Here is a 57,671-nt window from a genome sequence, read left to right on the forward strand (position 1 = left end):
CGAAACAGTCCATCGAGGACTTTCTGCAACGCCAACCGGCGCTCCTGCACCAGATCCAGGCCCAGGCCAAAGCACCGCTCCAGGACGCCACCGCCGTCAATGCCACGCGCTGGGCGCTGTTTAATGCGCTCAAAGCTACGGGCCTGCCGGTCGAGACCGCCTCGGGCGGACGCACCAAGTTCAATCGCACGCGCCTGGACATCCCCAAAACCCATGCCCTCGATGCCGCCTGTGTCGGCGCCGTCGATCAGGTGCGCGACTGGAACCGCCCGGTCCTGAGCATCCGCGCCACCGGACGCGGCGCTTATAGCCGCACGCGCACGTTCAACAACGGCTTCCCGCGCGGCTATTTGATGCGCGAAAAGCGCGTCCAGGGCTTCCAGACCGGCGATTGGGTGCGCGCCGAGGTGCCCACGGGCCAGAAGGCCGGCGTGCATGTCGGACGCGTGGCCATCCGGCGCACGGGGTCGTTCAACGTCCAGACGCCCGGCGGTACGGTCGCAGGCATTTCACATCGCTATTGCCGTCTGCTGCAACGCGCCGACGGCTATGGCTACACCATTCAAACCAAACCTGTAACGGAGGACGCGAGGCGGGCGGCCTAACCGCGCTGCGCGCGGTGCGCTATCCCTCCCCGCCAGTCAAGGACGGGGTTTCTCGCGCAAGACTGATGAAGAGCACCGAAACGATGCTGCCGGACGACGAAATCGAAGTGCGCTACGTGAATGGTGTCCGGGAGGTTCGCACCTTCCGTCCGTTCGAGCCGAAGGCGGCCGGGGACATCCCGATCCGGGACAACGGCGTCTACCTGATCACCGGCGGACTCGGTGGACTGGGTCTGATCTTCGCCCGTTATCTGGTGCATGAACGCGGGGCCCGGGTGGTCTTGATGGGACGATCGCCGCTGGACGCCGCTGTCGCGGAACGGCTCGGTGAATTCGGGAACAAGGCGCTCTATGTGCCGGGCGATGTCTGCGACGAGGCCGATGTGCGGCGCTGCATCGAAACGGCCCGCGCGACCTTCGGCCCGATCGCGGGCGTCATTCATGCCGCCGGTCTCAATCGCGACGCCTTCATCCGCCACAAGCAGGCCGAGGAAGCGGCCCTGGTGCTGCGCCCCAAGACGGTCGGCATCGCGGTCCTCGACAAGGCGACGGCGAACGAGCCGCTCGAGTTCTTCGTCGCCTTTTCCTCGATCGCCGGCGTCACCGGCAATGTCGGGCAGTGCGATTACGCCTTCGCCAATGCCTATCTCGACGCCTTCATCGCGGCGCGCGCCGAACTTCAGGCGCGCGGAGAGCGACCCGGCCGGAGTCTGTCCATCAACTGGCCGCTGTGGAAGGACGGCGGGATGCAGCTCGATCCGGAGCTGGCGGCGCTCAAGACGGGCGGGCTGCCGCCGCTGGAGACGGCGGAGGGCCTCCGGATCTTCGAGGCGGCGCTCGCCAGCGGGGAATACCAGGTGACGGCGGTCGTCACGAACCCGGCGCCGACGGCGGATTCACCACCTGGGATGAAGAACCTGTCGCCCACCGAGACCGCCGGCCCGCCGCCCGCTGAACTCGGCGCCCTTGCCTTGCTGATCGAACGCTTCTCCGGGCTCACCAAGATCCCGCACGATCGGATCCGTCCTAAAGAACCCCTGGAGCACTATGGGATCGACTCGATCCTGGTGATGAGCTTCACCAAACTCCTGGAGCAGGATTTCGGTCCGCTGTCGAAGACGCTGCTGTTCGAGTATCAGACGCTCCAGGATCTGGCGACCTATTTCGAGGCGCATCACGCCGAGACGCTCCAGCGACTCCGGGGCACGGCAACCTCGGAGCCGTCGGCCCGGAGCGAACCCGTCGTGCAAGCGGTCGAGTCCCCTCCCCGTCCCGTTCCGTCGCGCGAGAACGATCAGGACATCGCCATCATCGGTCTGTACGGACGCTTCCCGAAGGCGGAGAGTCCGGACGAGTTCTGGCGCAATCTCGCCGCCGGTCGCGACTGTATCCAGGAAGTGCCCCCGGAACGCTGGGACGTCCGCGACTACTTCGACCCCAAGCCCTCCGCCGCCGGGAAGACCTACAACCGCTGGGGCGGATTCCTCACCGACATCGACAGGTTCGATTCGCTGTTCTTCCGTATCCTGCCGCGCGAGGCCGAAGGCATGGATCCGCAGGAGCGTCTCTTTCTGGAGACGGTCTGGAACACGCTCGAGGACGCCGGCTACCGGAAGTCGGCCTTGCGACAGCGTCCGGTGGGCGTCTTCGTCGGGGTCATGTATGGGCATTACCAGCTCCTCGGACTCGAGCAGTCGCGCCCGGGGCAGTTGCTTGCGCTCAATGCGTCCTATGCCTCCATCGCCAACCGCGTCTCCTACTTCTTCGACTGGAGCGGGCCAAGTCTGGCGGTGGATACCATGTGCTCCTCGTCGCTGACCGCGATTCACCTGGCCTGCGAAAGCCTGCGCCGCGGTGAGAGCGAGCTGGCGATCGCCGGCGGCGTGAATCTGGCGCTACACCCGCTCAAGGACGTGGGGCTGGCCCAGGGCGGCTATGCTGCGGAAGACGGACGCTGCAAGAGCTTCGCCGCGGCGGGTGACGGCTATGTGCCGGGCGAGGGCGTGGGCGCCGTGCTGCTCAAGCCCAGGTCGAGGGCCGTCGCCGACGGCGATCACATTTATGCGGTGATCAGGGCCAGTTGCATCAACCACGGCGGCAAGACCAACGGCTATAGCGTTCCCAACCCCAATGCCCAGGCCGACCTCATCGCTGCGGCCTTGAAACAGGCCCGGATCGATCCGCGCACCCTCAGCTATGTGGAAGCGCACGGCACGGGGACGGCGCTCGGCGATCCGATCGAGATCACCGGGCTGAGCAAGGCCTTCCAGCGCGCGGCGGACGGCGAGCTGCCCCGGCAGTACTGCGCGATCGGGTCGGTCAAGTCGAACATCGGGCATCTGGAGGCCGCCGCCGGGGTGGCTGGTCTGACCAAGGTGCTGTTGCAGATGCGACACCGCGAACTGGCGCCGAGCCTGCATGCGCGCGACCTCAATCCGCACATCCCGTTCGAGGACACGCCCTTCGTCCTCCAGCGCGAAGCCGGCCCCTGGACGCCGCCGGCGGGAGCACCACGCCGGGCGGGCATCAGTTCCTTCGGGGCGGGAGGCGCAAACGCTCACCTGATCGTCGAAGAGTTCGTCGCGGACTTGACGACGGCGGCCGAGGCCATTCCAGGTCCGTACCTGATGCTGTTCTCCGCCGCCAACGACGACCGGCTGACGGCCCTCGTCCGGCGTTTTCATGAATGGGTGACGCACCTGCCGGAAGCCGACCGCCCGAACCTCGCCGACCTGACCTTCACGCTCCAGGTCGGTCGCGAGGCGCTCGACGAACGTCTGGCCTTCCTGGTCTCGGACTGGGACGAGTTCGCGGAATGCCTGAGTCGCGCCCTCGACCCGGAACCGTCCACCGCCCTGAGGCGTGGGAACGCGCGGCGGGAGGCCGGACGGTCCGACGCCCTGCTGTCGGGCGAGGAAGGCCGGCAGTTCCTGGAGGCGCTGATCCGGGGCCGGAATCTCGAAAAGCTGGCCGGTCTCTGGGTCACGGGCGTCGAGATCGACTGGGAGGCTTTGTGGCGTGACCGCCCCGGACACCGGGTCAGTCTGCCGGTCTATCCCTTCGCCAGGGTGCGACACTGGCCGGCGCCGCCCTGGGAGCCGGCGGCGCCGGTCGAGACCCGGACGCCGAGGCTGAGCGCGCTCGTGCACTGGAACGAATCGACCCTGACGGAGCCGCGTTTCGGCAGCCGCTTCGACGTCGCCGAGACGGTGATCCGGGATCATCGGGTCGAGGGCCGGCCCATGCTGCCGGGAGCCGCGATCATCGAGATGGTCTGGCAGGCCGTTCGGCTCGCGGCCGAGACCGACGCGATACAGCTCCAGGATCTCGTCTGGCTACAATCCTGCGTGGCGGATGACCAGGGTCTCGAGGTCCGGGTCGCGCTCCATGCCAAGGGGCCGGACACACTGGCGTTTCAGCTCCGCGCCGCCGACGGCACGGTCAAGGCCGAGGGCAAGGCGACCCTGACCGCGACGGGCGAGAGCGCCGGTCCGGCCTTCGAGTCGGTCCGGGCGCGCTGTCCGCGACGGATCGAACCGGCGGAGTTCTACTCCGGATTCGCCGCTCTTGGCCTGGACTATGGTCCGGGATTTCGCGCCGTGCGCGAGATCGGCGCGGGCGAGGACGAGGTCTGGAGCCGGCTGGAACGTCCGACCGACTGGGGCGCGGAGACCTACCGTCTGCATCCGGCACTGCTCGATGGTGCCTTCCAAAGCCTGGCGCTGCTGTCGGCCGACGGCGGCTTGGAGCTTCCCTTCTCGGTCGAGCGGATCATCAGCCTCGCGCCGCTGCCCGAGCGTTGTCTCGCCATCGGCAGGCGATCCGGAGCCGCAAGCGCCGGAGTGCGCCGTTACGACATCGAGATCCTCGACCTGGAAGGCAAGACACTGGCGCGGATCCAGGGGTTCATGACCCGACACCCTGGAGCGGTTCCAGCTCGCGGCGAACGTCTGCTGTTCCGGCCCAGGTGGACGCCGACCCCGATCCTGACCTCTGCCGAGCCGGCGGGCGGTCCGGTACTGCTGTTCGATGACCGCGTGGAACTGGCCGAGGCGTTGCAAGGAATAGGTGTGAACCTGATCAGGGTCAGTACCGGGGCCGATTACCGGCTGAACCGCCCGCTGGCCACTATCCGTCCAGATCGGTCCGAAGACTACGAACGACTCCTGAGTGAAGTCGAGGCGGGCGCCATCCTCCATGTTCAGGGCCAGGACGCCAGCGCCGAGAGCATCCGGCGCCTGCATCGTCTGACCCAGGCGGCCGTGCGGCGCGCGCGGCCAGTGCGTCTGTTGCATCTGTACGAATCCGGCGATCCGGCCGGCGAGGCCGTCGGGGCCTATGCCGGCAGTCTGCGTCTCGAACAGCCGCGCTTGCATCTCAAAGCACTGGGCGTCGAACGCACGAGCCCGGCGGCGACTCTGGCGGCGACCCTGCTCGCCGAGCTACGCGACGAATCACTCGACGTCCGCTACGCGCGTGGCGAACGACTCCTGAGATCGCTGGAAGAAATCCCGTCCGGGGCGATCGGGACCGAGACCGCGATCCCAAGGGGCGGTGTGTTCCTGGTGACGGGCGGTCTGGGCGGATTGGCGCTGATCTTCGCCGCCTGTCTGGTCGAGGAGTTCGACGCGCGCGTGGTGCTGGTCGGACGCTCGGCGCTGGATGAGACCAGGGCGCAACGCCTGAAACCACTCGCGGACCGAGCCGGCTATCTGCAGGCTGACATCAGCCGACTCGACGAGGCCGCCCGCGTGGTCGCCGAGACCAAGCGACGTCATGGTCGACTGGACGGCGTGTTCCACGCCGCCGGCGTGCTCAGGGACGGCCTGATCTGGAACAAGACGGTCGAGGACTTCGACGCGGTGCTGAAGCCGAAGATGGCCGGGGTCGAGGCGCTGGACGAGGCGACCAAGGACGAGCCTCTGTCGCTCTTCGTCGTCTTCTCATCGACGGCCGGTCTGTTCGGCAATGCCGGGCAGGCGGACTATGCCTACGCCAACGCCTATCTGGACGCCTTCGCCCACCGGCGCGAACGCCGGCGACTCGCGGGCGCGCGCCAGGGACGCACCCTGTCGATCGACTGGCCGCTGTGGAGCGAGGGCGGCATGCGCGCCGACGCCGATCGCCTGAGCGCCATCGGCCTCGAACCACTGGACCGCGCGTCCGGCTGGGCGCTGTTCAAGCAGGCGCTCGCGAGCGGGGAGGCGCAGGTCTTGGCCTGCCGCGGCGATCGGGCGGCGATTCGCGGGTGGCTTTCAGCGGCCGGCCTCCAGCCGCCAGCCTCCAGCGGCCAGCCGCCAGCCGCCGGCTCTCTGGCTGAAAGCCGGAAGCCGGAAGCCGGAAGCTGGAAACCGACACGCGAACAAGTGATCGACTACCTGATTCAGCGGTTCGCCGAGCTGACCAAGCTCCAGGTCGCCGACGTGCTGCCCGATGAGCCGATCGAGAACTATGGTCTCGACTCGATCATGGTCTCGACCTTCTCGCAGATGTTGGAGCATGACCTCGGCGATCTCTCCAGAACGATCCTGTTCGAATACCCGACCCTGGAGGCGCTCGGCGCCTATCTGCTCGACCAGCATGCCGACGGACTCGCCAGGGCGCTCGGTCGGTCGGACGCGGGGGACGCTGAGATCCCGGCCGCCCCGGAGCCGGTCGATGCCGCGTGCGCGATCGAGCCGTCCGTGCCGGTCGACGCGCCCGATGTCGCGCCGGTTCCAAAGGCCACGCCGACGACCATCGCCGACGACCCGATCGCGATCATCGGGGTGGCCGGTCGCTACCCGATGGCCGCCGATCTGGATGAATTCTGGGCCAACCTCGCGGCCGGGCGGGACTGTATCGAGGAAGTGCCCGGCGAACGCTGGACCATTGAGGACTACTATGATCCGCGACGGATGACGCCAGGCAAGACGAACAACAAATGGGGCGGCTTCATCCGGGACATGGATCGGTTCGACCCGGTGTTCTTCAACATCTCCCCGCTCGAGGCCGGCTACATGGACCCCCAGGAGCGCCTGTTCCTGGAGACCGTCTGGCATACCCTGGAGGATGCCGGCTGCACCAAGACGAGCCTCGACGATCGTAAGGTCGGTGTCTTCGTCGGCGCCATGTACGGCCACTATCAGCTCTACGGTGTCGAGGAGCGTCTCAAGGGCAACCCGGTTTCGCTCAGTTCCAACTTCTCGACCATCGCCAATCGGGTGTCTTACTTCTTCAACTGGCATGGTCCAAGCCTGGCGCTGGACAGCATGTGCTCGTCGTCCCTGACGACCATTCATCTGGCCTGCGAGAGCCTGAGACGGTGTGAATGCGAACTGGCCGTGGCGGGCGGGGTGAACGCCACGGTTCATCCGGAGAAGGATCTGATCCTGAGCCAGAGCGGATTCAGCGCGAGCGACGGGCGTTGCCGGGCCTTCGGCGAGGGCGGCGACGGTTATGTGCCCGCCGAGGGCGTGGGCGCCGTGCTGCTGATGCCCCTGTCGCGCGCGCGGGCGGAAGGCCGTCGCGTCCAGGCCGTCATCCGGGCCAGCGCGCTGAACCATGGCGGCAAGACCAATGGCTATACGGTGCCCAACTCGCGCTCGCAGGCGGACGTCATCCTGAGTGCCCTGCGGCAGTCCGGTCTGGATCCGGCGACCATCACCTATATCGAGGCCCACGGCACCGGAACCGTGCTCGGCGACCCGATCGAGATCGAGGGGCTGCAACAGGCCTTCACCACGGCCCTCGACCGCCGACCACAGGGGCCTGACGACAGGTTCTGCGCGATCGGCTCGGTCAAGTCGAACATCGGGCACTGCGAGTCCGCCGCCGGCATCGCGGCCGTCACCAAGGTGCTGCTCCAGATGCGCCATGGCCGGCTCGTGCCCTCGATCCATACCGACGTGTCCAACCCCCGGATCCGGTTCGACCAGACCTTTTTCCGTGTGCAGCGGGTTCTGGAACCCTGGACGACTCCGGTCGTCGAAGGCCGGCGCCTACCCAGACGCGCGGGAGTCAGTTCGTTCGGGGCCGGCGGCGCGAACGCGCATCTGATCCTGGAAGAGTCTCTCGACGCGCTCGACGACATGGGTGGCGGGTCCGAGACCGCCGCCGGGCCGGAGATCCTAGTGCTCTCGGCCAGAACCCCGGAGCAACTCAAAGAGATGGCCGCGAACCTGGGCCGTTTCCTGTCCGCCGACCGGATGCCGGATGACGCCGATCACCGTGCAGGTTCAGGCCGACGCCCGTCGCTGCGCGATGTCGCCTTCACCCTGCAAAGCGGTCGCGAGGCGCTTCCGCAACGACTGGCGATGGTCGTGGACGATCTCGACGAAGGCGCGCGTCGACTCCTCGCCTGGTCCGCGTCCGACGCGCCGATCCCGGGCCTGCATCTGGGTTGCGCCGGGCGCGCGTCGGCGGACCGGGACGCGCCGACGCCGCCGACAGCCGGGGATCTCGACGGCTGGGCGGCCTGGTGGGTGGCCGGCGGCGCCGTCGACTGGGTCGGGTTGCGCGGCGGGGCGCTTGCCCGCTTTGTCTCACTGCCCGGCTATCCCTTCCTGCGGCAGCGCTTCTGGGTGCCGAACCGAACGCCGCCGCGCGATCTCGATCGGGCCGAGGCCGAGACCCGGCCATCGGATCGGGCGTTGTCGCCGCCCCGGAGCGATGCGTTGGCGCCCGATGGCCGGTTCTTCGTGCCCGTCTGGGAGCAGAGCCGGAGCGAGAAGACCGGGATCGGCTCCTGGGAGCGGGTGCTGCTGATCCATTCCTCGGACCATCCGTTGAACGACGTCCTGATCGAGGCCAGTCGCGCCCCGCTCGTGCAACGGATGCGACTGGGCCGAGCGTCCCGCCCCCTCGACGAGGGGTGCTGGGAAGCCGACCTCGACGACCCGCAGGGGATCGCCTGGTGCTTGAAGCAGATGGCACGGCCCGACCTGATCCTGTTCACCGGATCGATCGGACCGCGCGCCTCGGGGGACGCGGTCGCCCAGGCCGAGCAGTCACAGCAGACGGGCGTGATCGCCTTCTTCAGGACCATCGAGGCCGCGCACGCCCTGGGCTGGTTCGAGTCGCCGCCGGCGATCCGCCTGGTGACCGCCGGCGCCCTCGAGGTCGAACCCAGCGAGTCCGTCCGTCCCGAGGGGGCCGGACTCGTCGGGGCGGCGGGCTCGCTCGCTCGCGAACTGCGGCAGTTAGATATCGCCTGCCTGGACCTCGATCCGCTGGATCTCGATGACCCCGCGCGGCTGGCCGGGAACGCGGCGGCGGTCCTGACCGAACCGCCGCAGCGGGCCGGTGAGATCGCGGCCTGGCGCGCCGGCGAGCGCCGGCAGCAGCGGCTGCGTCTGGTGGAACTGCCTGAATCCGACGCGAGCGCCTTTCGTCGGCATGGCGTCTATCTGATCATCGGTGGAACCGGCAACATCGGTCGCATCCTCTGTTCCGGACTGGCGCGCCACCATGGCGCCCGACTGGTGTTGACGGGCCGGCGCCCGCCCGACGGCGAGATCGAGCGGCAGCTCGCGCATATCCGGCAGGACGGCGGCGAGGCCCTGTACGTGCAGGCACGGGTGGACGACCCGGCCGAGATGCAAGGCGCCCTGGATCTCGCCCGCCGTGAGTTCGGACGGATCGACGGCGTCATTCATTCGGCGATGGTCATGCAGCATGCACTGGCGCGGGACATGGATGAACACCAGATCCGTCAGGTTCTCGATCCCAAGACCAGGGGCAGCGCGGTCCTGCTGGAACTGACCCGGGATCTGCCGCTCGATTTCCTGCTGTTCATGGGCTCGGCGCAGAGCTTCCTCCATGAGGCGAGACGTGCAGTCTATGCCGCCGCCTGCTGTACGTCCGATGCCTATGCCCAGATCGCTCGCCGGCAGGCGTCCTTCCCGGTGCGGGTGATTCACTGGGGATTCTGGGCGCACAGTCTCGACGCGGCCATGGGCCGGAACTTCGCCGCCGCCGGTCTGGGCGGCATTCGACCCGAGGATGGATTCGCGGCCGTGGAGCGGATCCTCGCCGGCGGCCTGGACGCGGTGGGCTATCTTCGGGCGAACGACGAGGCGCTGTCGCGCCTGGGCCTGCATCCCGAACCCAAGGCGCTTCACTCCGGCGTCGACTGCGCGCGGATCCGCCGTGACCTCGCCGCCTTGATCGAGGGCGTTCTGCAACTGTCGTCCGGGGATCTCGACACCCGCGCGCCCTTCACCGAGGTCGGCGTCGACTCCATCGTCAGCGTCTCCCTGATCGAGCGGATCAATGAGACGTTCGGCACCCGCTTCCAGCCGACGGTGCTGTTCGACTACTCGACCGTCGAGCGGCTAGCGGACCATCTCGCCGCCGTCATTCCGGGCACGCCCGATCCGAACTCGGTCGCCGGCGAAACGCCCCTGGAGGAACCCGAGGCGGAGCCGGTCGCACCGCCGTCCGGCCAGGGTGACATCGCCATCATCGGCTATTCCGGGCGCTTTCCGGGCGCGGCGGATGTCGAGCAGTTCTGGGAGAATCTCGCCGCCGGACGGTCTTCGATCGTCGAGGTTCCGGCGGATCGCTGGGACAGCGCGACCTTCTACGATCCGAACTCCAAGCGGCCCGACCGCACCAATTCCAAGTGGGGCGGCTTTCTCGACCGCGTCGACGCCTTCGATCCGCTCTTCTTCAACATCTCCGGGCGCGAGGCGGAAGTGACCGACCCCCAGCACCGGGTGTTTCTGGAGGAGGCGTATCACGCGCTCGAGCACGCGGGCTATGCTGGGCCGGCGGCCCGGATACCGGACAAGTGCGGACTGTTCGTCGGCGTGGAGCCGGGCGATTACATCCATCGGGTGACGGCAAGCGCGGCAGCACAAGAGCATGCACCCATCTTCCAGGGCAACGCCGAGTCGATCCTGGCCGCGCGGCTCTGTTATCACCTCGATCTCAAGGGGCCGGCGATCGCCGTCAACACTGCCTGCTCGTCGTCGCTGGTGGCGATCCATCTGGCCTGCCGGACGCTCCTGAGCGGCGAGTGCGACCTGGCCCTGGCCGGCGGGGTGAGGATCCTGGCCACCGAGAAGGCCTATCTGGCACTCGGCAACCTGGGCATGCTGTCTCCGGACGGTCAGTGCAAGACCTTCGACGAGGCGGCTAACGGGTTCGTCCCCGGCGAGGGCGTCGGGGTGCTGGTACTCAAGCCTCTGGCCGCGGCCCGACGCGACGGGGACAGCATTCACGCCGTCATTCGCGGCTCGGCGATCAACCAGGATGGCCGGACCAACGGCATCACGGCGCCGAGCAGTCTGTCCCAGACGGCGGTCGAACTCGAGGCCTATGCGCGTGCCGGCATCAGCCCGGAGAGTCTCCAGTATGTCGAGGCCCACGGCACGGGCACCCGGCTCGGCGACCCTATCGAAGTCCAGGCGCTGACGGAGGCGTTCCGGAAACAGACGTCCCGGAACGGATTCTGCGCGCTCGGCTCGGTCAAGACCAACATCGGGCACGGCATGGCGGCGGCGGGTGTCTCGGCGGTGATCAAGGTGCTGCTGTCGCTGCGACACGGGCAGATCCCGCCATCGCTCAACTTCCGGCAGGCCAATGCCCATATCGATTTCGCGCACAGTCCCTTCTTCGTCAATACCGAATTGCGCGAATGGCCCCAGCCGCCCGGTCAACCCAGACGCGCGGCCGTCAGCTCCTTCGGATTCAGCGGGACCAATGCTCACCTGGTGCTGGAAGAGGCGCCGGCCCGTCCGCGACCGGGCCGCCCCTCCAAGCCCGCCTATCTGTTCACCCTGTCGGCCAAGACCCGCGAGGCGCTCGGGCAGTTGCTGGAGCGCTTCAGCACGATCGAGTCGGGCGAGACGGCCGAGGATGTCAGCTTCACGCTGAACCTGGGCCGGGAGCACTTTCACGATCGCTGCGCCGTGGTGGCGGACTCGCTCCAGGAGTTTCGCGCGACCCTGACCACCCTGGTCCGGGACGGCACGACGGCCAATGGCTGGCTGTCCGCCGGCGTTGACGTCGATGACCCCGACGAGGCCGTGCATCGGGAACTGATCGCGATGATCCTGAAGGATCTGCCCGAACTCCAGCACAGCGATCCCGAGCGCTACCGCCACAAGCTCGCCGCGCTGGCGGCCCTGTACGTCAAGGGGTTCGACCTGGACTGGTCGCAGCTGCATCAGGGTGAATCCCGACGGCGCGTGCCCCTGCCCGGCTATCCGTTCGCGCGCGAGTCCTACTGGGTGTCGGCGACGCCGATACAGGCCGCACCGCCGTCCGGGGTGTTGCATCCGCTCGTCCAGCGGCGTCTGACGGACTCGCCCACTGGCGTCGAGTTCGCCGCCGGCTTCCAGGGCTCGGAGTTCTTCCTGGCCGGTCATCGTGTTTCGGGTCGCCGGACCCTACCGGGCGTGGCCTATCTCGAAATGGCGCTCGCCGCCAACCGGCTGGCTGGTCGGGAACCGAATGTCTTGCTCTCCCGCGTGACCTGGCTGCGTCCCTTGGTCGTGGAGGGCGAGACCTCGGTGCGGGTGCGTCTGACCGATCTGGAACCTGGGTGGCGGTTCGAGGTGCGATCCGGGGACGACCGGACCCTGTACGCCGAGGGCTCCATCCGTCCGGCGGACGCGGGCGCTGAGCGCCGGGCGGACCTGGCGGCCATCCGCGCGCGCTGTCGGCGGCACGAATCCGGTGAGGCGATCGCGGCGCGTTGCGCCGGGGCCGGACTCGAACTCGGCGCCGGGTTCCGGGGTCTGCGTGATCTCTGGTTCTCCGACGACGAGGCCCTGTCGCTGATCGAATTGCCCGAGTCTGCGCTTGCACGGGCGGGCGACTTCCTGGCCCATCCGATCCTGCTCGATGGGGCCTTGCAGACCACGGCGGCACTCGGCGATGGTCGCGGTTCGGGCATCCCGGTGCCCTTCGCGATCGAGGAGGCCGTGCTCGGTCCCCTTCCTTCGCGCTGCCACGCCCATGTCCGGCGTGACGGCGGCGGTCCGGGTCTGCTCAGGTTACGGATCGACCTGCTCGACGACTCGGGTCTGGTGATCGGCGAGCTCAAGGGTGTCGTCATGCGGGCGCTGTCCCCGATCTCCGGCGCCAGGATCGAACCGCTGTACGCACGACCCCAGTGGGTCGAGGCACCGATCGTCGGCGACGCTCGATCCGCCGGCGTCGGGCCGTGGCTGTTGTTCGACGAAGGCGAGGCACTGGGTCGGGCGTTGCAGGGCGCGTTTCCGGACACCCGGATCATCCGGGTCAGGCCGGGGAACGCTTATCATGACGACGCGGGCGTCGTTGCGCTCGATCCCGCCTGTGCCGGGGACTTCGAGCGTCTGATCCGGGACTATCCGCCCGAGGCGGTGATCCACCACTGGAGCCGGGGTGACTGGGATCTCGACGCGGCCGTCGAGCGGGGTCCGGTCGCGCTCTTCCATCTGACGCAGGCCCTGATCCGCGCCGGATTCGCGGCGCGGCTGCCCCTGCTGGTGCTGCATGCGCCCGAGGCGCATCCGGTCTTTCCGGCGCTCGCCGGCTATGCCGCGACCCTGAGACAGGAACGCCCGAACCTGATCCTGAAGACGATCGAGTCCGAGGCGTTCGGTGGCGATGCACCGGATATCGAGCCCCTGGTCAGCGAATTACGGGACAGTGCGCGCGATCATCGGATCCGCCGACGTGACGGACGACGCGAGGTCCGGCGCTTCGAGGTCTTCGCGCCCGAACCCGTCACCCCGCTGCCGCTGCGTGAACAGGGGGTCTATCTGATCGTGGGCGGACTAGGCGGTCTCGGCCTGCTCTTCGCGCGCTATCTCGCCCGGAACCTCCGGGTCAGGCTGGCCCTGATGGGACGTTCGGCACTGACGCCCGACGGGCGGGCTGTGATCGCCGAACTGGAAGCCCAGGGCGCCGAGGTCGTCCATCTGAGTGCCGACGTCACGGATCGCGCCCAGGTCGTCGCGGCGGTCGAGTCGGTCAAACGCCGTTTCGGTGCCTTGCACGGCGTCATTCAGGCGGCTGGGATCCTGCGTGACGGTCTGCTGCTCAAGAAGACCAGCGAGGATTTCAGGGCGGTGCTCGCGGCCAAGGTTCGGGGCAGTCACCTCCTCGACGAGGCGACGCGGGATGATGCGCTCGATGTCTTCGTCCTCTTCTCGTCGATCACCGGCGTCTTCGGCAACCTCGGACAGGCCGACTACGCCTATGCGAACGCCTTTCTCGACGAATTCGCCCAGTGGCGCAAGCTTCAGCGACGGCGTGGTCAGAGGTCCGGGACGACGCTGGCGATCGACTGGCCCGCCTGGGTGGCAGGCGGCATGAAGACGTCCGCCTCGGTCGAGGAAACCCTGGCCCGCGCGGGATTGGCCCCGGTCGACGCCGAGAGCGGATTCCGGATGTTCGAGACCGCCCTGAGGTCCGGTGAGCACCAGGTGCTCGCCCTGCTCGGCGATCCCGACCGCATCCGACTCGATCCCGTGGACGATCCGGCGCCTGCGGTCCGCTCCGAATCCGTCCGGACGGGCAGTGCGCCCTTCGCTGATCGCGACCGGCTGCTGGCGTATCTGAAACAGCAGTTTTCGGCGCAGGTCCGCCTCCCGGAGTCGCGCATCCAGGTCTCGGTGCCGCTGGAGAAGTACGGCATCGACTCGATCATGGTGGTCGAGTTCACCCAGCGTCTCGAACAGGACTTCGGTGAGCTGTCGCGGACGCTGCTGTTCGAATACCGGACCCTCGCTGAATTGGGCGACTACTTCCTGGCCAATCACGCGCCGCGATTGGCGGAGCTGTTCGCGCCGCCGGCGTCCGAGACCCTCCGCAAGGCCGATGCGCCGACGTCACCGGGCGGACGGCCTCAAGACCTCCAGGTCGATTCCAGTCCCCAGGGTTCCGCACCGGCATCGACGAAGCGTTTGGACGATGCCGGAGACATCGCCATCATCGGGGTCTTCGGCCGCTACCCCAAGGCCGATGATCTGGAGCAGTTCTGGGAGGTGCTGAGCCAGGGCCGGGATTGTATCGAGGAGATTCCAGGCGAGCGTTGGGACTATCGGCTCTTCTTCGATCCCGAACCAGGTCGCGCGGGCAAGACGGTCAACAAATGGGGCGGTTTTCTCGACGGAGTCGAGCGGTTCGACCCGCGTTTCTTCAACATTCTGCCGCGCGAGGCCTACGCGCTCGATCCCCAGGAACGGCTGTTCCTGGAGACCGTCTGGAGAACGGTGGAAGAGGCCGGTTATCGCCGTGGCGCGCTGGCCGGTCGGAAGATCGGCGTCTTCGTCGGCGTCATGTACGGTCAGTATCAGCTCTATGGCGCCGGTGATCCCGAACAGGGGCGGGTGTATCCACTGAGTTCCTCCTATGCCTCGATCGCCAATCGCGTGTCCTATGTCTTCGATTGGAACGGGCCGAGCATCGCACTCGATACCATGTGCTCGTCGTCGCTGTCGGCCATCCATCTCGCCTGCATGAGCCTGAGGACTGGAGAATCCGAACTCGCGATCGCGGGCGGCGTGAACACGACCCTGCATCCGCACAAAGACATGCTCCTGAGCCCCGGCGGCTTTGCCGCGAGCGACGGGCGCTGCCGCAGTTTCGGCGAGGGCGGCGATGGGTATGTGCCGGGCGAGGGTGTCGGCGCGGTCCTGCTGAAACCCCTCGACCGGGCCATCGCGGACGGCGACCACATTCATGCCGTCATCAAGTCGACGGCGCTGAACCACGGCGGCAAGACCAATGGTTACACCGTCCCGAATCCGAGCGCGCAGGCGGACCTGATCCAGGAGGCGCTGTCGCGCTCGGGCCTGGATCCGAGCACCATCAACTATATCGAGGCGCACGGCACCGGGACCGCGCTGGGAGACCCGATCGAGATCGCGGGACTGACTAGGGCGTTCCGTCGCGCCGCCGGCGGTCGGGAGCTTCCCCGGCAGACCTGTGCGCTGGGCTCGGTGAAATCCAACATCGGTCATCTCGAATCGGCCGCCGGCATCGCGGGCGTCACCAAGGTCTTGCTGCAGATGCGCCACCGGCGGATCGCGCCCTCGCTGCATTCGGCCCGGCTCAATCCGAGCATCAAGTTCGAGGATTCACCCTTTTTCGTGCCCCAGAGCCTGATGGAGTGGCGCCCGCCCGCCCTGACCGCCGCCGAAGCAGAGGGCGGACGGACCCGGCCGCCGCTGCGTGCCGGCGTGAGCGCCTTCGGCGCCGGTGGCGCCAATGCACACGTTATCCTCGAAGAGTTCATCCCGGCTGAGCGGACGGTCACGGCGAACGGCGCATCAGGCGCGCCCTGGCTATTCGTGCTCTCGGCCCGGAGCGAGGATCGTCTGCGCGCCCGGGCGCAGCAACTGCTGGCCTACATCGAGCGACTGGCCGATCATCCGGACCCGTCGCGCCGGCTGGCCGATGTCGCCTATACCCTCCAGGTGGGACGGGAGGCGTTCGAGGAGCGTCTGGCCTTTACGGCGCGCGATCCGGGCGGGGTCGTGCGGGCACTGCGCGGATTCCTCGACGGCGTTCCCCAGGGGAAGACCTATCGCGGAAGCCTTGGATCGGCAGAGGCCAATGGGACGCTCCTGCCGGAGGGCGACGAGGAGCACGCCGTCCTCGTGGCCCTGGCGCGGCAGGGAGATTGGGCCGGACTCGCCCAGCTCTGGACCAAGGGCGCCCTGATCGACTGGGAGGCGCTCTATCAGGGCGTCAATGTACGGCGTGTGCCGCTACCGTCCTATCCGTTCGCCGGGCAGCGCTACTGGGCGCCGGACCGGTTGCGTCAGACCGAGGTCGCGCCGAGGGTCACGGCGGAAGCCACGGAGTCCGAACCCGACGCGGCACAGACACTGTTTCTGCGTCCATGCTGGATTCCGAGCCCATCCAAGGCCGCCGCCGATGTCAGGCTCGCGGGCGACCTGCTGCTGTTCTCGTCCGACGCGGCGCTGAAGCGGAGGATCGAGACGGCCTATCCGGGGCTGGCGATCACGCAGGTCGTGCCGGGTCGGTCATTCGAGCAGGCGCCGGGCCGGATTCGTCTCGACCCGGCGCGCGAGGCGGACTACGAGCGACTCGTCGAGGCGGTCGATCCGAGGTTCGTATTCCATGCCTGGGCGTTCGAGACCGACGCCGTCGGATCGCCGCTGGACGCCGGGATCCATTCGCTGTTCCATCTCTCACGCGCGCTGATCCGCCGGGGCGTCGGGTCGAGGATCCGTCTGCTGTTCTGTCATCCGCCCGGTGAGATTCCGGAGTTCGGCGGCGTGGCGGCGTTCGCCAAGTCGCTCGTCCAGGAACAGCCCTTGCTGGACATGCAGACCCTCCAGGCGGAGCGGCCCGAGGTCGAGCTACTGTCGGAGTGGCACGGGCCGGCCGAGCACCTGGAGATCCGCCGGCTGGACGGGCAGCGCGAGGTGCGGATCTTCGAGCCCCTGGAGATCGAGGAGACACCGGCAACGCCGTTCAGACAGCGGGGCGTCTATGTGATCGCGGGCGGTCTCGGTGGACTCGGACGCCTCCTGGCCCGACATCTGGCCGGACGCTTCGTGGCGCGTCTGGTGCTACTGGGCCGCTCGGTCCAGGGTCAGGACATCGAAACCGCGCTCGAGTCGTTTGAGGAACTCGGCGGCGAGGCGCTGTACCTCCAGTGCGATGTCGGCAAACCCGAGGACGTCCTGAAGGCCGTCGAGCAGGCGCGGGCGCGATTCGGTGCGATCCACGGCGTCATTCACGCGGCCGGCGTGATCCGGGACGCCTACATCCTGCGCAAGGAGCCTGAGCAGTTCGCGGAGGTGGTGTCGCCCAAGGCGCGCGGCGCCGAGAACCTGGATCTGGCGACCGCCCAGGATGACCTCGACTTCTTCGCGCTTTTCGCCTCGACCGCCGGCGTCTTCGGCAACGCCGGTCAGTCCGACTATGCCTTCGCGAACGGCTATCTCGATACCTTCGCGGCGCGGCGCGAACGACAGCGTCTGGCCGGTCTGCGCCGGGGCCAAACCCTCTCCATCGACTGGCCCCTGTGGCAGGACGGTGGTATGCGCCTCGATGGTGAAGCGATGCGGGCACGGCTACGGGCGACGGGTCTGAGTCCGCTGCCGAGCGAGCTTGGGATTGCGCTGTTCGAGCGCGCGCTGCGATCCGGGGAGCCTCAGGTCGTTCCACTCTGGGGCGATCGCGACAGGCTGCCGGCCCTCTTCGGCGCTCACCGGCTGGAGACGCCCGCGCCGACCGCGACCGTTGCGCCGGATACGGATACGGCCCCGGATCTTTCCGGGCGCGTCGAACGCTATCTGACCGAGATCCTGTCCGCCGTCACCGGGCTACCGCTGGACGAGATCGATCCCGAGGAGCGCTTCGATGCCCTCGGCGTGGATTCGATCGTGGTCAACGATTTCAATCTGCGGCTGGAACAGGATCTCGGCGCCGTCTCCAAGACCCTGCTCTATGAGCAACCCAACATCCTGAAGCTGGCCGAGCATTTGCGGACGTCTTACCCAAGCTCGATCGAGGCGTTGTTCAGGGCGTCCACCGTCCCCGAGGAAACGGCGGTCCGGGATCCAGTCCCTGAGCCAGCGGCCGGCCCCCAGCTTTCAGCCGGAGAACAGGCGGCCGGCGGCTCGCCGCCGGAAGCTGGAAGCCGGCCGCTGGAAGCCGACTCAAGGGACATCGCCATCATCGGACTCGCCGGACGCTATCCGGGTGCACAAAGCCTGGACGACTTCTGGGAAGCACTGGCGTCCGGGGTCGATGGCGTCACCGAGATCCCGCGCGAACGCTGGGATATCGATGCCTTCTATGATCCGGATCCGGAGAAGGCGGCCGAGGGCCGGATGTACTGCCGCTGGGGCGCCTTCCTGAGCGACGTGGACCGCTTCGATCCGCTGTTCTTCAACATCGCGCCACTGGAGGCCGAGCTGATGGACCCCCAGGAACGGCTGTTCCTGGAGGTCGTCTGGCACACGCTCGAGGACGCCGGCTACAGTCGCCAGGAGCTGGGCCGCTCGATCGGCAAGGACTATGCCGCGAACGTCGGGGTCTTCGTCGGGGTCACGAGCAACAGCTACGCCAGCCTGGGCCATGACGTCGGCGGACGCGCTCTGCCGACCACGCTGCCCTGGTCACTGGCGAACCGGGTGTCCTATCTCTTCAACTTCAACGGTCCTAGTCTCCCGGTCGATACCGCTTGTTCGGCCTCGTCGACCGCCATCCATCTCGCCTGTGAAGCCATTCGTCGCGGGGAATGCCGACAGGCGATCGCGGGCGGGGTGAATCTCTATCTGCATCCGTCGAAATACTCGCATCTCTGCATGATGAAAATGCTCTCGTCCGAGGGCAAATGCCGCGCCTTCGGCGAGGGCGGCGACGGATTCGTGCCCGGCGAGGGCGTGGGGGCGGTCCTGCTCAAGCCCCTGGCGCAGGCACTCGCGGACGGTGATCGGATCCATGGAGTGATCAAGGGCTCGGCCATCAATCACGGCGGTCGCACCAATGGCTACACCGTGCCCAACCCGGAGTCGCAGGCGGAGGTGATCGCCCAGGCGCTCAGGTCGGCCGATATCGACCCGCGCACCCTGGGTTACATCGAGGCGCACGGCACCGGGACCGCCCTTGGGGATCCGATCGAGGTCGCCGGCCTGACCAAAGCCTTCGCTGCACTCGCCGGTGACGCCGTGCCCGTGCAGTCCTGTGCCCTGGGATCGGTGAAAACCAACATCGGGCATCTCGAATCGGCCGCCGGTATCGCCGGACTGACCAAAGTCCTGTTGCAGATGCGCCATCGGACCCTGGCGCCGTCCCTGCACGCGGAGACACCCAACGCCAGGATCCGCTTCGACGAGACGCCGTTTCGACTCCAGACCAGGCGTGAGCCCTGGGAGAGGAAGCGGATCGGCGACCAGATCGTCCCACGGCGCGCGGGCCTCAGTTCCTTCGGCGCGGGCGGGGCGAACGCCCATATCGTCGTGGAGGAATTCGTCGCGCCGATTTCAGCTTCCAGCTTCCAGCCTTCAGCCGGAGAGCAGTTGGCTGGCTGCCGGCCGCTGGAAGCTGACCGCGAATCCCTGATCCTGCTGTCGGCGAAGGACGGGAAGCGTTTGCGGGAGGTGGCGCGCGCGCTGGCCGATGTTCTGGCCAAGGCAGCGCCTGAAGACTATCCGCTGCGTTCGGTCGCCTTCACGCTACAGGTCGGGCGTGAGGCGCTGGAGGAGCGGGCGGCCTTCATCGTCGCCGATCGTGCCGAACTCCTCTCCAGGCTCGATTCCATCGCGACCGAAGGACAGACCGCCGCCGGGGTCTGGTTCGGACGGGTCAAGAAGGCCCGCGTCGAAAGTGGCGCCGACGCCGGTGGTGCGCCGATCCCGGACGCGCCGCCCGCAGACCTGCGCAAGGCGGCTGAACGCTGGGTCGCCGGTGATCGCTTCGAGTGGCGAACCCTGTACCGCGACGAGCCGGTTCGCCGGCTGGGACTGCCGGGATATCCGTTCGCGCGCGAGCGCTATTGGATCCAGCCGCTCGCGCCCTCGGGCGGACCGGCGGAACCGGCGCCGACCCGGGTGCATCCGCTGCTGCACCACCAGCGCCGCCAGGGGGCCGAGCTGGTGTTCGAATCCAGGTTCACCGGCTCGGAGCCGGTCGTGCGGGATCATCGGATCGCGGGCCGACGCCTGATGCCGGCGGCGGCGATCCTGGACATGGCCCGGGCCGGATGTTCGGTGTTCGCCGGGCGGGAAGACATCCGGCTGACCCAGGTCGTCTGGTCACGGCCGGTGGTTGCCGAGTCGGGTGTCGTGCTGCGTCTGTCCGTTCGCGCGGACGGCGATGAGTCGGCGCGCCTGACGTTGACGGACGACCAGGGCCAGCCCCTGGCCCAGGGCAAGGCCGACTGGAGCGCGTTGGCCGAGCCGCCCGCCCCCATCGACTGGCCCGCGATCCAGACGCGCTGCCGGCAGACGGTCGATCCGGCGACCCTCTATGCTGGATTCCGGTCGCGCGGACTCGAGTATGGTCCGGGGTTCCAGGTCATCCGGACCCTGGCGCACGGCGAGACCGAATGCTGGGCCGAACTGGCCACACCCCCGGTCTGGGAGGGCGGCTATCGGCTGCATCCGGCACTGCTCGATGGAGCCTTGCAGAGCCTGGCGGTCATCGGCGCCGGCAACGGCGTCATGGAGGTTCCGTTCGAGCTCCGTGAGCTGGTCTGTCGGCGCGCCCTGCCGACAACCTGCCTGGCCCATGGTCGAGTCGAGACGGATTCCGGCGCCGTCAGACGCTATGAGATCACCCTGGCCACGCCGGACGGTGAAATCCTGGCGCGGTTGCAGGGGCTCGCCATGCGGCGTTTCGGCGCGGACGAGCGACGGCTGTTCCTCGCCCGCCCGGTGTGGCGACCGTCCCCGTCGGCCATTCCAGAAGCGCGTTTCGCGGGAACCCTGTTGCTGATGGACGCGGACACGCGCTTACAGCGCGAATTCGACCGGGCCGGCCTCAGGGTGCGACGTGCGATCGCCGGGGACGACTACTCGGTCACGGACGATCCGATCCGCTTGCGCCCGGATCGACCGGACGATTACGAACGGCTCGTGAACGATCTGAGTTTCGACGCGGTCGTCCATCACTGGTCGCGCGTCGAGGCCGATCCGGATGGGGCGCTGGAGTCCGGAATCCTCAGTCTTCACCGTCTGGTCCGGGCACTCGCGAACCGGCACGGCACGGCTCCCGTGCCCCTTCTCTATCTGCATCCACCCGGAGATCCGGCGTTCGACGCCGTCGCCGCCTATGCCCGGAGCCTGCGTCAGGAAGACTCACGGATACTGTTGAAGACCCTCGCCATCGAGGGTCCGATCGCGGTCGATCGGCTGCTCGACGAACTCGCGGACGAGGCGGTGCAGGTACGCTATCGGGACGGCGTCCGCGAGGAGTCCCGGCTCGAACCCCTGACCGTCGGAATCGATGATGGACCCTCCTTCAAACCGGGTGGCGTATACCTGATCAGCGGCGGCGCCGGTGGGCTGGGATCGATCTTAGCCGCCTTCCTCGTCGACACCTTCGACGCCCGGGTGCTCTTGGTCGGACGGTCGGAACCGGGCGAGCGGACGGCGGCGAGCTTGCAGGCCCTGGGAGAGCGGGCCGCCTATTTCCAGGCCGATGTCGCACGCCTGGACGACGCGAACAAGGCCGTGCAACGCGCGAAAGATCTCTTCGGCCGCCTGGACGGCGTCATCCACGCGGCCGGCGTCCTGCGGGACGGCTGGATTCGCAACACCAGCGACCAGGACTTCATGTCCGTGCTGGCACCCAAGATCCGGGGAGCGAACGCCCTGGATGCCGCGACCCGCTCGGAACCGCTCGACCTGTTCGTGCTCTTCTCCTCGACCGCCGCCCTCCTGGGCAACGCCGGGCAGGGGGGCTATGCCTATGCCAATGCCTGGCTCGACGCCTTTGCGTGCGTGCGCAACGAACGTGTGCGGGCCGGAGAGCGTCGCGGGCGGACGCTGTCGATCGATTGGCCCCTGTGGGCCGAGGGCGGTATGCCGGTCCATCCCCAGTCACTGGAGTTTCAGTCGTCGGTACTGGGATTACAGCCACTGGCCCGAGCCGACGGGATCCAGGCCCTGCTCGACGCGCTCAGATCCGGGGAGGACCAGTGCGCGGTCTTCCACGGCGACCCGAACCGGTTCTTCTCGCGCCTCGAACGCCCGCGTCCGGCTCCGGCCACCGGCGTTCAGGCGTCCGTCCAGGCTGAGCCGGGGCCGGCGATGCCCCAGGCCGGCTCTGCGGCGGAGGCGCTGATGGAGACCCTGAAGCAGGTCGTCGGCAAGGTTCTGAGGCTGGATCCGGAGGTGCTGGACGCCGAGGCCGAGCTGGCCGAGTACGGTTTCGACTCCATCACCCTGACGGCCCTGTCGAACGAGGTCAACCGCACCCTGGGTCTGGAGACCACACCGGCGATCCTGTTCGAGTACCAGACCCTGCAGGCGTTCGCCGATCATCTGCTCGGCGCCTATCCCGAACAGTTCAGCGCCGGCACCACTGCCCCCCCGGACCAACCGCGTGACGAGGTCGTCGCCGACGCCGGACCGCCGCGCGCCGAGGTCCGGGTTGCGCCGGTCCCACCCGTCGACCGCGCCACCGCAAGCCGGGAGCCGATCGCGGTGGTGGGCCTGGCCGGCATCTTTCCGGGGTCGCCGGACCTGGAGACCTTCTGGAGCCATCTGGAGGCCGGACGGGATCTCATCACCCGCGCCCCGGCGGACCGCTGGGATTTCGGTCCGGCCTCCGAGGCGCCCTGGGGCGGCTGGATCGCGGACGCCGACAAGTTCGATTCGCTGTTCTTCGACATCTCGCCGCGCGAAGCCGAGTTGATGGACCCGCAACAGCGGCTGTTTCTCGAAACCGTCTGGAAGACCATCGAGGACGCGGGCTATCGCAAGGCGGACCTGGCGGGCAGCCGGACCGGACTGTTCGTCGGAGTGGCCGCCAATGACTATGCCAACCTGCTGTCCATGCGCGGCATCGGCGTCGAGGCCTACAGCGCGACCGGTAACGCGCACTCGGTGCTGGCCAATCGCGTGTCCTTCTTCTTCGATCTGCGTGGACCGAGCGAGGCGATCGATACCGCCTGCTCCAGCTCGCTGGTGGCGATCCATCGGGCGATCGAGTCGCTGGAGTCCGGGAGCTCGGAGGCCGCCATCGTGGGCGGCGTGAACCTGTTGGCCAGCCCTGCGGCCTTCGTCGCCTTCGAGAAGGCCGGTATGCTCAGCGCGGACGGGCGCTGCAAGTCGTTCGATGCGCGGGCCGACGGCTATGTGCGCGGCGAAGGGGTCGGAGCCATCCTGCTCAAACCGCTGTGCCGGGCACTGGCCGACGGCGATTCGATCCGGGCTCTGATCCTGGGCAGCGCCGAGAATCATGGCGGCCATGTCCAGTCCCTGACGGTTCCGAATCCGCTCGCCCAGGCGCAATTGCTGAGCGAGGCCTTCGCCCGGGCGGGCGTGGATCCAGGCGCCATCGGCTATATCGAGGCCCATGGGACCGGGACGCCGCTCGGCGACCCGATCGAGATCAATGGTCTCAAGAAGGCCTTCGCCGAGCGCTCCGGTCAGGTTCCGCAACCGCGCTGTGCGGTCGGCGCCGTGAAATCCAGCATTGGTCATCTGGAGACCGCAGCAGGCATCGCCGGGGTCATCAAGGTACTGCTCGCCATGCGGCATCGGCGCATCCCGGCCAATGTACATTTCACGACCCTGAATCCCTACATCCAGGTCGCCGGGACGCCGTTTTATTTTCCCGCCGCTACGACGGATTGGGAGCCCTTGCTGGATCGTGACGGCCGGCCGCTGCCGCGGCGCGCCGGCGTGAGCTCGTTCGGGTTCGGCGGCGCCAATGCCCATGTGGTCCTGGAGGAATTTTCACCGGACCCCGAGCCACAGGTCGAGCCGGACGAGCCCGAACTGATCCTGCTCTCGGCCCGCGACGCCGACCGCCTGAACGAGCAGGCGGGCAACCTGCTCCGCTATCTGCGGCAGTATCCGGACACGCGCCTATGTGACCTGGCCTTCACCCTGCAAGTGGGTCGCGAGCCGATGGCCGAGCGGCTCGCGCTGCTGGTGTCCGGCACCCGGGATCTGATCGAGAGACTGGAGCTGTTCCTGCAGGCGGGCGATCGCTCCGCCGGGATCCTGCGCGGCAATGTCGCCGCGGGGCGCGATGGAGTCGAACTGGTTCGCCAGTTGGGGGACCATGAGGCGCTGCTCGGGCCGCTCCTGAACAGCCGGGATCTCGAGAAACTGGCGCGGCTCTGGATCGCGGGCCTGGATGTCCCCTGGCGGCGACTGCATCGGGGACGGCGGGTCCGAACGCTGAGTCTTCCGACCTATCCCTTCGCGCGCCGGCGTCACTGGCCGGAGGCCCGTCCGGGCACGGCGGTCGCGCCGAGCGCACCGGACCGGCTCCATCCGCTGGTGCATCGCAATGTGTCGAGTCTCGGCGGACTCAGGTTCCACAGCCGTTTCGACGGCGGTGAGATACTGGTCAGGGATCATGTGGTCGCCGGGCGCCCGCTCATGCCGGGGGCGGCGATCCTCGAACTCCTGCTCACCGGCGCCCGGCTGGCGGCGGATGCTCAGCCGGTGCGACTCAGGAATCTGGTCTGGCGGCGACCACTGGCGGTCGGGGACGACGGAATCGACTTGACGCTCGCCCTGGGCCGGCCCGGTCAGGATGGGTTCGACCTGGAACTGCGCTCGGCGGACGGCGACCTCTTCGCCGACGCCAGGGCTGAATACAGGGCCGAGCCGGTCGGCGACCGGCCTGACGTGCCACCCCTGGATCTGGAGGCGATTCGCCGTCGCTGCCCCAATCGCGTGGATGTCGGCCACGTCTACGCGGCGTTCGCCGATCGGGGGCTGGAATACGGGCCGGGCTATCAGGTCATCCAGGAACTCAGGCAGGGTTCGGATGAAGTCCTGAGCCGGCTACGGGTGCCCGATGTCTGGGGTGCAGGTGATGCCTATCGACTCCACCCGGCCCTGGTCGATGGGGCACTCCAGTCGCTGGCCTTCCTGCGGTCGGACGAGGCCGGTCTGAGCCTGCCCTTTGCCGTCGATCGAGTCGAGTGTCCGGCGCCCCTGCCCCGTGCGTGCTGGGCCTACGCGCGCCTGGAGCGCGAGGCTGGCGGGATGCGGCGCCATCGCCTGAGCCTGCTCGACGACGCGGGCCGCCCGCTGGCGAGCCTGGACGGGGTGGTGATCCGGCGTTTGCCGGATCGCCGGGCGGACTTCATCTTTCACACCCCGGTCTGGTGCGACGCACCGCTCGACCCGGGCGAAGACGTTTTTTCGGGCGACCTCCTGCTGTTCGACCCAGGCCCAGAACTGGCCAGGTCATTGCGCCGGGCTGGCGCACGTGTGACTCGTGTCCGCTTCGGTTCCAGGTATGAGGTGAAGGCCAACCGGGTCAGTCTCCGCGCCGAGCACCCGAAGGATTACGAGCGCCTGCTGCGCAAGACCCCGCACGACGCCATCATCCTGGTGTGTCCGGGCGCGGACGCGAGCCTGGACGAGCGACTGGACCTTGGGATCCGGACCCTGCATCGCCTCACCCGGGCGCTGATCCGGCAGGGCGGACGGGAGCCGCTGAGGCTACTCGTCGCCTATCCGCCCGGAGATCCATCCGGCGAGGCGATCGGCGGCTATGCCAAGAGCATTCGCCACGAACACCCGCGACTCTCGATCAAGACGGTCGCGGTCGAGCGACCGGAGGCGGAGGTGCTGTTGCGCGAGCTGTCGAACACGGATACGGAAGTGCGCCGGCTCGCCCGCCGGCGTGAGGTTCGACGACTCGAAGAGGTCGAGCCGCAGAGCAGGTTCTCCTGGCGCCGGGGAGGCGTCTGCGTCATCTCCGGCGGTGCCGGCGGACTCGGTCTGCTGTTCGCCCGGTACCTGATCCGGCATCACGAGGCGAAGGTCGTCCTGGCCGGTCGGTCGACACTGGATCCCGAGCGGCAGGCCCAAGTAGAGGCGCTCGGCGGGCAGGCAATCTATGTGAGTTGTGATGTCAGCGAGCGCGCCGGCGCCAAAGCCCTGATCGCGGCGGCCCGGGAGCGCTTCGGCCGCGTCGACGCCGTCATCCATGCGGCCGGTATCCTCAGGGACGGGTTGACGATGAACAAGACCGACGAAGACCTGGCCGCCGTGCTGCGTCCGAAGATCCTGGGCGCCCTGGCCCTGGACGAGGCGACCCGGGACGAGGATCTGGACGGCTTTCTGCTGTTTTCGTCCTCCGTGGCCGTCTTGGGCAACGCGGGTCAGAGCGACTACGCCTTCGCCAATGCCTGGCTGGATGCCTTCGCACGCGATCGCAACCGTCTGTGCGCCGAAGGAAAACGCCGTGGCCGAACATGCTCGATCGACTGGCCGCTGTGGGAGGAGGGCGGAATGCCGGGGCCGGCGTCGACGGAGCGCGCGGATCGGCTGGGCCTGCGGCCCCTGGACACCGCGTCCGGATTCGAACTGTTCGAGCAGGCACTGGCCTGTGACCTGCCTCAGATATGGGGATGTCTCGGCGATCGGGAGCGGATCCGTGCCGCGCTGAGTGCGGCGCCGCCGGCTCGACCGGAGATCGAGCCCGAGGCGGCCAGGCCCAAGGACGGCCCGGCGCTCGGCGCCCGGGAGGAGCTCGTCGCCTATCTGGTGGGGCGGATCTCGGCGCTGTCCAGGATCCCGGCGTCCGAGATCCAGCCGGGCGAGACGCTGGAGAAGTACGGTGTCGACTCGATGCTGGCGATGGAACTGAGCGCGGAACTCGAGAAGCGCTATGGCGAGCTCTCCAAGACGCTGGTCTTCGAGTACCCCACGATCGATCGTCTGGCGGATCATCTGCTGGAGACGGCGCTGGTCGCACCTGAGCCGGAAGGACGCCGGACACCGAGATCCGTCCCTCTGGCGCCGATCGACTATCTCTTCGTCGGCCCCGACCGGCTCGCGATCAAGGTGCTCTATTACTTCGAGCAGCGCCTCGATTTTTCACGCCTCATGGACGGTCTCAGGATCGCGGTGGAAGCCTTCTATCCCGTCAATTCCGAGCTGGTCCTGGATCGGGATGGAAACTATGTGATCCGCGAGTGCCTGGACGATCCGGATTTCGCCGAAGTGATCATGCCGGAGAACCTCGCCTTGCCGGACGAGACGGATCCCGCGACGCTGCGCCCGTTCCAGGTCGATTTCGACCCGACCCGTCGCGGGGAGAAGCTGGCGAAATTTCGCTTGCAGCAACTGGACCGGGGCAGCCTCCTCAACGTCAGCCTGTCGCACGCGATCGCCGATGGCTACAGCTTCTATTACTTCATGTCGGCCTGGGCGGCGGCTTGCCGCGGCGAATCCTTCCTCACCCCGGATCACTCGCGTGAGCGACTGATACAGGCCGCCCGACGTTCACAGCAGGCCGGCGACGCCGTTCCATTGCTGGTGCTGTTGCATCCGGGTGTCCGGACGACCACCACACGGATGGACTGTCTATCCTTCGATGGCCCGGCCATGGTCGCGGAAGCCCGGACGGACGCGAAGCCCGGAGAAGCGGAACGACTCACCGAAAACAGCGTGCTGACAGCCAGGGTGTGGAAGCACTACGCCCAGTCTCTGCCCGAGACCACCGGGAAGATCACCCTGGCCTGTCCGATCAATTTCCGCCGTCACAGCGGCGACTGGTCGCACGCCTATTTCGGCAATGCCTCGGCGCCGGCGGTGATCGAGCGTACTCGCGATCAGGTACTGGCGATGTCCATCGCGACGCTCGCCGCCGAGATCACTACGGCGGTCGCGGCCTGTGACGATAAAACCCTGCTTCGCTATAATGCGGCCGTCGACGCACTCCGGCGAACCGGCGGTCTGGAGGCGACCAATCGAGCCATGCTGGTCGATCCGACGAGCGGGCTGGTCGTCACGAACGTCGCCCGTTTCCCACTGCCGCCGATCGATTTCGGCCATGGCCCCTGCACACAGGATTTCAACGCCGTCAATTACGCCGGTACCGGGGTGATCGTGGCCGACTCCGGGACGCGCCTGAAAGTCCGCGTGTCCTATCCGGAATCCTGGACCTGAGACGCTTTTCAAGGCTGGAGCCGGTATCCATGACACGCATCTATCTCTTCCCCGGACAGGGATCCCAGACGCCCGGCATGGGCCGGGATCTCTTCGCGCGCTTTCCGGAGCAGGTCGCCATCGCCGATCGTGTGCTGGGCTACTCGCTCACCGAGCTCTGCCTGGAGGATCCCCGCGGCCTACTCAATCAGACTCTATACACTCAGCCGGCGCTCTTCGTGGTGAATGCGCTCACCTTTCTGGACCATCTGGTCAAGACCGGAGAGCTTCCTCATATCGTTGCCGGCCATAGCCTCGGTGAGTACAACGCCCTGTTTGCGGCTTCGGCCATCGGTTTCGAAACTGGGGTCAGACTCGTCAAGCGACGAGCCGAGTTGATGGCCGAGGCGCGCGACGGAGGTATGGCGGCGGTGATCGGTCTCGATGTCGAAAAGATTCGCGCAACCCTCGACCGGCAGGGCCTCGACTCGATCGATATCGCGAATCTGAACTCACCACTGCAAACCGTGATCTCCGGCCCCATCGCAGATCTGGATCGGGCGCAGTCGCCACTCGAGCAGGCCGGGGCAATGATGTTCAAGAAGTTGCCGGTCAGCGCGGCCTTTCATTCGCGCTATATGGCGGAGGCGGCGAATCGGTTCGAGCGCTTCCTGGAGTCGGTCGAGATCGGGATTCCGCGCCTCCCGGTCATCTCGAACGTGACCGGATCCTTTCACGACCCCCAGACGATCAAGACGATGCTGTCGCGCCAGATCACCCATCCGGTGCGCTGGGTGGAGTCGGTATCGACCCTGAAGCGCGAGCCCGAGCCGACATTCACCGAGCTGGGTCCGGGCACGGTCCTGACGGGGCTCAATCGACGCATCGACATGGAAACCGCCAGGGCAACGGGACACTAGACATGCGCAACGGCCGGCCAAAAACCCTCTGGATGTTCTCGGGACAGGGGTCACAGTACTATCAGATGGGCCTGGATCTCTACGAGAGCCACGAGTCGTTCAGGCGAGAGCTGGAGACGGCGGATCGCATCGCCCAGCGGATGCTCAACGAATCACTGATCGAGATCGTCTATCGCGCGCGCGAGGATCGCTTCGAGCCGTTCGATGAGATCCTCCATTCACACCCGGCGCTGCTCATGATCGAGTACGCCCTGGCGCGTGTCCTGCTCGCGCATCACGTCGAGCCGGATGCCCTGTTCGGCTACAGTCTCGGCGAGCTGACCGCCCGGCTGATCTCGGGGGCCATCTCGCTGGAGGACGCGATGAGCTTCGCGGTGAAGACGGCGGAGCTCATCCATTACTGTGCTCCCGCCGGGAAGATGCTGGCCGTGCTGCACGCTGCTGAGATCGTCGAGCAGTATCCGGCGGCCTTCGAGGGCTGTGAGATCGCCGCGCACAATTTTCCGGGCAATTTCATCGTCGCGGGTCCGGCGGACGCCGTCGGGCGGCTGAAACAGTTCCTGGCCAGCCGTGACATCAATACGATCGAGCTGCCGGTGGCCCATCCGTTTCACTCATCGCTCATGGCCGGGATCCGGACACCCTTGCGCGAGCTGGCCGACCAGATAGCGTTCAGCCGCCCCCGGATACCCGTCCTCTCGGCGCTGAACGGCGAGCCGGTCGAGACCGATTCACCCGAGCGGTTGCTGGAGGCCATGAGCGCCCAGGTAGACTTCGGCGCGACCCTGAGAACGCTCGAGCGCTCCGGCCCCTGGCTCTATCTCGATCTGGGGCCTTCCGGAAGTCTGGCGACCACTGTCAAATACAACCTGAACGCAGATTCGCGCTCCGAGATCCTGTCGATCATCACGCGCTTCGGCCAGGCGGGGCGCAATCTCCAGCGGCTGCTGGATCGATTGAATTCAGACCCGTCGGGGGAGTGAGCGTTTATGTCGAATCTTGCCGGATCGAACAAGGGGCTTGTGAGCGTCACCGGCGCCAACGGCGGCATTGCGCAATCCCTGCTGCCCGCGCTACTGGGCGACCACTATGCGGTCAGAGCCCTGTTTCGCGCCGAGAACGCCAACAGCCGGCGCTGGGCCGAGGCAGGATGCGAGATCGTCATTGGTGATTTGCGCGATCCGGATTCGCTGAAATCCCTGGTCGCCGGCGCCGATGTCGTCATCCATGGCGCGGCGAAGATCATGGGCTTCGACCCTGGCGCCTTTCATGCGACCAACGTCCAGGGAACCAAGAATCTCCTCGCCGCCGCCATCGACAGCGGCTGTCGTCGCTTCGTCCATCTCAGTTCCATGGCCGTGTATGGCGCGGGTGAGCCAGGAGCCGACGGCGCCTATCCCGAGAACACCGAGCTGCGTTCAAGCGAGTCGCTCGATGCCTATACGCGAACCAAGCTCCTCGCGGAGCGGGCCGTCGTCGAGGCCGGCGAAGGCTCCGCACTCGAATACGTCATCCTGAGACCGACCTGCGTCTATGGTCCGTACATCCAGTCCTGGACCCTGTTGCCCCTGAACATGATCCTGAAGGGGCGGCCGCTGCTCATCGGCTTCGACGCGCCCGAGGGACTGATGGACGCGGTGTACGTGGAAGACCTCGTGCAGGCCATTCTCCGCGCCGTCGCGGAGCCCAGGGCCGCCGGCGAGATCTTCAATATCGGCGGCGAAAGCCTCGGTTTCCGGGAGTTCTATGAACGGCTCGGCGCCATGGTCGATCGGGCGCCGCGTTTGGGTTCGGAGGCCCGACTCCAGCGACTCTCATCCATGATTCGCCCTGTATCGCGATTCTGGCCGGCGGCGGCGGAGATCGGGCGCGGCCTGGAGATGGTGCGACGACTGTCGCTGAGCCGCTGTCGCTACCCCTCGACCAAGGCCATGACGACCCTGGGTTATGCGCCCAGGTTCCAGCTTCCGACCGGAATGCTCCGGACCGAGCTCGTGCTCCGAGAGACGGGCGCCCTGCCCGCCCGGAGACGGCCGATACCCAGCTCGGATCGTCACTATCATGTTCGCCCCAGGGTGCTGGTGCGTCCCGAGACCGAGCCGCAGATCATCGACGCGATCGGGGAGGCGCGGGCACGCGATCTTCCGGTCAAGGCGATCGGCGCGCTCCATTCGTTCGTGCCCATCCCAGTCACCGAAGGCGTCTGTGTCTCACTCGATCGCTACCGACAAGTCCTCGAGGTCGAGGAATCGCGTGTGACCGTCCAGGCGGGAATCACCATCGCCGAACTCAATACCGCCTTGAGGCAACATGGGTTGGCCCTGCCGGTCAATGGCTTCTATACGGCTCAGACCATCGCGGGCGCCATCAGCACCGCGACCCACGGCGGTTCACTCCATCACGGCACCCTGGCGGACCAGGTGGAAGCGATCCGTATCGTCCGACCCGATGGAACCGTCCTGGACATCGGAGCGGCGGACGGGCGTTTCCATGCCGTCGTTGTCTCGCTCGGACTCCTGGGGATCGTCTCGACGGTCACGCTGAAGTGCGTTCCCGAGTTCTATCTGCGATCGGAAGCCAGGGTCTGTTCCATCGAACAGTTGCTCACGGAATTCGACTCCATTCAGCGCGGGAACGACTTCGTCGACGTTCTGTATCATCCGCAGACGCGCCAGGTCAAGATGCTGCTGATGAATCGCGTCCCGGTTCCTCAGAATGAGCCGATTTCGCCGCCGATCGAATCCGTGCCACCCTCGGTCGCCAGGAAGAAACTGGTTTCCTTCGTCTTCCGGAATTTCCTGCGGGTGTTGAACACGACCAGTTCTGAATCCATGAATCGGGCGGTGGTCAATCGGGTCATAGATACCCTCTATCCATCCGAGGGGATCAGGCGGTCCGATGAAGCCCTGACCTTCGGTGATCTGTCCGCCGTCGAGCCGTTTCCGATCGATGACATGGAATTCGCTGTTCCCTATGGGCAGGCGGTCGACGCACTTAGGGAGCTTTCCGATCTATTCGAGCGCAAACGCAATTTTCCCCGCTTTTTCCCTGTGCATCTGCGCTGCTCCAGGGCCGGGGAGCACTGGCTCAGTCCCAATCACCGGCGGGATGTCTGCTGGTTCGAGTTCTGGCAGTATCCCTCGAACCCGGCGCTGTATGCGGAGCTGGCGAGTCTGTTCGATCGCTTCGACAGTCGATTGCACTGGGGAAAGATCGGTTCGACCGACCCCGAGCGTCTGACCGGGCTGTACGAGCGCTGGGCCGATTTCACCCGGCTGCGCTCGGAGTGGGATCCAGAGGGGCTGTTGCTGAACGAACGGACCGCGAGATGGTTTGGCCGGGATGAGCGTGCTCTTGGCTCCGGATCCTGAACCAAGAAACAGCTCATGGGGACTGTCTTGAAGTCGGTTTCGTGATGGGCTCGGGCATCAGCAGCAGGTTGCGTACCATCATTTTCTTCTTGAACGCCTCGTCCATCCAGGTGCCGGCGAAATGATGACGGACGTAAACCGTTCGCAGCAATTCCGGAAAGAGCGCGCTCGCCATGAAGCGGACCGTGTTTTGCGTCTCGAAGCAGCCAAAATAGGCCGGGGGCATGGCCCTCAATGTTCCGCCTTGCTCCATGTACTGCGTCAAGCCGGCCGTGAAGGCATGGGGGCCTGTGCGTTTGACGAATTTCAGGACGGGGTGATCACCGTAGTCGGAATCGATATGGCGCTCGATATGCTTGAGCACGGCCATGAGCGCGGGGTGCCTTGGACGCGCGAGAAAGGTCCATTGACAATACACGGGTGAAATGTCGGTCGGGTACATGTTCATCACTCGGACGGATTTCGTCTCGACTTCCTTGCAGACGATCAGCTCATCGTCGTCCGCGACGAAGTCGAGTGGACGCTTGCATTCGCAGTCCATGTCGGCATACATGCCACCATACTCGAACAGGATCATGTAGCGCAGTAAGTCGCTTTTCGCGACCGGGCTTTCCAGTGATGTAAAGATCTCGAGAAACTCTGGGAATTTGTCGCGGACCAGTTCGAGACAGGGTTCATCCTCCCAGATCCGATGTTCCCAATCGGGCATCATGCGCGAAAAGGAGTCGGACAGATCTTTGTATTTTTGAGGTATTTCGCTCGAGATCCAGATCTGATGGATAATTCTTGGAATCGCCATGCAGTCACTCCGCTTGTCGGGGCCAAGGCCGGTGCGATCAAGGCCATGTGCCGGTCGCTGGGATCGCGGGGCAGCCCCGCTCGCTATGAAGTTAGGATACTCTCAAGCACCTATTGGAGCCAGTCGCCGACGTGAACGCGGTCCCGGCTAGAAACATGAGCGATTTGACGGATCTGCCTCCCAGAACCGCGATCGAAAAATTCCGCTTGATCCGTGAGGAATCGGTCTCCTGGGCGGCTATTGGACTTTCGGCGTGCGCAGACACCGAGTTGCTATCGAAGCGAGAAGACATTCTTCACTCGCGAGAGCTCGAGATCTTCGAATCCGACACCTATGGTCGATGGCGATGCGGTTATTTGCGCGGACGACTGTGCGCGAAGTTGGCGCTACGGGCCCTGCATGACCACTGCGACTTCCGGCAGGTCATGATTGACAGGGGAGTCTTTGGCCAGCCAATCGTTCTGAGCAGGACGTTGACCAATATTCAAGTCAGTCTCTCGCACTCTGGACACTGGGCGGCGGCGGTCGCGTTCCATGAAGGCCATCCGATGGCGATCGACATCGAGGTTCATGCCGAGAACAAACAGGATGTCATACTCGCCAACATGACCGTCGCCGAGATCGATGCAATCGCGGCAACCCATCTGAGCGCCGACATGCGTCCGACGGTGCTGTGGACGATCAAGGAGTCGCTCTCGAAGGTCTTGCGAACCGGATTGATGTCGCCATTCGACATCTACGCGATCGACAGGATCACGGAAGAGGATGGAATGATCGTCTCCACGTTCAGAAACTTCGCACAGTACAAATGTGTGTCGTTTTCGATTGGTGACCTGGCGCTGTCGCTGACGCTGCCCAAGAGAACCAGGGTCGATCTGGACTTCAACAGTTGGGAAGCTATTTCTCGATGAGATAATCCCCGATCACCAGCGCATCCAGGCCCGTCGTGAAGAACAGCCCCACGGCATCTTCCAGGGAATTGATGATGGGTTTTCCCATGATATTGAAACTGGTATTCAGGAGTATCGGAACACCGGTCACTTTATGGAAGGCAGCGATCAAATCATGGTAACGAGGATTCCACTCGCGACGTACCGATTGGACGCGCCCGGTGCCATTGACGTGGACCACGGCTGGTACTTTGGCGACGACCTCGGGCCTGAACCTGAGCGTTCTTTCCATGTATGGCGAGCACTGATAGTTCTCGAAATACTCCGGCCCGAATTCATCGAGGATCGATGGCGCAAAGGGGCGAAATTCCTCGCGGAACTTGACCAGGTCGTTGATGCGATCCTTCATGTCCGGAGAGCGGGGATCGGCCAGGATCGAGCGATTCCCGAGGGCACGAGGCCCGAATTCAGCACGGCCCTGTACCCACCCCAGAAGTTTTCCCTCCGACAGAAGGCGTGCCGCTTCCTCGACGAGCGTTTCCGGCAGGTTGCGCGCCTTCTCGAAGCGACCGAACCGAATCAGATTGTCGATGGATTGCCGGGGAATCGCGGAGCCCAGATAGGGACTCTGTACAGTCACCGATGGTTTTGCATCTGGATGATCCGCCTGATAGGCCAGCAGTGCGCATCCAAGCGCATTGCCGTCGTCGCCCGGAGCGCTTGGAATATGCAATCGTTCGAATCCGGTCTGCTCCAGAATCTTGCCGTTGTACGAGCTGTTCAGTGCGCAGCCGCCGCCCAAAACCAGATTCTTGGAAATTCCAAGTTTATAAAAATTTCTCAGCAACTCGGTCAGCGTTTCTTCGTAAAAATGTTGTGCCGTGCAGGCCAGGTTCGCCGCCGTGATGGCCAGTGCACCCTTGGCGCGCGCCTTCTTTTGCATGGCTGCGGCCCATTGCTCGATGCCCGCCAGTGAAGGGTACTTGAACTTCAGACCGTCGATCCTGACCAGCGCTCTCAATGCATCGAGAATCTCGGCATCGATTTCGCCATAGGGGGCTAGACCCATCATTTTCCATTCTTCGCCGGCCTCCGAACTGAATCCGCAAAAATCGGTGCAGACAGCATAGAGGATTCCCAGGCTCTCAGGCCCCTTCAATTGGTCCAGGGTTTTCAAGCGTCCGTGGCGATACTCAAGATAGGTCATGGAGCCGCTTTCGCCCTGGCCGTCGCAGATGACGCAGGCGGCTTCATCGAACGGACTGGTAAAGCAGGCGTTCGCCGCATGGGCCAGATGATGCTGGAATTTGACGTACTTCAGATTCCTGTTACCGAAGTCGACGCCGAGGACGCTGGACAGGTTCCCTCCGGACAGCTTGAGGCTGGTGTGCTGCTGCCAGAGCGATTGGAAGAGAATCGATTTGTCGACGAGAAAGCGCGTCATCCCAGGCGATCGTTTCGACAGCTTTTCGTGATTGGTGATTCCGGACAGGTAATTGAGATCCAGCAATCTGCAGAAGCCGGAACTCCAGGGTTTGGCGATGACATAGGCGGCGTCGGGTTCACAGTGATCGCGAATGACCCGCCGGACCAGGCCACGCACGTCTGCGGCGGTCGTATAGGCGCGCTTGTCCTGTAGAAAACGTTCGGTCGCCTCGGCGAACAGCACCTCGCCATCCGGTCCCACGACGGCCAGGGCCGGGTCGTGAAAGGTCGTGGCCAGTCCGATATAAAAGGTCTGCATGTCTCGTCGCTCGCCAGTGGTGTTCAATCCGATAGCGCGACTTCGATGAACTCTCCTCCCGAGTCACACCCAAGACTCGCCGAGGAGGTGTCGTGCCGTTTTTTCCTAGGCCCCGCCTTCAGACGCATGACGTGCCGGTAGACGCGAAAGAACAGGAGTCCCTGCTCGATCTTGAGCCGCTCCCACACCGGCAGCTGATCGAATTTCAACCGTTCGCGATAGGACAGCGCCGAATAGATCATCGCCTTGCCGAGCCAGCCGGTCTTGTTGAGGTCGCGACTGTCCCAGGTTCCATCCGATTCGGAGGCGCGCTGGATGCAGACGAGTGGATCGATGTGGACACAGGCCTCGTTGCGATTGACGATGGTGAAGAAGGTGTCCACGGACATGCCCGAGTAGTTCGGGCGTTCGGCGAGCAGCTTTCGGGCATGATCGGCGCGAATCACATAGGCATGAGTCGTCATGATGGCGCCGCGCAGGAAATGCGCATCGAGGCGTTCGATCTTGCGGAAGATGAAACCACCGAGGTGCAGGAACGGGCATTCATCGTGCCGGCGCATGAAGTCGACCACCCGGCGCATGTTCTCCAGGTGGTCGCCCTGGAAGAGGACATCGTCCTCGAACACCAGGACATAGGGCACTCCCTGAGCCAGGGCATATTCCAGACAGGCCATGTGAGAGTCGACACATCCCTTGTCGCGATCGGTCTGGGGTTCGGCCCGAAAGAGCACGATCCGCTTGAGCCCGACTCGGGTCAGCTCATGCACGACTTCCTGGTAACGATCATCCCTGGTCTTGAGGTTGATGCACATGACCAGGGGAAAAAAGCTCCAGGGATCATCGTCAGCTTGATTCATAGTCGAGCCATCGCCTGTTGGATTTAGAGTGGATAGAGTGCGTCGATTCTCTCGCGAACTTCCGCCAGAGGACAGGTCAGCGACTGCATCCTGAGCTCGGATTCGATCGCAGTCGCCAGGTCGGCTTCGATCGTAGCGACGAAACGGCGTTTCAGTTCGCGCAGTGAGAGAGTCGGCTTTTGCGCGAGATTCTCTGCCTGCGCGAGCGCGGAATCGAGCACGTTCGATTTCCTGGTCACCTGCAGCTGAGCGCCGCGATCACGCAGCTCGGCGCCGCGATAGTTGCGACCCGTGAGCAGCATCTCCCATCCGAGCATCTGACCGAGCCGGTGCGGGATGATGAAGGTCGCTCCCATACCGGGCGTGAATCCATAGTGCATGAAGTTCGTATTGTACACGCACTCTTCAGCAAGGATGATGATGTCGGCATAGGCGCCGAACACGAGTCCTCCGCCGATGGCATGACCCTGCATGGCCGCAATGACCGGGATCTCACAGCGAAGCAGTAGCTCGAAGTCCAGGATGTCGGTGTAATTCAGACGACTTTCAGCCAGTCGGATCAGCTGATCTCGGGTGCCGCCGCAGCAGAAATAATTGTCATAGCCATGGATCACGACGGCCCGTGCCTGAGCGTTCGCGGCGATTTCGCGGAATACCGCACTCAGGCCGCGGCTAAAAGCATCGGAGAAAGTGTTTTTGGCATCGCGATCCTCCATCGTGACGACGGCGACGCCGTTCTTTCTCCACTCGAGTCGAATGGCCGGCGGCTGGATGCTCAAGGTCGATCCTTCCGGTGCCATGGAAACAAACCCTGCTCGACGTAATCGGTGATGTTGCGTTTCACCCGCGGCAGCGAGCTGAGTCGCGTGATCTCCCGAACAGCGGTTTCCTCCATCTCGGAGGTGATGATCCACATTTTCCGAAAGTAGTTCTTCAGATCGACGATGGTGTCTTCCTCCAGGAGGTTGAGACGAAGCGCGAGCTTGCGCAAGGCGTCGTCCGGGTCGTCGTTCAGCTCATCGACCAGGTTGAATCTGTACGCCTCCTCGGCGCCGATGGGCCGTGTGGTCAGCGTCATCGAGTAGCACTTTTGAAAACCGATGCGTCGGATCAAATAGGGGACGACACAGCAGGGGAGCATCCCCCAAAGCGCCTCGGAAAGACTGAATTCGCTCCTCGTCGTGGAAATCACCAGATCGCTGGCGGCGACCAGCCCGACACCACCGGCGATCACCTTGCCGTCGACCAGGGAGACGATGATCTTCGGGCTGAGGGTCAGGCGTCTGAGAAGATCCATGAACTTGTCGATCTCCACCGTATCGCCGGCGGGGATGTCGGCCTGTCGCGCCGTTTCCCGAAAATCCAAGCCCGTGCAGAAGCAGCCGGGCTCGCCTCTCAGCACGACCAGCCTACAGCGACTCGATCTCTCGGCCTCGTCCAGGGCCGCGCCGATTTCCCGGATCAAGGCAGCGTTGATACTGTTCTGCCGCTGCGAACGGGCGATGCTCAGGATCATCGTCCGCGCATGAGTTTCGACGGTCAGGTTCTGAAATCGCCTGGTGGAATCGATCGACATTGGTTCCATGATCCTTCGCGTCAGCTCCATCCATAGATACGGTGGTAGTCCCTGATCTCCCGAAGGACGAGGAATCCACGGCCGGCCAGCGTCTCGTCGTAGATCGACTGATAAGGCGTGCAGTCGACGACCCTGTCCTTGGTGCCGAATGGCCAATCCATTCCGATGTCCAACAGCAGGTCGTATTCCGACATCGACAGTTCATGGCGCTCCGACAGGGCGGCCCGATGATCGAACCCGGACAGCTTGCGTTGTGAGGTGGAATCGATCACGCCGCTGTAGAATTCGCCGCAGCATCCCGAGCCGTAGGAATAGATCCCGACCCGTTTGGGCCGCGTGAGATCGACATTGGCGATCAGGCCGCACAGGGCGAGGTAGACCGTTGCCGAGTAGATGTTGCCTATTTGCGAGCAGAAACTCAGCGAGGGTTGCACGCGGCGCTCGAAATCCGCTTCCGCGACCTCCGGAGTCGCCTTGAACAGCTTGCGCATCAACATGCGATGCGCGCCCTTGACCATCCCCGGAAAGGGGGTATGGAAGGCGAGATAGTCGAAGGTTTCCAGGAAATCCACGGCCTCGACCTTCGCGGCATAGGCCTTGAAGCTGTGTTCGAGACATTCGAGATAGGAGATCAGGGACAGATCGGAATCACCGGTTTCGAGATCCGTCGTCGGGCGACAGGTATCCATGACCTCGTAGCCGTGAAAGCCGGTCGCGCCCAGATCGAGATCGAGCACTTCCGGTCGATCGCCGATCAGCATGGCCACCGCGCCGGCGCCCTGAGTGGGTTCCACATAGTTACCGCGGATCGAGGTTCTGCCGATATCCGTGGCGACGATCAGCGCCTTGGCGCCCGGTGAGGTATTGGCCGCGATCATTCCGGCCGCCATCTGCAGGGCCGCCGTGCCGCCATAGCAGGCGTGCTTGACCTCGAACAGTCGGCACGTCCGGCTGAGTCCCAGATAGTGATGCAGATAGGTACTCATCGACTTGCCGAAGTCGATTCCGGATTCGGTGGCCGTGATCAAGAGTTCGATACGGTTCCTGTCGTCCTCGCTGAGCCTGTCGAGGATGGGTTTGGCAGCATTGACGCCATAGGAGACGGGATCTTCGCAGGGCAGCGCGACCGTTTTGCGATGGATCATCAGGTTGTCGAACCGTCTCAGATCCAGCTTGCGCGCCTCGAACAGGCGACGGATGTCCAGGAAGGTCCGGCCACCGTAGAAATTGATCGCCTCGATTCCAACCCTCATGGCCGACCCGCCCTTCCGATCACAAGCGTGCTGTTGATGCCCCCAAAGCCGAAGCCGTTCGACAGGGCATATTCGGCTTCAAAGGCCCTGGATTCCGCTCCGGCGAAACGCAGATCCCGATCGATGGGGCGTTCGAGATTGAGGTTCGGATGTAGGAATCCGTCATTCATTTGGATCAATGAACACAGCACCTCGAGGACGCCTGCGGCACTCATGCAGTGCCCGACCAGGGACTTGGTGGAATTGATCCAGGGTCCGTCGGACTGCTCACCGAACACGGCTTTGAGTGCCTGACATTCGGTGCGGTCGCCCAAGGGCGAGGAGGTGCCGTGCGCGTTGACGTAGCCGATCTGTTCCGGCTGAAGGTCCGCTGACTCCAGCGCCGATCGCATCGCGCGAACCTCGCCCTCGACGCTGGGATCGGGCAGATGATGAGCATCGAGGAGCAGCGAGCCGCCGAGGATTTCGCCGAGTACCTTCGTATTTCGCGCCCGAACGCTGTCCGGGGATTCGAGCACCAGGCAGGCACTGGCCTCGCCCCAAACGAAACCGTCGTGGTCCATGTCGAAGGGACGGCACGCCTGGATCGGGTTTTCATGGCGTTCCCCCGAGGTGGCGGCGCCCAACAATGAAAAGGCATCCAGTTCCAGCGCCGAAAATCGACTGCAAGCCCCGACCACGAGGCACTTTTGCATGAATCCACTGCGAATCCATTGAACGGCATTGAAGAGGGCCGCGTTTCCACTGGCGGAAGCCGCGCCCAGGGTACAGCCGGCTCCGCGCAGCGCGAGTATTTCACTCAGACTGCCGAGCTGATTGCTGTCATGGAAGCTGAGCGCATATTTCGGATCGATCCAGCGCCCCGTCTTCCGGAATCGATGCCAATTATCCGCCATGTACTTCTGATCCAGATTGCTTCCCGCCACGATCAGGCCCGTATCCTCCAGGCGCTCCGATCCATCCCCGAGTCCGGCCTGCACGTAAGCCTGGATGGCGGCGCAGGCGCTCAGAGCGGTGGACGGATTGTTCGTGTTCAAGACCCGTCCGGCGCGACGCCCCAGGTCGGGGTAATCACACATGAACGGCTCCAGGGCGGCCTGCCATGAGAAGTCCCGCAGGGTGGCGGCGACCCGAATCGAGGGGGTATCGGGATCATCGTAACGGGTCACTCCGCAGCGTCCCTGCCTGAGCGCCGTTCCGAGTTCAGCGACGCTGCCGGCGATACTACAGACGACACCGGCCCCGGTCACGGCGACCGCTCGATTCCGGCCAGGTGTCTGGGGGCGATTCATCGGCAGTAACTGTGGAGCAGATCGACCAGGGTACGTATGTCCCGGACGCCGCGGAACTCCGTTCGGGGCACCTCGATACCGAGTTGCTCCATGGAGTACATGACGACCTCGACTCTGTCGATGGAATTCGCGCCGAGTTCGGTCAGACTCGTGTCCAGGGTGATCAGGCTCGGGTCGACATCCATCAACACCTTGATCGAGTTCTGTTTGACGACCTCAAAGATCTCTTGCTGACTGAATTTCATGGATTCTCGGTGTATCCGGATGATTGCCTTGTCCTGGACCGGCGAAGAATCGCTGGTAGCGACTGTCGAGCACCTGAGCCGCGCCGGCCATCAGCTTCTCGGCCATGTCATCGACGTGCCGGTTCCGCCACGACTCCAGGGGCGTTCCCTTGACCCAGGTGTTGAAGGCGCCGAGTGCCGGGCCGCAATGAATCTGATAGTCGCTCCTGTGGTTTTCGTTGCCCTGCAAGGCCAGACGGCTCGTATGGACGAAATACCAGCGAAAGATCAGGGCCATCTTCTGCTTCGGGTTCATTTCGGCGCGCTCGATGACCCCGGGCATGACTCGATGATAATAACGCCTGGTTTCGTCGTAAACCTCGTCAAAGCCACGACCGAACCAGCGCTGCTCGATTTGCTCCCGGGTTTTCGGATCGATGTCGTCGATGGACGCACACTGTCGGTACAGGTCATAGAGTTTCTTCGCCCGTCCGGGGAAGAGCAGTCCTTTCTTGAACACCTGGACCTTGGCGCCGAGCTCGAACATGTCGCCAGCGGGCACGATATCGGTATCCTGAACCTCGGCCTCCTGCAGCAGGTCTTTCACGACCTCGCTGGCTCCGGATTCGACGCTGCATTGATTGATCGACCCCGTGAGGACGAAGTCGGCCCCCAGCACGAATGCCGCCGCAATGGCCTCCGGCGTGCCGAGTCCGCCGGCCAGACCGACACAGATCTGAGCCGGGTAGCCATGGCGCCGCCGCAGGTCGTCTCGCATCCTCAGCATCACCGGCAGCCGCGTCGAGGCGACGCCCTGATCGGTGTGACCGCCCGAATCCGCCTCGACGCAGAGATCGTCGGCCATCGGAATCTCGGCGGCCAGCTCGGCCTCGTAGCGCGTGATCAGTCCCTGGAGCCTGAGCTTGTCGAGCACCTGTGGCGGTGCCGGGCTGAGAAACTGCTCGGCGATCTCCGGCCGGGAGACCTTGGCGAAAACCTTGCGCGGTGAATGGACGACGCCGTCAGGACCGCGTTGCAGGCCGGTGACGCGAAAACGCACCAGATCGGGCGACATCTGCGTGAACGCCGAGGCCTCGATGCATGGAACATCGTGCTCTAGGAAAAGATCGACAATGGCCTGTTCGAGCTCCGGATTGAAGGGGCTGGCCAACAGGTTCGATCCATAGGTATGACGGTCGCCGAGTCTGGACCGAATGTGATCGAGGTCCGAGGCGATGCGATCGAGTCCGAGTCCGCCCGTGCCGAGGAATCCCAGAAGGCCGGCTTCCCCCATACGAACGACCAGCTCCTTGGAGGCGATCCCCTTGTACATGGAGCCGGCGACATAGGCGTAACTCAGATCGTAACGCCGACGGAATGCCGAAGCGCCGAGATTCCGGGGGTCGATACCGTGACTCATGGTCGTCCGGAGCCTGTCCCAGCGTATTGAAATCAGGTCTTCAGCGTCTTGTCGGTCGATTGCCGGGTCATCATCAGGATGAGGATCATGATGATCGGACTGAGCAGGACGGAGAAGAAGAAGCCGCCCCAGAATCCGAGCTTTCTGTGAATGCAGAAGAGTCCGACGATAAAGCTGCCCAGCATCCAGATGATCGCAACTACTGTAGGTATCATGATTTGAAGTTACCTTTCGAACTTTGTTGAGAACAGCACGCTGGACAGGCGTCAAGCCAATCGCTATCGACTTTACCGATTCTTTATCGTCGATTCGGGTCGATCCACACTGTCATTGTGGTCGAAGTGAGGAGGCAACAACAGCGCTTCGGATGGATTCGGGATCTCGGGTTCGGATAAAAGCAATGGATCCGACTCGAATTCCGGCGACAGGTTCAATTGAGCCGCTTGACCTTTCAGCTGATCCGTGGAGGCTTGATCGCCGCCACCGGCTGCCGCCGGTGGAGAATCGAGGTTGCCCAGGATGATCGGCAGGCCGCCCTGGCCTGCGCCAATCACCACGACCTTGGCATTGTTCGAGGTTGCCAGGGCCAGGGTGGCGCTGATTCCCTTCCATTTGAGATATTGCTCCGAGATTCCTTCGTTCACGATGGTCTGGAAATCCCGGATGCCCTGGGCTTCGATACGTTTGCGCAATCGTTCCTTTTCCTCACGCGCGACGCGAAAGTCGTATCCCCGCATGATATAGAACTGCACCAGCTTGTCTTGGATCGCATCCCGAACCTTTTCCGGCAATTGAGTGCGTTTCAACAGAAGATCTTCGATGTGCAGGAAACTTTCGCGTCGGTTCTGCGGTTCGTACTCGAAGCGCATGGCATTCTTCAGACCCTCGGCGATCGCCTGCTCGATCTCGATTCGTTTCAGTGAGTACAACTCCTCAGGCGTGTATTTCGAGATTTCATGTCGCGCATGGGAATTGACCTCGGGAAGCAATAGGGTTTTGATGTAATCGGGGCCTATGTTCTTGTGCAACAACGCGATGTCTTCTCGAACGAGACGATAGCGGGTCGAGATATCGACGATGGCCTCCAGGCCATCGGCGGTCAGCACCTCAAACGCACCATCCACGACCTGCAGGCGGGCATCATAGAGATAGATCTTGTCCCAGGGCCATTTGTACGCGACACCCTCGTTGAGAACCCGATCCGTGATCGTGCCCGAGCCGAACCGCACCCAATACACGCCGATATGGCCGGGTGGAACGAATATGAAGATCGTGGGTGTCAGCCACGCGAATACCAGGGCCAGAATGAGTCCAAGGAGCGTGAGGCCAAGACCATTCCGGGAAAACCAGCTTTTGAGGCGCCGCAACATAGGCAATCAGAGGTCGGGGGCGGGAGACGATGTTTGTATTCTGCCGTTTTCCAGTGCGACGATCCTGTCCGCAACCGAGAAATAGCGGTCGTCATGGGTGGCGGCTACGATCGTTTTGCCGCTGGATTTCCAGGCCGGCAGCATTTCTTCGTAGAACTTTTTGCGAAATATCGGATCCTGGTCGGCCGCCCATTCATCGAACACCATGATTGGGCGATCCTCCAGTAGCGCAACGAGCAACGCCAAGCGTTTGCGCTGCCCGGTCGACAAGTCGAGCGTGCTGAACCCTCCATCGAGGACCGAGACCTTACCCGCCAGCCCAAGCTCTTGCAACAGTGAATCAACCCGCCGGCTGTCGACTTCACTCAGGCCATACAGTCGCTGAAACAGATGGTAATCGGAAAACACGATCGAGAATAGGCTTCGATAATCGTCGTATCCCGTATCCGTGATGGGAATACCGTCGACACGTATGCTGCCTTTCTCGGGAAAGTATAACCCAACGATGAGCTTCAGGAGTGTCGATTTCCCAGTGCCGTTGCCGCCGGTCAGGAACAGGATTTCGCCGGAACGGATATCGAGTTCGATGGGGCCGATGCCGAAGGGCGTATCTCCAGTGTTAGACGCATAATTGAAAGTCAGGGTCTCAAGCGTGATCTGGTCGAAGCGGGTGATGCCTGTGCGGATAGGGTGCGGAGTGCGTGTGATGCGCTCCAGCTCGCGATCCATCGCGTCGATGTTTTCGGCGGCGGCGTTGGCGTCGGCCATGACCGGCATCGAACCCACCAGCATGCTCAGTGGGCCGAGCAGAAAAACGATCGTGGTCGTGGCTTGTAGTACCACCTCGTTGTGAGAAACACTGAATTGCGGCAACAGAAAAATGATGCTGGCCACCAGCAGAAAGAACATGGCCTGGGTCCAGATGATGTGATCGGCCTGACGCGTTTTGGTCGTGATCTTGAGTGTGGTGGCGGACTCGGAGATCTGATTCAGGAAGGTATAGAGCTCGTTGCTGCGCGCGGCATTCATCTTGATTTCCTTGAATCCCTCCAGGATATCGGACACCGCATCGAACATTCGGTTTTCCTGCCTCAGGGCTTCGTGCAGCTCGGCATTGACGAGTTTGAGCTTGTTGAAATGCACCGTCACCGCAATGGACAGAAACCCCACCGCCAGTATGAATGCCCAGGGGGAAAGCCAGGCAAGGTACAACAGGACGAAAAACACGACGATGGCGGATTGAATCCCCATGATGACGACCGGGGCCGCCTGAGAGATCACCAGTGTTTCCTTCGCGACGCCGGCATCGATTTGCGCACGACCGATCGACTCCAGGGGAAGGAGGTCGGCGTGCCGGATACGGCTCATCATTCGCATCCGGAGCCGATGCAGAATGGACTCGACTTCTCTGGTTGAAGTTCGCAGTACGGCGCGTTCGGAAACGACGAAAATCAAAAGAGTCAGGATGAAAAGGGCGAGCTCGCGAAAGCTATGGACTTGTTCCGCGGCATGCTGTGCGGCATTGTTGATCACCGCGAGCACCCCAACGTTGCTGATCGCGGCGATCCCGATCACCAGAACGATGGTCCGGTTGGGGATATCCGACTGCTGCCGCAGCAGCTCATAGAGTTTCATGCTCGATGCTGAAGGACGTTGATATCAGGCAACGGCAGACGCTAGCCATGCCCCTGTATGGATGGGGGCTATGGACCGACTGCTTATCGATAGATGAAGGATGTGAACCGAGCGCGTTGCTGGAGCGATCGACAAAGACCCCGCCCGACCGCCGAACGGCGACAGACCCGCTCCATCCATGACGGCCGCGCGTCCCCAACGCCCCCCCGGAAGTGAAATGTCTTGCGCGATGTTCCTGATCAGGCGGGTTCCGCCTGAGCGTCCTCGGTCTGAGGCGCCTCGTTCTGACGCTTGTTTTTATTCATCAATTCCGCGCCTTTTTGGTATTGCTCTTGCAAATACTGTTTGGTCTTGGCGGAGTCGAAAGAGAGCCATGTTCCGCCTTCTTCAAAATGTCGAACGAATACTTTACCGATGGCATAGGTCATGGCCCCGGACACGACCGCGACCGTGCCGATCCCGAGCAGTGTACCCACGACCGGAAATGACTTCACCGTCGAAGCCACGGCATAGCCGGCGCCCCAGCCGAACCGTGCCGGAACGAATCCGCCGATCATGGAGGCCAGGATCGACTTGACGCTGTTCTCCGAGAACGGCACCTCATAGTGGTTGGATAGTTTGGCCAACATTTGAATCTGCACGCCGGTGACGGCGGCAAGGTCGGCCACGGGCAAAGGGATGCTGCCGGCAGCCATTGCCCACTTCGAATAATAAGCGACCAGTTCGTTGGCAACGGCTTCTTTCTCGCTCATGTCTTTGGTCTCTATATTTCAAGGAGAGTTGAAGGTTTGACCCGAACAGCGTCTTTCCGCGTCCAGTATAGCATCGGTTTTTATTCAAGGGGCGAATGGCGCAAGGCCGTGCTGGTGAGTACCGGGAGGTCGGAGAAGAGATTGCGCAGAAGATCCCGTCGAAGGGATCCAAACAGTCCGGCCCCCGATCTCAGTCACCAGACGGCTCCTGGAACAGTGGGCGTGGATGCGCGAGCACGAAACCGGCCACGTCCCAAGCCTCAGCGTCGCTGAGCGAGTCATCGGCGCCGAACGGCATCTTGTGCTTGATGAAACCGGCGGCCGTGGTCTGACGGTTCATCCCCGCACCGTTATTGAAGGACTGCGGTCCCCACAGGGGCGGGAACAGGTAGCGTCCATCGGCGTCCAGCGTGCCGCTACCGTCGGCGCCATGACAGGCCAGACACTTGGTCTGGTAGATCGCTTCCCCATGCGCCACATCCGGTTCGAGTTCCAGATTCAGCGTCGGGATGCCGTGTCCCGCCACGACGGCTCCCACGGGCACGCCCTGAGACAGCCAGCGCATGTAGGCCAGCATGTCGATCAGGGCGGGATGATCGAGCGGAAGCGCTCGACCATTGAGACTGCGCTCAAAACAGTCGTCGATGCGCTGTTCGAGCGTGATGAGGCCGCCATGTCGGGCGCTGTACTGCGGAAAGCGCCCGACGACGCCGACGAATGGAGCGGCATTGGCCTCGGTGCCGACCTCTCCGTTGCGGCCCGGATGACAATGCCGGCAGGCCAGTCCATTGCCGACGAACTCGGGCAACTGCGCCGGGGTGTCCGCCAGATAGCGCCGGCCACGGACGATGCTCTCGCCGAGCGGGCCGTTGGGAAACGTTGCGGCCGTGGGAACCGTCAGGGCCACGGTCGGCGGTTCTTCGGCGTGGGCCGCCGGACCGATGGTGAGCAGCCACACGACGGCGATCGGACTCGCGGCGCGCACCCTCACATCACCGCCCGTTCGCGCTTCTTCGCCTGCTTGACCTGACGCCGTTCCTTCGGGTTCAGGGCGGGTTTCTTCTTGGCTTCTTTGTGGGCTTCGTGTTCTTTTGACATGGCCGTGCTCCTCGTGTGGCTTGTGCTCAAAGTATAGATCAGGCGGCGCGCGGCAAACTGTCGGCACCACTCTTTGGGGTCAGTCCACGCGCGGATAGACCCAGCCGGCGATGGCTCCGCCCTCGGGATTCTCGACCTGATTCGGGGCGACGTCGAGCAGGCTGTAGCGTTCGCCGACACGCACGATCCGGATACGCCGTGCATAGTGCTCTGGATCGATCCAGGGACGGTTGTCGTAGTTCTGTTCGGCCAGCGCGACCCAGCCCTGTTCGATGTCGGTGTCGACCACGACGGCGACATGCCCGGCGCGCCACTCCGGGTCGTTGTGGTCGGCGGCATAGATCACCAGATCACCACGCTCGGGCGCACGTCGGGCGTGACCGTTGAGCGAGCGACCGAGCGGGATGACAGCCTGATCGGACAGCCGCCGGCCCTCGGTGAGACTCAGGATGTCGGCCGCTTTCGGTACGTCGCCGAAGGTCAGACCAAGCGTTTGGATCCACCAGCGCCGCGCATACTCGACGCACTGATAGGCCAGACCGGCGTATTCCAGCTGATCGGGGCGCTCGCCCGAGCGGGCGACCTGGATCTGACCGGAGTCGGGATCGACGAAGCTGGATTCGAGTCGCACGCAGGTGGAGACACAGTTGGAACGGGCCTCGACACCATTAGAGCGACCCAGCGGCATGCCGAAGTCGGTGACACAGGGACCATCGCAGGCGCGCCGGGCGGCCTGAAAGCGCTCCAGGCTCAGGGCTTCGCCGACGGGCGGCGGGGCCAGCCGCTCGGCGCCGTCGGTGTGCGGCAGGCGCTCGACCGCCGGCGTCGACGGTGCCGGCCGGCCGTCGATGAGGAGCAGCGTCCCTACGAGGAGGCTGACGGCGATCAGGACAACGGCGGGGATGGGCAGCGGCGACCAGCGCCGGGGGCGATCGGAGTCGAATGTCATGCGCGCGCTCGATCAGGACTCGGGACTGTCAGCCAGCGGAACCAGGATCTCGTTGCGTCGCAGCATCGGCAGCGAGAACGGCCCGTTGTAGCGTGCATAGATCGGCACGCCACGCGGCTGGAGTCCGTCGCGCTGCACGGCCTCGAGCAGGTGCTGTTCCTCCTCGCGATAACGCGCCTCGCTCCAGGAGCCGGAGTAGCGGCGCGCGGCCACGCGCCCGGCCGGCTCCTCGCGCAGCCGGATTCTTGGGTTGTTGGGCCGGGGCAGGGTCTCCAGGGTGAAGCTCGCCGGCATCACGAAGCTGATGACGTAGACGTCGGAGTCCGTCTCGGCGCCTGCCGGGCGCTGGGTGACGGGAGCGGTCATCTCCAGGCGCGTGCCGGCCTGTTCGCGCGTCGTCTCGGCCGGACGCTGGCTGACCGGAGCGGTCATGGCCATCTTCGTCTCACCCTGGTTGTCGCCGAAGATGTAGCCGGCCAGGATCCTGAAGGCTTCCGAACCAACGTCCTCGAAGTCGCCCCGCACCTCGACCTCGGCGACCCGATAGGGATCGTAGCGGCGCAGCTCGTAATCCTCGGTCGTCTGGAGGATCTGGTAGGACGGTTCCTCGGTAGCCATGGCGAAGACTCCTGAAAGCAGCAGGACGGCACCAAGCAAGGCGCGGGCCGTCCAAGTCGTGGGTCGGGTCATGTCGGATCTCAGGGCAATCGGGGCGCGCACGGCGCGGGCGTGAGTGGAACATGGGGGAATGACTGCTGCGGTGCAAGGGATCGAGCACAGCCGCGCCGCCGGTGCCGGACAGGCTCAAGGTGCAACTGCGCCGGTGTTTCGACGGTCCCTTCATCCTGGCGGGCGGTTTCGATCGGGTGAGCGCGGAAACCGCACTCCCTAACACTGACGACGCGGCCGGATCGATCGCGTCGACTACGGAGCGTCGAAGCACGCCAGCCCCGTGCCCGCCTCGAACGTCTGGCACGAGGTCATGTAGGAGACACTGTCGTCACTGTGGATGGACACCACATGACGCCCGCCATTGGCGCAGGCCACGGCCACCAGCGCATCCCCGTTCGAGCCGGTTCCGAGCGCGCGCGGTTGAAGTGACTTCCATGCCTCCAGACGAGAGGCATCCGGCCGTTAACCGACAGGATGGCGCCCCGTTCGGCACGCCCTTGGCGCCGAGATCCGATCGCGCCCTTGCATTCGACTCATCCACCACGCGCGAGGTTACACTCATGGAGATTCCCAGCTCAACGACAGGTCTGGCCACACTGGCCACGGCCATGAGTCAGACCAAGCTCGAGGGCGCGGTGGATGTCGCCGTGCTCAAGAAAGCCATCGATATCCAGAAAGAATCTGTCGCCCAGTTGCTTCAGAATCTGCCGACGCCTACGGCCGCCTTGCCCGACGGCGTCGGCGGCCAGATCAACACCACGGCTTGAGCCGGCTCGCGGCTGATGAACAGCCTCATGTCGAGCATTGCAGACAGCCCATCACGACCCAATAGTCCGTCATCCGCACGCGCAAGAGGGTCGATCGTTATGAGACAGACACATCGCTGGCCGCTCATCGCACTGGGATTGAGCGCGCTCCTGCATACCGGAACGGACGGTCAGGCTGCGACCGCCCAGAACCCCGCTCAGGCTCCATCGGGCGTCGATCCGGAGCCGGCGGTCGATACCATCGTCCTCGGCATGGGCTGTTTCTGGGGCGCGGAAAAACGCATGAGCGAGCTGCCCGGAGTCATCGATGTCGAGAGCGGCTATGCCAATGGCGAGATCGAAGGCACCTATGAGGCGATCCTCACCCACGAGCGCGCCCGGCGGCGTGGCGCCAGCGAGAAACGCAATCACGCCGAGGTCGTGAAGGTGCGTTTCGATCCGGCGCGCGTCAGCCTCGAACAGGTGCTGGCGAAGTTCTGGGAAAGCCATGATCCGACCCAGGGTGATCGTCAGGGCAACGATGTCGGCAGCAACTATCGCAGTGCCATCTATACCAGCAGTCCCGAGCAGGCCGCCGTGGCCGAACGCACGCGCGCACGCTATCAGGCGGCGCTCACGCAGGCCGGACGCGGCGCCATCACCACCGAGATCGCCCCGCTGTCGGCCTATTTCCGTGCCGAGGAAGCGCATCAGGACTATCTGCGCAAGAATCCGCGTGGCTACTGCGGACTCGGCGGCACGGGCGTCGCCTATCCGGGCACGGCGTCAGGTGTCGATGAGTCCGCCGAGTCGCCCTCCCCCGACCCGCTGGATGGCGCGACCCTGGAGCGCGCGCGACAGTTGGTGATGTTCGAGGCGGAGTACTGCGGGGCCTGCAAGCAATTCAAGGCCGAGGTGCTGGATCACTGGCAGTCTCAGGTGCCGGTCGCGCGCAGTCTGAGTTTCAGCGCCCCGACCGGTTGGACGCTGGACAAGCCGCTGTTCGCCACGCCGACGCTGGTGCTGTTCGAGGACGGTCGCGAGGTGTCGCGCTATACCGGCTATGATGGTGACGCGGCGCGCTTCTGGTCTTGGCTTGGCGGGCAGATCCTCACCCCCGAACAGCGCCGGATCGCCTTCGAGCAGGGCACGGAGCGGGCCTTCACCGGCTCACTGCTGGATGAGAAGCGCTCCGGAACCTTCGTCGATCCGATCACGGGTGCTCCGCTGTTTCGCAGCGAAACCAAGTTCGAGAGCGGCAGCGGCTGGCCGAGTTTCTTCGATCCGGTCGATGGGGCCATCACCTTCCACGAGGACGTGAGTCATGGGATGCGGCGTGTGGAGGTGCGTAGCGCGAGTTCCGGCATCCACCTGGGGCACGTCTTCGAGGATGGACCGCCGCCGACCCGGAAGCGCTACTGTATCAACAGCCGTGTGCTCAGTTTCGTGCCCGATCCTTGAGACCGGCGGACTTTCCCCTCTCCCGCCAGGGAAGAGGGGTTTTAGGTGTATCTGTTGTCGGTGAACGATCTCGGCGTCTATCTCGGACTCTTCGCGTCAGCGTTTGGGGCGGCTTCACTGCTGCCGTTGCAGTCCGAAGTGCTGCTGGTGGCGCTCCTGCTCGACCGGAATCAGGCGGTCTGGGCACTGCTGACCGTAGCCAGTTTCGGCAATGTACTGGGTTCGATGCTCAACTGGCTGCTCGGGCGCTCGCTGGAGCGCTATCGCGAACGGCGCTGGTTTCCGGCCACACCCACCCGGCTGGAACAGGCCCAGCGCTTCTATGTGCGTACCGGCTACTGGTCGTTGCTGCTGAGCTGGATGCCGATCATCGGCGATCCGCTGACCCTGGTCGCCGGGGTGTTGCGTGAACCGCTGTGGCGCTTCGTGCTGCTGGTGGCCCTGGCCAAGAGCGGGCGCTATCTGGTGCTCGCGGCGCTGACGCCGGGGGCGCTGTCCTGACCGATTGCTATTGAGCACTATCTGAGCGGCGCGACTTCCAATTGGCCGCTCAGACAGTGCGATCGGCACCTTACATGAGCGATCGCTCAGAACGCATCCCCAGGCACGCGCACCCAGCCTTCCATGATCACCCGCGCGCTGCGGCTCATGATGGCCTTGGTCACGGTCCAGTTTCCATCGACCTGTTTGGCCTCAGCGCCGACCCGCAACGTACCCGAAGGATGACCGAACCGCACCGCCGTGCGCTCGCCACCGCCGGCGGCGAGATTGACGAGCGTTCCGGGGATGGCCGCCGCCGTGCCGATGGCCACCGCCGCCGTGCCCATCATGGCGTGATGCAGCTTGCCCATCGAGAGCGCACGCACGCACAGATCGATCTCGCTCGCCGCGACCGGCTTGCCGCTGGAGGCGACATAGTCGGTCGGCGGGGCGACGAAGGCGACCTTGGGTGTGTGCTGACGGGTCGCCGCCTCGCTGATGTCCTTGATCAGCCCCATGCGCAGCGCGCCATGGGCGCGGATGGTCTCGAACATGGCCAGCGCCTTGGGATCGCCGTTGATAGCCTCCTGCAACTCGGTGCCGGTATAACCGATCGCCTCAGCGTTGACGAAGATGGTCGGAATGCCGGCATTGATCAGCGTCGCCTTGAGCGTGCCGACACCGGGCACGTCGAGGTCATCGACCAGATTGCCGGTCGGGAACATGGAGCTGCCGCCCTCCCCTTCGCCCTCGTCGGCCGGATCGAGGAATTCGAGCTGCACCTCGGCAGCCGGGAAGGTCACGCCGTCCAGCTCGAAGTCGCCGGTCTCCTGCACGGCACCATCGGTGATGGGGACGTGCGCGATGATGGTTTTGCCGATGTTGGCCTGCCAGATCCGCACGGTCGCCAGGCCATTCTGCGGGAGGCGGTCGGCATCGACCAACCCGGAGGCGATGGCGAACGAGCCGACCGCCGCCGACAGGTTGCCGCAATTGCCGCTCCAGTCGACGAAGGCGGTGTCGATCGACACCTGACCGAAGAGATAGTCGACATCGTGGTCCGGCCGACGGCTCTTGGCGAGGATGACGGTCTTGCTGGTGCTGGAGGTCGCCCCGCCCATTCCGTCGATCTGTTTGCCGTAGGGGTCGGGACTGCCGATGACGCGCAGCAGCAACGCATCGCGCGCCGCACCCGGCACCTGACAGGATTCGGGCAGGTCTTGCAGACGGAAGAAGACGCCCTTGCTGGTCCCGCCACGCATGTAGGTGGCAGGGATCTTGATTTGGGGTGTGTGGCTCATTGAATGGGATTCCGCAACACTGTGGCGCTGTTTCCCCTCTCTCACGCGGAGAGAGGGGCGCGGCTCTCAAGCCGCCTTGGTCGATTCGAGGAAGTCCTGGGCGAAACGTTGCAGCACGCCGCCGGCCTCGTAGATCGAGACCTCTTCGGCGGTGTCGAGCCGGCAGGTCACAGGCACCTCGACGCGCTCGCCGTTCCGGCGCTGGATGACCAGGGTCAGATCGGCGCGCGGACGGCGCTCGCCGATGACGTCATAGGTCTCAGTGCCGTCGATGCCGAGCGTCTTGCGGTTCACGCCCGGCTTGAACTCCAGCGGCAGCACGCCCATGCCGATCAGGTTGGTGCGGTGGATGCGCTCGAAGCCCTCGGCGACGATGACCTCGACCCCGGCCAGACGCACGCCCTTGGCCGCCCAGTCGCGCGAGGAACCCTGACCATAGTCGGCGCCAGCGATGACGATGAGCGGCTGGTTACGGTTCATGTAGGTCTCGATCGCTTCCCACATGCGCATGACCGTGCCGTCCGGCTCGACCCGCGCCAGCGAACCCTGCTTGACCTGACCGTCGACCACGGCCATCTCGTTGATGAGCTTGGGATTGGCGAAGGTGGCGCGCTGAGCGGTCAGATGGTCGCCGCGATGGGTCGCGTAGGAGTTGAAGTCCTCCTCGGGCAGACCCATGCGCGCCAGATACTCGCCCGCCGCGCTGTTGGGCAGGATGGCGTTGGACGGCGAGAGATGGTCGGTGGTGATGTTGTCCGGCAGCACAGCCAGCGGACGCATGCCCTTCAGCGTCCGCTCACCGGCCAGCGCGCCTTCCCAATACGGCGGACGACGGATGTAGGTACTCTGCGGACGCCAGTCGTAGAGCGGACTCACCTTCTCGCCGGTCTCGGCCCGGACAGCGAACATCGGCTCGTAAACCTGGCGGAACTGCTCCGGCTTGACGCTGGCGGCAACGACGGCGTCGATCTCGTCGTCCGACGGCCAGATGTCCTTCAACCGGATCTCCTGACCGTCGACCACGGCGAGCACATCCTTCTCGATGTCGAAGCGGATGGTGCCGGCGATGGCATAGGCGACGACCAGCGGCGGCGAGGCCAGGAACGCCTGCTTGGCATAGGGATGGATGCGGCCATCGAAGTTGCGGTTGCCCGAGAGCACGGCGGTGGCATAGAGATCGCGGTCGATGATCTCCTGCTGGATCTTGGGATCGAGCGCGCCGGACATGCCGTTGCAGGTGGTGCAGGCGAAACCGACGATACCGAAGCCGAGCTGCTCCAGCTCCGACAGCAGCCCGGCTTCCTTCAGATACATGGGCACGGTCTTGGAGCCGGGCGCGAGCGAACTCTTGACCCAGGGCTTGCGCGTCAGTCCGAGCCGGTTGGCGTTGCGCGCCAGCAGCCCGGCGGCGATGACGTTGCGCGGATTGCTGGTGTTGGTGCAGCTGGTGATGGCGGCGATGATGACGGCGCCATCAGGCATCTGACCCGGAACCTCGTCCCACTGACCGGCGATCCCCTTGGCCGCGAGATCGGCGGTCGCCACACGCGCATGCGGGTTGGACGGACCGGCGAGGTTGCGGACCACGCTCGACAGGTCGAATTTCAGAGTGCGCTCGTACTGCGCATTCTTCAGCGTGTCGGCCCAGAGTCCGGTTTCCTTGGCATAGGTCTCGACCAGCTTCACCTGCGCATCGTCGCGCCCGGTCAGGCGCAGATAGTCGATCGTCTGCCCGTCGATGTGGAAGAGCGCCGCCGTGGCGCCATACTCCGGGCACATGTTGGAGATGCTGGCGCGATCGCCGATGGTCAGGGCCGCCGCCCCCTCGCCGTGGAATTCGAGATAGGCGCCGACGACCTTCTCCTTGCGCAGGAACTCGGTCAGGGCCAGCACCACGTCGGTCGCCGTGATGCCCGGTTGCGGCTTGCCGGTCAGCTCGACGCCGACGATCTCAGGCAGGCGCATCCAGGACGCACGCCCCAGCATCACGTTCTCGGCCTCCAGCCCGCCGACGCCGATGGCGATCACGCCCAACGCATCGACATGCGGCGTATGGCTGTCGGTGCCGACCAGGGTATCGGGGAAGGCCACACCGTCACGCGCCTGGATCACCGGACTCATCCGCTCCAGATTGATCTGATGCATGATGCCGTTTCCGGCCGGGATCACGTCGACATTGTCGAAGGCCAGTTTGGTCCACTCGATGAAGTGGAAGCGATCTTCGTTGCGCCGATCCTCGATGGCGCGGTTCTTGGCGAAGGCATCCGGATCATAGCCGCCGCACTCGACCGCCAGCGAATGATCGACGACGAGTTGCACCGGCACCACCGGATTGACCTTGGCCGGATCGCCGCCCTGATCGGCGATGGCATCGCGCAGCCCGGCCAGATCGACCAGCGCGGTCTGGCCCAGGATGTCGTGACAGACCACGCGCGCCGGGAACCAGGGGAAATCGCGCTCGCGCTTGCATTCGACGATCTGCCGAAGCGAATCGCTCAGAATCGCCGGATCACAGCGCCGGACCAGATTCTCGGCCAGCACGCGCGCGGTATAGGGCAGTCCGTCATAGGCGCCGGGCGCGATCGCTTCAATCGCGGCGCGGGCGTCGAAATAGTCCAGATCGGTTCCAGGCAGGGGCTTGCGATTGGTGGTATTCATCGATGCTCTAAATTATTGGAAATCAAAACTGAAACACAAAAACCGCTCATGGGCGCGCCTCCATCCGGCGTCACATCCATGAGCGGCTGTCTTCACGCAAGACAGGCTTTGACGACGACTCAATCGTGCTTTTCGGGGATGCGCACCAGCTTGACGAAACGGGCCTGGATACCACGCGCCCAGGCCGGCTGCGGCCAATTCCAACCGATCGCGATGCCAATCGCGATACCAATCAATATCTGAACCATGCGCGTTTCCTCTTGTTGGCGTTGAAGACGAGCCATGTGTCCGACCGGGCGTCGGACCGGATGCCGGATTATCCCATATCGTGCGTGCACGGCTTAAGACACGAAAATCGGTCAGATTTCGTCTTCGAGACGAAAACCGAAGATCTCGAGCACGATGCCGGTCATGGAGCCGCCGAGCATCCCGCCCAGCAGGCCCGGCGGGATGTCGTGCAACACCTGCGCGATCGCCTGCTGGGTGCGCACATCCAGCACGGTCGCCGTGGTGTTGCCGAGAATCCAGATGCTCCCGGCCACGACAGCGGCGACCAGTCCCGCCACCAGGGGTGCGGAGACGACGCCCGGCAGCCAGGCGATGCCGAGCCTGACCAGCCAGCGCTCGGAGAGCTCGAACAGGGCTCCGGCCAGCGCCACCAGACCGGCGGTCAGCACGAACACCCCGACTGGTTCGCCCAGGAACCACAGCGCCAGGCTCAGCAGTGTCGCCGCCAGGAGTCCGGTGAGCAGTCCGGTGAGCGTCTCGGCCAATGGACGGCTGCCGCCGGCCACCATCCAGGAATAAAATCCACCGGCCAGGACACCCGCCCCAGCCGCGAGACCCGAGATCATCAGCAGATCGATGTCATGCCCGATGACGATCAGATAGCCGATCGAGGCCAGGACACCGGCCATGGAGCCTACCAGCGCGACCGGCATCGCGCTATAAAAGGCCGTGGTCGTCATGGACGCGGCGGCGGTGGCCACGACCAGCGGCAGCCATCCCGTCAGACCCACGACCAGCAGGAGCCGATGCAGGCCGGCGAAGAGCGCGCCGAACAGCGCCCCGGCGAAACCCCATACAATGAGCGCCAGAACGATCGCGGTGAAACGGTCCTTGGATTGCATGATTGAATACCCGGCGGTGTTGAACGGCACTCCGATTCTCCGGAATCCTTGTGATCCGGCTCCCCCGCGAACGATGCACCGGGACGCGCATCACGCACTCCAGGCGAGTATCACCGCTCGTCATGGCCTACACTAGCCTCTTCCATGATTCCGGACATTGATGCGCGGCATGTATCAGTCCCCACTCAACGGCAGTAAACGCAAGATCGATGGCGTCATGCGCGTCTATTATGACGGCTATTGGATCAAATATTACGAACCGCCGCCCGACAGTTTCGAGGTCCGGCGCCAGCTCATCCAGGCCCTCACGCGCCGCCTGTTCAACCATGTCGAGCATGGCATCAACATCCCAGGCGCGCGGCTCAGGGAGGCGCGCGCCGCCTACGAGGCCGAGACCGACACCGAGCGCAAGCGCGTCAACGGCGCCATGCTGGCCGGCGCGCTCTTCAACCGCGCCGCCGACATCTTCCATAGCCTAGTCGATCTGCAGACGGCCGGGGTCGAGATTCCGCCCGACCATGCGCTGATGCGCGAATGCGGACACTGTCTGATCGAAGCGCTCGAACTGGGCAAGATGGTGCGCCATCGCGGCGGCGACGAGGGGATCGACGAGCTCTGGGGCGAGCCGTTCAAGGCATTCTCGATGCCGATCGAGGCCTTCTATTCGAGCCGCTATCTCAAGATCGCCATGACCATGCACGACATCGACCGCATCACGGGGGCCATGAAGGCGACCTTCGCCGGCAGTCGTCAGATCCTCGGTCTGGATGCACGGCTCGATGAACTCAACACCACGGCCAAGCGCAAGTGCGAGATCCTGCGCACCGACCCGGAGGTCTTCGACGTCTGGCCGACCTATGTCGTCGCCAGCGACCGGGTGCGCAATCTCGATCCGATCATGCCGACCATCCACGACGCCGTCGATGTGCGCG

General features: G+C 64.7%; 29 protein-coding genes and 1 pseudogene (1 of these 30 running past the window's edge). 10 read left to right on the top strand and 20 right to left on the bottom strand.

Annotated elements, in window-relative coordinates:
- The 5 genes and pseudogenes from HW932_RS12680 to HW932_RS12700 all read left to right on the top strand — a co-directional run.
- A pseudogene (locus HW932_RS12680) lies at nucleotides 1–605 on the top strand (RNA-guided endonuclease IscB); the annotation flags it as partial.
- A 65-nt stretch (nucleotides 606–670) separates the two neighbouring features.
- Nucleotides 671–28,162, top strand: a complete 27,492-nt coding sequence (locus tag HW932_RS12685; protein WP_176976862.1) for an SDR family NAD(P)-dependent oxidoreductase — start codon at nucleotides 671–673, stop codon at nucleotides 28,160–28,162.
- 29 nt (nucleotides 28,163–28,191) lie between these two features.
- Nucleotides 28,192–29,061, top strand: coding sequence for an ACP S-malonyltransferase (gene fabD, locus HW932_RS12690; RefSeq protein ID WP_176976863.1), 870 nt, complete (start codon nucleotides 28,192–28,194; stop codon nucleotides 29,059–29,061).
- 2 nt (nucleotides 29,062–29,063) lie between these two features.
- Complete coding sequence (locus HW932_RS12695) at nucleotides 29,064–30,044, top strand: acyltransferase domain-containing protein (protein ID WP_176976864.1); 981 nt, start codon at nucleotides 29,064–29,066, stop codon at nucleotides 30,042–30,044.
- A 6-nt stretch (nucleotides 30,045–30,050) separates the two neighbouring features.
- A complete protein-coding gene (locus HW932_RS12700; protein ID WP_176976865.1) occupies nucleotides 30,051–32,432 on the top strand; it encodes a D-arabinono-1,4-lactone oxidase in 2,382 nt (793 codons plus the stop codon).
- Between the two features lie 13 nt (nucleotides 32,433–32,445).
- On the opposite strand, the gene HW932_RS12705 is transcribed toward HW932_RS12700, so the two are convergent.
- A complete protein-coding gene (locus HW932_RS12705) occupies nucleotides 32,446–33,231 on the bottom strand; it encodes a glycosyltransferase family 32 protein (RefSeq protein ID WP_176976866.1) in 786 nt (261 codons plus the stop codon).
- A 155-nt stretch (nucleotides 33,232–33,386) separates the two neighbouring features.
- On the opposite strand from HW932_RS12705, the gene HW932_RS12710 reads away from it, so the two are divergent.
- On the top strand, nucleotides 33,387–34,142 hold the full coding sequence (locus HW932_RS12710; protein WP_176976867.1) for a 4'-phosphopantetheinyl transferase family protein: 756 nt from the start codon (nucleotides 33,387–33,389) through the stop codon (nucleotides 34,140–34,142).
- Here the strand turns inward: HW932_RS12710 and HW932_RS12715 are convergent.
- The 15 genes from HW932_RS12715 to HW932_RS22025 form a co-directional block, all read right to left on the bottom strand.
- Nucleotides 34,129–35,865, bottom strand: a complete 1,737-nt coding sequence (locus HW932_RS12715; protein ID WP_176976868.1) for a carbamoyltransferase family protein — start codon at nucleotides 35,863–35,865, stop codon at nucleotides 34,129–34,131. The two genes, HW932_RS12710 and HW932_RS12715, sit on opposite strands and share 14 nt — an antisense overlap.
- 23 nt (nucleotides 35,866–35,888) lie before the next feature.
- A complete protein-coding gene (locus HW932_RS12720) occupies nucleotides 35,889–36,722 on the bottom strand; it encodes a glycosyltransferase family 25 protein (protein ID WP_176976869.1) in 834 nt (277 codons plus the stop codon).
- Between the two features lie 23 nt (nucleotides 36,723–36,745).
- Complete coding sequence (locus HW932_RS12725; protein ID WP_222932370.1) at nucleotides 36,746–37,501, bottom strand: polyketide synthase; 756 nt, start codon at nucleotides 37,499–37,501, stop codon at nucleotides 36,746–36,748.
- Nucleotides 37,498–38,298 carry an enoyl-CoA hydratase-related protein gene (locus HW932_RS12730; RefSeq protein ID WP_176976871.1) on the bottom strand — a complete coding sequence of 267 codons (801 nt, stop codon included), beginning with the start codon at nucleotides 38,296–38,298 and terminating at the stop codon, nucleotides 37,498–37,500. Before HW932_RS12730 ends, HW932_RS12725 begins: the two co-directional genes overlap by 4 nt.
- A gap of 20 nt (nucleotides 38,299–38,318) precedes the next feature.
- Entirely contained in the window at nucleotides 38,319–39,551 is a 1,233-nt protein-coding gene (locus tag HW932_RS12735; protein ID WP_176976872.1) for a hydroxymethylglutaryl-CoA synthase family protein, read from the bottom strand.
- Complete coding sequence (locus tag HW932_RS12740; RefSeq protein ID WP_176976873.1) at nucleotides 39,548–40,843, bottom strand: beta-ketoacyl synthase N-terminal-like domain-containing protein; 1,296 nt, start codon at nucleotides 40,841–40,843, stop codon at nucleotides 39,548–39,550. The genes HW932_RS12735 and HW932_RS12740 overlap by 4 nt, the downstream gene beginning before the upstream one ends.
- Entirely contained in the window at nucleotides 40,840–41,088 is a 249-nt protein-coding gene (locus HW932_RS12745; protein WP_176976874.1) for a phosphopantetheine-binding protein, read from the bottom strand. Before HW932_RS12745 ends, HW932_RS12740 begins: the two co-directional genes overlap by 4 nt.
- Nucleotides 41,060–42,757 (bottom strand): PfaD family polyunsaturated fatty acid/polyketide biosynthesis protein, encoded by a 1,698-nt coding sequence (locus tag HW932_RS12750; RefSeq protein ID WP_176976875.1) that lies wholly within the window; start codon nucleotides 42,755–42,757, stop codon nucleotides 41,060–41,062. The genes HW932_RS12745 and HW932_RS12750 overlap by 29 nt, the downstream gene beginning before the upstream one ends.
- A gap of 17 nt (nucleotides 42,758–42,774) precedes the next feature.
- On the bottom strand, nucleotides 42,775–43,854 hold the full coding sequence (locus HW932_RS12755) for a prohibitin family protein (protein ID WP_176976876.1): 1,080 nt from the start codon (nucleotides 43,852–43,854) through the stop codon (nucleotides 42,775–42,777).
- A 9-nt stretch (nucleotides 43,855–43,863) separates the two neighbouring features.
- Nucleotides 43,864–45,492 carry a cyclic peptide export ABC transporter gene (locus tag HW932_RS12760; protein ID WP_176976877.1) on the bottom strand — a complete coding sequence of 543 codons (1,629 nt, stop codon included), beginning with the start codon at nucleotides 45,490–45,492 and terminating at the stop codon, nucleotides 43,864–43,866.
- A gap of 239 nt (nucleotides 45,493–45,731) precedes the next feature.
- On the bottom strand, nucleotides 45,732–46,244 hold the full coding sequence (locus HW932_RS12765) for a YcjF family protein (protein ID WP_176976878.1): 513 nt from the start codon (nucleotides 46,242–46,244) through the stop codon (nucleotides 45,732–45,734).
- A gap of 190 nt (nucleotides 46,245–46,434) precedes the next feature.
- Nucleotides 46,435–47,229, bottom strand: coding sequence for a c-type cytochrome (locus HW932_RS22115; RefSeq protein WP_176976879.1), 795 nt, complete (start codon nucleotides 47,227–47,229; stop codon nucleotides 46,435–46,437).
- Between the two features lie 192 nt (nucleotides 47,230–47,421).
- Entirely contained in the window at nucleotides 47,422–48,291 is an 870-nt protein-coding gene (locus HW932_RS12775; RefSeq protein ID WP_176976880.1) for a CHAP domain-containing protein, read from the bottom strand.
- A gap of 12 nt (nucleotides 48,292–48,303) precedes the next feature.
- Nucleotides 48,304–48,981 carry an SOUL family heme-binding protein gene (locus HW932_RS12780; RefSeq protein WP_176976881.1) on the bottom strand — a complete coding sequence of 226 codons (678 nt, stop codon included), beginning with the start codon at nucleotides 48,979–48,981 and terminating at the stop codon, nucleotides 48,304–48,306.
- Nucleotides 48,982–49,215: 234 nt separating this feature from the next.
- Nucleotides 49,216–49,344 (bottom strand): hypothetical protein, encoded by a 129-nt coding sequence (locus HW932_RS22025; protein WP_281358213.1) that lies wholly within the window; start codon nucleotides 49,342–49,344, stop codon nucleotides 49,216–49,218.
- A 179-nt stretch (nucleotides 49,345–49,523) separates the two neighbouring features.
- Here HW932_RS22025 and HW932_RS12785 point away from each other — a divergent pair, with 179 nt between their 5' ends.
- The 3 genes from HW932_RS12785 to HW932_RS12795 all read left to right on the top strand — a co-directional run bounded on the left by HW932_RS12785 (nucleotide 49,524) and on the right by HW932_RS12795 (nucleotide 51,671).
- Nucleotides 49,524–49,730 carry a YjfB family protein gene (locus tag HW932_RS12785; protein ID WP_176976882.1) on the top strand — a complete coding sequence of 69 codons (207 nt, stop codon included), beginning with the start codon at nucleotides 49,524–49,526 and terminating at the stop codon, nucleotides 49,728–49,730.
- 99 nt (nucleotides 49,731–49,829) lie between these two features.
- Nucleotides 49,830–51,170 carry a peptide-methionine (S)-S-oxide reductase MsrA gene (gene msrA, locus HW932_RS12790; protein ID WP_176976883.1) on the top strand — a complete coding sequence of 447 codons (1,341 nt, stop codon included), beginning with the start codon at nucleotides 49,830–49,832 and terminating at the stop codon, nucleotides 51,168–51,170.
- 45 nt (nucleotides 51,171–51,215) lie between these two features.
- Nucleotides 51,216–51,671: a YqaA family protein gene (locus HW932_RS12795; protein WP_012969329.1), complete on the top strand. Its 456-nt coding sequence runs from the start codon at nucleotides 51,216–51,218 to the stop codon at nucleotides 51,669–51,671.
- Nucleotides 51,672–51,757: 86 nt separating this feature from the next.
- On the opposite strand, the gene prpF is transcribed toward HW932_RS12795, so the two are convergent.
- The 4 genes from prpF to HW932_RS12815 all read right to left on the bottom strand — a co-directional run bounded on the left by prpF (nucleotide 51,758) and on the right by HW932_RS12815 (nucleotide 56,739).
- The gene (gene prpF, locus HW932_RS12800; RefSeq protein ID WP_176976884.1) at nucleotides 51,758–52,951 is read right to left on the bottom strand and encodes a 2-methylaconitate cis-trans isomerase PrpF; all 1,194 of its coding nucleotides are present in this window, start codon (nucleotides 52,949–52,951) and stop codon (nucleotides 51,758–51,760) included.
- Nucleotides 52,952–53,017: 66 nt separating this feature from the next.
- Nucleotides 53,018–55,609 carry a Fe/S-dependent 2-methylisocitrate dehydratase AcnD gene (acnD, locus tag HW932_RS12805; protein WP_176976885.1) on the bottom strand — a complete coding sequence of 864 codons (2,592 nt, stop codon included), beginning with the start codon at nucleotides 55,607–55,609 and terminating at the stop codon, nucleotides 53,018–53,020.
- 119 nt (nucleotides 55,610–55,728) lie between these two features.
- Complete coding sequence (locus HW932_RS12810; protein ID WP_176976861.1) at nucleotides 55,729–55,893, bottom strand: hypothetical protein; 165 nt, start codon at nucleotides 55,891–55,893, stop codon at nucleotides 55,729–55,731.
- A gap of 75 nt (nucleotides 55,894–55,968) precedes the next feature.
- The gene (locus HW932_RS12815) at nucleotides 55,969–56,739 is read right to left on the bottom strand and encodes a spermidine synthase (protein WP_176976886.1); all 771 of its coding nucleotides are present in this window, start codon (nucleotides 56,737–56,739) and stop codon (nucleotides 55,969–55,971) included.
- A 169-nt stretch (nucleotides 56,740–56,908) separates the two neighbouring features.
- Here HW932_RS12815 and HW932_RS12820 point away from each other — a divergent pair, with 169 nt between their 5' ends.
- A protein-coding gene (locus HW932_RS12820) for a hypothetical protein (RefSeq protein WP_176976887.1) crosses the window boundary here: on the top strand, nucleotides 56,909–57,671 show its 5' portion. Its footprint extends 161 nt past the window's final position; 763 of the gene's 924 nt are visible here — the first part of the coding sequence; the start codon lies at nucleotides 56,909–56,911; its stop codon lies off the right edge, out of view.

This window comes from Allochromatium humboldtianum (assembly GCF_013385175.1).
GTDB lineage: Bacteria > Pseudomonadota > Gammaproteobacteria > Chromatiales > Chromatiaceae > Thermochromatium > Thermochromatium humboldtianum.

Excerpts from the sequence above, each read along its gene's own strand:
- HW932_RS12685 (WP_176976862.1), top strand. The coding sequence starts at position 671 with ATGAAGAGCACCGAAACGATGCTGCCGGACGACGAAATCGAAGTGCGC.
- fabD (WP_176976863.1), top strand. The coding sequence starts at position 28,192 with ATGACACGCATCTATCTCTTCCCCGGACAGGGATCCCAGACGCCCGGC.
- HW932_RS12695 (WP_176976864.1), top strand. The coding sequence starts at position 29,064 with ATGCGCAACGGCCGGCCAAAAACCCTCTGGATGTTCTCGGGACAGGGG.
- HW932_RS12700 (WP_176976865.1), top strand. The coding sequence starts at position 30,051 with ATGTCGAATCTTGCCGGATCGAACAAGGGGCTTGTGAGCGTCACCGGC.
- HW932_RS12705 (WP_176976866.1), bottom strand. The coding sequence starts at position 33,231 with ATGGCGATTCCAAGAATTATCCATCAGATCTGGATCTCGAGCGAAATA.
- HW932_RS12710 (WP_176976867.1), top strand. The coding sequence starts at position 33,387 with ATGAGCGATTTGACGGATCTGCCTCCCAGAACCGCGATCGAAAAATTC.
- HW932_RS12715 (WP_176976868.1), bottom strand. The coding sequence starts at position 35,865 with ATGCAGACCTTTTATATCGGACTGGCCACGACCTTTCACGACCCGGCC.
- HW932_RS12720 (WP_176976869.1), bottom strand. The coding sequence starts at position 36,722 with ATGAATCAAGCTGACGATGATCCCTGGAGCTTTTTTCCCCTGGTCATG.
- HW932_RS12730 (WP_176976871.1), bottom strand. The coding sequence starts at position 38,298 with ATGTCGATCGATTCCACCAGGCGATTTCAGAACCTGACCGTCGAAACT.
- HW932_RS12735 (WP_176976872.1), bottom strand. The coding sequence starts at position 39,551 with ATGAGGGTTGGAATCGAGGCGATCAATTTCTACGGTGGCCGGACCTTC.
- HW932_RS12740 (WP_176976873.1), bottom strand. The coding sequence starts at position 40,843 with ATGAATCGCCCCCAGACACCTGGCCGGAATCGAGCGGTCGCCGTGACC.
- HW932_RS12745 (WP_176976874.1), bottom strand. The coding sequence starts at position 41,088 with ATGAAATTCAGTCAGCAAGAGATCTTTGAGGTCGTCAAACAGAACTCG.
- HW932_RS12760 (WP_176976877.1), bottom strand. The coding sequence starts at position 45,492 with ATGAAACTCTATGAGCTGCTGCGGCAGCAGTCGGATATCCCCAACCGG.
- HW932_RS12765 (WP_176976878.1), bottom strand. The coding sequence starts at position 46,244 with ATGAGCGAGAAAGAAGCCGTTGCCAACGAACTGGTCGCTTATTATTCG.
- HW932_RS12775 (WP_176976880.1), bottom strand. The coding sequence starts at position 48,291 with ATGACATTCGACTCCGATCGCCCCCGGCGCTGGTCGCCGCTGCCCATC.
- HW932_RS12780 (WP_176976881.1), bottom strand. The coding sequence starts at position 48,981 with ATGACCCGACCCACGACTTGGACGGCCCGCGCCTTGCTTGGTGCCGTC.
- HW932_RS12785 (WP_176976882.1), top strand. The coding sequence starts at position 49,524 with ATGGAGATTCCCAGCTCAACGACAGGTCTGGCCACACTGGCCACGGCC.
- msrA (WP_176976883.1), top strand. The coding sequence starts at position 49,830 with ATGAGACAGACACATCGCTGGCCGCTCATCGCACTGGGATTGAGCGCG.
- prpF (WP_176976884.1), bottom strand. The coding sequence starts at position 52,951 with ATGAGCCACACACCCCAAATCAAGATCCCTGCCACCTACATGCGTGGC.
- acnD (WP_176976885.1), bottom strand. The coding sequence starts at position 55,609 with ATGAATACCACCAATCGCAAGCCCCTGCCTGGAACCGATCTGGACTAT.
- HW932_RS12810 (WP_176976861.1), bottom strand. The coding sequence starts at position 55,893 with ATGGCTCGTCTTCAACGCCAACAAGAGGAAACGCGCATGGTTCAGATA.
- HW932_RS12815 (WP_176976886.1), bottom strand. The coding sequence starts at position 56,739 with ATGCAATCCAAGGACCGTTTCACCGCGATCGTTCTGGCGCTCATTGTA.